Genomic DNA, 52,425 nt, shown 5'->3' on the forward strand with positions numbered 1-52,425 from the left:
AACCTGCTGGTAATCTGGGACGGGGCGGCCATCCACCGCTCTCAGATCGTTAAAGAGTGGCTTCATAAAAAGCCGGGCCGGGTTCACTTGGAGCGTCTACCAGCCTACAGTCCCATGCTTAATCCGGTGGAGTTAGTATGGAGCCAGCTTAAACGAGCCTTGAAAAACCGAGTTTTTGCCGATCTAGAATCGTTACAAGGGGCTGTTCTCGAAGAAGTGAATTACTTACAGGCTGATCGAGAGCGCATAAGCTGTTTCTTTCGTAAGAAGGAGGTAGCATTCTTTACGGACTAACTCACAAATCTATAATACTCTTTATTGAATTTATTGTCTTTGTAATTCCTAAACTGTCCTCTTCATTTGAATTCGTGTTATATACAGTTTTACTTTTCTCAATGTGATTTACCGTTCTCAATAAAAAATAGATGATTGCAATAGGTAATAATCCTTGAAATAGATAATTAAAAAGTGCTGGTACAAATAATGTTATTAACTCACCTACCTGTATATAGTTATAAATTGGTATACTGAAAAAAGAATAGTAGATAAGCTGATTAAGATATGCTATCGATAGCACGCCAACAGTAATAAGTGTGATATTATTGCTAAACTCTGTAAATATGGATTTTGGCTGCTGTTGCGTATTTTCTGTCTCGCTCATTAAATTACTTAGAGTTGATGTGCTGATAAATTCGTCCTTGACTTCCAAAATACGCGCACATTAGTAGTGTCAACATTACGCCTAGCCTGTGTAAGGTCATAATTTTCCTGTACCGTCAGCCAAAATTCGACCGTAGTGTTGTCAAAGGCAGTGCCTAAGCCTGTGGCCACTTCTTAAACAGACAGTTTTTGCCTGTTTCCTCGAAAATTCCTTCCAAGGTTTCGCGAATCAGCGCGCCAGGTTGGGCGGGGTCAAATAAAGCCATGACTTATTTGTCCTGTTCTAATGATAGTTTATACGGTTATACTTACTTCATTTTCAATAGCTACACTTGCTTGATTTTCAGTTCTAATTTCTTCGTAAATTGGTATCTCTGATCCCAACACTTCAATAGACACAATAAATGCGTAAGGCACACTCTCAAAATCTTTGTCCCAGCCCTTATGTCCTCTTACGGCAAACGAAAGTTCTTCGGGTAACTGATGCGATTTCAATATAACCCAATCCTTCTGAAGGCTGCTTTGATTTCTGTTAACACCACTAATATTTCCCCAATCACTACGTTCTCTAATCTTCCATTGGATCGTTTGTGCTGAATCTTTATTTTCATTCTCCCTATTCATCCCCTCTTCTGATTTGACCGCACGCTCAGAAAAAGCATCAAAACTATCGTTCAGTCTGGATGATGTCCAGTCTAACCAAGTCCCTAAATATGACTTTAGTCGTTGCCTAGTCCTTCTAACATTTGCTGTATAAGACAAAGTCACTTCGATTAGAACATCAAATTCGTTTCCTGGATTTCTCAAAGACTCAGGGATGCGCAATGAATAAAGGTGAGCTGAGGTAGCTACAATAGAATTGGTATCATAAAGTGTCACCCGATGATCGGAATTCCGAACTACCCTCTCCAAAGAAGGTAATCCATAACCCAATTGTCTGATTCCATCTGTAGTAGGGTGATAAAATAAAACGCCAGGAAGACGCGCTCCCTGAACCAGTAGGGCTCGAATCAAATTAACCCCTTCATCCGGGTAAAGACGTTTTAAAATGGAAGCAATGTGCGTAACCTTCGGAGTACTAAAAGAAGTGCCTACACTTGATTTGCCGACAGCAGAACCACCGTGAAGGGTCGATTGAATCAATTCTACAGAAGTATCGAAATTTGATGCAATACTGGACAACCCGTTTTTTGAAACTACTATTCCACCACCATATTCCACAAGGTCAGGTTTTATATGTCCCCAAATTCCATAACCAACTCTGGAATATGCTGAAACACTATTTTTCGCTGCAACTGATTTCCAATCGGTATTCTCAAAATCAATATGATCGACTGATCCTACCGAAATAGCAAAACTGCTTTGAGCAGGGTTAGCTATGCGACAGAATGGGCTGTCTAAATAAAGCGGATAATTTGTACCCTTCTCTAAATATACTTTTACAGAGGGAAACGGAATATTTCCAACTGATAAAATGAATAATATATCTTTGTGTAAGCTTATCTATTACCGCTGCCCAAGAAGACATATGCTTTAGTCTAAAAGGCGTTTTTGAGGCAACGGAAAGGTTATAGAGTTTGCAGTCTTCGTTACCGTCAACAATACGCTGCATCAGATAAGCAGGATATCGATCCTGCAAGCTGTTATTTTCATCTAAAACCCTCAAATTTCGGATGTAACAAGGTAAAGCATATTGTCCTCTCACAGAAGAAACTCCACTTGGAAAAATTATGGCTCCGGCAACCTTGGTACCATGCCCACCACCTCGAACATGATCAGCCGTTGATGTGTCATGATCTAAATAGGAAACAGATCGCCCATGATCTATTGCAGCATTTAAATACTTATGCCCTTCCATAATCCCGCTATCAATGACTCCTACGATTGGAGCACCTTCGGTGGGCGGCAAAATTTCAAGTTCATCTCCTTCCGTTTCTTGTCCATCTGTTTCCTCCACCGAGGCTTCATCTATTTCAACGACTTCGAAAACGAAAGGATAGTTTTCAACTAAGTCTTTCAAGCCTTTACCTGATATCTCGACTTGAGTACCAAAGCTGTCTCCCAGTTCAACGAGACTGCTTAGAAAAGTGCCGTAAAAAGAAATAAAATTTTCGAAGTGATTTTGCCTATCCATCAAGGCATCGTCTCTTTGCTCCTGATGCTTCAGGTACTTCTGCAGTCTTTGCTCTCCACCCCTTTTAGTAGGATCAGGTCTCGTACCTAATGGTTTTGCGAAGGCAATAGAAACCTCTAGTTTGAAACGATCATCGTCTCTTATTTTAACCCATTTCGCAAATAATTCTTCTGACAGAATATGCTTGGCACGCCATTCTTTTCTGTTTCCATCAATAATTTGCCAAAGGTCAGCTATTTTGGCCGTTGCGTGATCCTTTTGGATAAAACCGGCTATTTTTTCTTCAAGGGTCCTGAAGTTATCAGCTGATGCCCCAATTATATAACCATCTTCTTCTTCAGAAATAATCTCAATTCCAAAGGCTTCAAGATCAAATGTAGGAAGGAGTAAGCTCGGATTTATTTGAAAAAAAACTGTGACTATATCTTTGTCTAATGGAGCTAATTCATTTTCTTCCCGTTCCGAAAAATCCCTTTCCCAATTAGATTTTATGTCAGCAACCCATTGCTGCAATTTTCCTGAATGCCCTTGTCTGTCGGCCTTGTTTTTTTTGGTTTCAGGCGGTTCTTTACCACCTCCTAGTAATGCTGCTAAGCCCGTTTTTCTAATAACAAGTTTTAAGTGAGCAAATTTTTCCATTCTTATTTAGTATGATCCACATTTTCAAGGAACGCAGAATCTATATCATCTTTCGATATCTCTGACCTGAGGTTAATGATGGACTTTTTTGCTGCGTCATTAGCTATCTTCACTATGATTGCGTAAGAAAGTCCTACCATTTTCTCAGAATATTCTTTTAAGTTTATTTGCTTATTTATCTTTAAAGCAGAAAATGATATTTTCAGTAGATTTTCAATGTCAAGTTCCTTCGGCTTTTGAAATTCAACGATGTCATCAAATCGTCTGAAAAGCGCCTTGTCTAAGCTGCTTTCCAGATTTGTTGTAGCGACCAATATCCTTTCCCCATCGTATTCTTCCAAAAGTCCTAATAATACGTTTACTATCCGATGAATTTCACCCACCTCATTCGATGATACATTTCGCTGCTTTCCAATAATGTCAAACTCATCAAGCAGCACCACGCATGGGTAGTCTACTATACTTTCGAATAGGCTTTTTAGGTTGGAGGCAGACTCCCCCAAATAGGACGAGATGATTGAGTCAAAACGTACCTTGTAAAATGGCAGTCCTAAGTCCCATGCAATTCGTTCTGCAGCCATTGTTTTGCCACAGCCCGAAGAGCCATAAAACAATATTTTTCTTCTCGGCTTTAAGCCATGATGTGCTAATCGTTCTCGGCCTAAATGTTCTTTCTCAATACGAATGATTTTTTTTTCGACATCCTCAGAAAGTACCATCTCATGGCGTAGATAGTCATGCTCTATGTGTCGAGCAAGAGGAAGCTTATATCTTCTATCAACAGGTACTTTATATTCGCCATCTTTGATCAACTTGAGGGCTGGGCCATTTTGCGCAACTTTCTTCTCCTTGTTGACTAAAATAGAATTCAACCTTTCAGCTAATTTTCCATGTCCTTTTTGCTTTTCTTCCTCAATTATACTATATGCAACCTTAAATAGAGGAGAATTATGATCCCCCTCCATAGATTTAAATAAGCGCGTTAACAGTTCCTGATTCATAACTTCACAAATTATACCAAACTATATTGAAAAAAAGCTAACATTATTTTCTCTTATACTGCTTACATTTTTAACAATTTATTTAGGCAAATCATCCAATTTTAAACTATTTATTGTCAAAATTTATTAAGTCAAATACCTGAAAATTAAACACTTATTCTCATTCAATATCATTTATGTCTTTCCTAGTTTACAATATCAAACCAGTTTATTGTATAAGATCAATACACTAATTTTGAAGGTAAATACAAATAGATCATATTACAGATAGTCTTTAAATACAAGTTAGGCTTCAGTTTCCTAAGCCGTACTTAAACTCTATATCGTCGAGAAATTTGGATTTAGGCCCAACACTGGTTATCATGATTCAATCTCTTACCCGAGTACAGGTAAAACAGAGATGATCTTGCCTAGTTTATAATCATTTTCTAGATCGGCGTAATCATGATCGCATCAATGCAATTGCGACAGAGTAGGGTCAGTTAACCTTTAGCCATTAAAATAACTATTGGCTCCAAAGTGATCCTGAATGTATAAGTACAGTTAGTGCGAAAGATACTACAATAATTCCCTGACCCCACTCATACGTATTCAAGTTATATTTTCGGTAACTCTCGCCGATCAGTCGTATAACATGGAATTCTACTTTCGTGCTTCGTCTACTATTTGTGATGTGTCCTTTGAGCGACAAGCATATGTCTGCCCGTTAGTTTTAAATTCTTTCAGATTGGAACCAAACGTATATGGATGTCCGTTAGAGCAATAGTATCTAACTATCTATCCGCTATGGGAATGGCCAATCAGGCACCGGGAGCCGAAGTCGAAAAATGTCAAGTAACTGGACTAAAGGCCAGTTACGATTTTGATAGCAAATCCACTCGTTACGATGGGCTTGAATATCAGATAAAGGAGTTGAACCCTCATGTTATCATCAGAATACCTTACACCTATGTAGGTGACGATAGATTGAAAAATGGAGTTGATATCGAAGTAACAAAACAGCGCATACATGATTGTAAAGAACCTTATTACAATATTGATTTCAACGATATTCTCTTTCACGGTGGAAAACCGAAAGGCTGGGACACAATATCAATTTAATCAAGCTGAATTTTGGGCATGTCACGCCAGTCCGTTGTAAAATTCGGGCTGCGCCGCTCAAATTTTGGTTGCCAGTCATGGCTTGTTTTCTGCGCGGCAAAGACAACCGTATCACGGCCAAACTTACCGTTTAGACAGTCCATCACTTCTGACAGGTCTTTCAACTTTGCGCGGTCGGTCGTGTCGAATATACTACTAAGCTTTACGGTAGCAATCAACCAAGCTAAATTTTCTATGACTAATATCAATTAATGGTTACGCTTGATTTATCTTATAGGGAAAAGAGGTGATAAATCAGCAACCTCCTTGCCATCCTGTAACAGGATTTCCCGATACTTCACCAATGTCATCGCCCGAATGTCATCTGGCGTTATCTCATCAGGAAAGCGGTACGTATCATCGGCCATAATGTCTCTCAGCCACATTTCGGCGATGAGCGAATGTTCAAGTTGCGGTTCGTAACCCAAGAATCGTATCAGCCTTTCTCTGACAGCACACCCATAAGGCGCATAGGTCTTATGAAAGTTCTGGTATATTTCCTCATCGTAGGTCAGGCAGGTGTTATGCTTCATGTCAGCGTTACGAATCAATTTAATATGCTCTTCCAATTGATCCAGGAACTCATCCCCAGCAATAGCACTCTGCCAGTAGGCTTGAATCAGCGCACGCAAATAGGGCTCATAAGGCAGCATCACATTGTCGGGTGGAAGGTAGCCCAGATTAATTTCGATCAGTTCACGCCCGGCCTCTTTCAATTCAGGCAATGTTGTCGCATCAACGATCAGATCGTCCCAATGAACGGCATGTAAATTGCCTTCGGTCACAGCCTCGGCGAAATCGGCCTCGAACCGTTTGGCATCACCGCTGTAGCGTTCACTAATGATTTTCTGTTGCCAGGTCATTTTTATTTCCAAGCCAATAAAGCACCACTCGATTTTCTTATATTAGCATAAGTATTCTGATTTTCAACGAAAAAATGACAATGAGATGGGTCAGATAGGGGATAATGAAGGGACATTTCCTGATGGATACGAACACGTCCAGGAACGCCTGAACGAGACAACCGAACGTCTGCAACAGATAGACGACCAGATTAAAAACATCCCAAAGGAACAGGGGCACACCTTACGATACAATCCACCGCATTTCATTGGACGGGTCGTACCGGGGAGCCGTGCCCGAACTATAGCCGCTTTAAAAGAAAGACAGGATCAGATCAAAGAAGACACATTGGCTAAAACGGAAGCCGATACGCGACAGGGAGACAATAAGGCGGGCAGGGTCGTTCGGGACAATGTGCGCGAAGCCCTTTTTCCTAACCCCTACCGGACGTTGATGAAAGAAGAGCGTCTGGACGAAAAAGGCGTCCGTAAAGAGATTGAACAATCTCAGGACTTTATGGATGCTGAATTGGTGGCAAAAGCAGCTGAACGCAAGGAAGCCTTAAAACAGACAATACAACCTGAAAAGCAGGATAAGCAAGCCCTCAAACAACAGGATAAGACAGCAATGTCCATGTCGGCGCGTTTTTCGCTGTCGCTAGGTTATACTAAAGCCACTGAAAAAACAGATCGCTCACCTGCACCGTCCCATGATCGGCAGCCAGAGAAAGACCGTGATTAACAACTCCTATTTTTCAGGTTCAATGTCACGGCCTCTGGTTTTGGTCGGTGGGTTTTGTTCTCGTGCCGGACGCTCACTTTTTAACCAGGAGGGCAAACGTTCCTTGAGTTGCTCCGTCTGGTACTGTTTGCGTCCGTCTTTGAATCCAACCAGACGGATGAAATCACTATCAATATTGGCTAATTTCTCGGCCAGTTCCGGTTGATGCTGAGAGATTGTATATCCCTCATTAAATCCTTTCAGATAGTCCAGTTCAACTTTCTCCTCGTCTTCCATAGCTAGAATGTATTTCGGGCGTTTTGTTCAAGATAAGCTTCGATTGAATCTCGGTCGTAAAGGATAATCTTCTTTTGTGGCTGTGAGAACCTGATTTTCCCCTCGTCTCGCAACTTCTGTAAAGTCGTCTTTGATTTGACGTTCAGGAACTGCATTGCCTGATCGTCAGAAATCCACTTGTCTTGTTTAGAAGCATTTTTCTCTTTGAGCCTGAAAACAACTTGTTCTATCAGGGCATAAAAAGCTTCGTCTTGAAGACATATAACTTGCATCTGAACAGAATTTAATATTGGTAAAATCAGGATAACTATTTTCCTAGCACTAATTTAGCATTTTGTTTTAAATTTAGTTTACCGTTTTGTCTCAAAGTTTGGGCATAAGCTGTATAGTTATCAGGAACTACAACTTTGTGATTTTTATTGATTTGTACTTTATTATTTATTGTAGGAATTTGTTGACATGTCCAAAGAGTTGGATCGTTCCAATCACCTGATCTCAAACTTTCATATACCGCACATGGATCATACAAAACATATTTGTCTTGAGCAATTAAAAATTCTTCTTCATTAGTATAAGGTGATTTATAAGTTTGTTTTACTTGAAGAATTAACTCCCTATCTGTTAATTTTACGACCTCTGCTGGTCGACGATCGCCTTCAGCCCACAAACCGTTATTACCTTCGAATTTCCATGTACGAGAAAACGCGTTTCCTTCAACATCTGAACCACTGCCTGTACCATCTTCATTAAAATACATTTGTCTGTTGTCTAAATTCATTCGGGAAAAATTTCCCCGAGAATATAAAACCAAAGTCCCCTTATCCGGATTATTTGGCCTAAGGACACTGGATTCATCCAACCTCCAACGCTTAGAGTACAATTTATCCCAAACAATCGGCTCCTGTGCAAATGCACTTAAGGCAAATAAAATAGAAACAACAAAAAGTAAAATTATATTTCTCATCTTTGAAACTTCTCGCCATACTTGGATTTTAATCGATCATCTACACTTCTAAATATATTATCACCAAAATTTGCATTAATCCATGCAACATCTGCGCCTATATCACTTAATCCCTCACCGATAGTTATAACATAAATTTTATCACACATTTGAATAACTTTCCTGACAACTCTACCTGGTGAAAATATATGGTCAGATAATGTATAATTCATGGCAATATAATTCGACCTATCAATATAAGTCATAACTGGATTTGATAATGTAAATACTCCTTCATTTGCTTTAATTAAACTTTCGATAAGCAAAGCAGGTAAGTTAACAACACCACACGATACGACGCTTTTATTTTTAGGCGAATAGTTTTTATCAACATCGAAAAAGTCTATTCCAGGTAGATCTGATGGGATTGGTGTAATAAATTGATTCTCACTTATCATTGTGTTGAAAACATTCTCTACAGTGCAGTTTGGGTCGACAGATTTATCACAAATTTGTGTCTCTACGGGGAAATTATGATAGAGAGATATTGGGCCTGGATCAGAAGGTCTTTTTATATCTTCGATCCTCGCAATTTGATTTGCAAACTCATCAGGTATACAATCATCAGATGGAGGAGTGTATGAAATGCCTCTTTCAAAATCACTGGGATCGCTAATACAGGCTCCATTAAGGGCACTGCATAAGACACGATAATTGGCCCCTCCTGCTCCTATACGTTTTCCATCCTTGCTACCAAAATAAAAATTTTCGTTAGGGTTGTCCCGACAAATGACTTCATTCCATCGATAATCATAGCCTTCTTTGTTTGTTGGGCATCCAGTGGCAATAAAGTTTACTGAACCTGGGCTAATATATCTTTCTACTGATAAAGATGGGGTAGGCGGCTTGGGAACAACCTCAAATTGATATATGTAAGTCCTTTGTTGTATATAACTTTTTTCTGTTGTTGTGCATCCTTCTGGAATGTCAACGTCAACTGGACTATTACAAGTAATTGTAATCTCTGCGCTCTTTTCGGCTTTAAAAGTATACAACCAAACTTTAATGTAATTTATGCCATCATTTGTATAGGTTCGCCAAACTCTACGGCTTATAGGATTACCGCCAGCTACCTGGATATTTTCTGACCTGTCTTCTGCCCGGTAGGGTACCGGACTAGCGCAATATCGTGAACCGAATGTTATATGAAAACATGAAAATTCATCCAACATGCCTATCTCAAAAATCTTCCCTTCACAAAACGGCCCTAATTGGTGAATTACTGGGTCAAACTTACCTTGTGCTAAAATAGCATATGAACAATGCAAACATATTATAACGGAAGCAGCAAATTTCCCCCAAGTCATCTTGATTCGAGATTAAGATGTATAATTAAATATCGTCAAAACATTTAAAATTACTTATATTTCTCAGGAAAGATAATATCAGTTCCATAGAGAAATTCCCGGAAGTGCTTGATATAGTTTTCGCCCGCTTGTATCTGCTTTCTTTCTGAATATTGTTGATAAACAGTGTGTCTTATGCAAATCTTGTGCAAACAAAAAAGCACTTACAAGATAAAACTTGTAAGTGCTTGATAATCAAGTGGGAGTTGACGGGTTCGAACCGCCGACCCTCTGCTTGTAAGGCAGATGCTCTGAACCAGCTGAGCTAAACTCCCTTTCTTTGTGTTTGGGAGTGCAAATATAGGCAGTTAAACCGTCTTTATGCAAGTCCAAGCCAGAAAAAAATTAAAGTTTTTTGTAATTATCTGATAGCCAATAGTGAATCAGCTACTCGAAATTCAAATATAAAGTGAATGAATGCGTTGTGAGTCGGTTGATACCAATACCCGCCGAATTAGTAGTGGGTTGATAAAGGTTAATGAGACCATGAGAGAAACGAAGTTCGGGAGCAAACTTGAAAAATTCGAAGAACTGATCAAACCCGATACCATATTCTATCGCAAAATCCATGGTGCCCATGCTGAGCCGACTGGCGCCTATGGCTTCTTTTTTACGTACGTTACTTTCAATACTGAATGTACCCCCCGCCAATAAATACATACGAGAGTTGTTACGTCGTTCGGATTTGTATTTCAGTAGCACTGGAAGATCAATCCAGGTAGATTCTCGAAGTTCGGTTTTTGACGCGCTGTTGGGATAATCATACGTTATTTCGCGACTGAGGAGCGAAACCGAAGGTGTCACCCGTAAATCGAAGCGATCATCCAGATAAGCATTGATGAGCAAACCCACCCGAAAGGCTGGCCTGTTGGGCGAATAGATCCGGTAAGCCGAATCAGCATTCAAAAACGATGGGCTATGACCAACACTGAAACGAGTGACAGGAGCTGCGAAGAAAAAACCATAATGAATGGTTTTGTCATCGTAGCGTTCAAGGTGCTTACGGACGTATTTGTACGATGTCTGAGCCTGACTTTCAAGTGCAACCAGACTGAGTATGATGGCTATGCCGACATGCGCCGAATACTTAAAAACGGAACGTATCAGGACTTGGCCAGCTTGTGACCTATGTAAATTGATGCAACGCCGAAGGTGAGCGGTATCCATTTGGTGTTGGTAAATCCTGATGCTTCATAGATACGTAGAAAGTTGGAGCCGTCGGGGAATGCCTGCACAGATTCAGGCAGATATGTATATGCCGACGCGTCTTTGCTTACTACACGCCCAATGAGCGGCAGGATGGTACGGGAGTAAAAACTGTATAGTTGTTTAAACGGAAATTGGCGCGGGTTCGAGAATTCCAGCACTACGCACACCCCCCCAGGACGTGTTACGCGGTGCATATCAGTCAAGCCTTTAAGCAAATTCTCGAAGTTGCGCACACCAAACGAAACGATGACAGCGTCGAATTCATTGTCTGCGAAGGGCAAACCTTCTGAATCACCCGCCCGCATTTCAATTATATGGTCGAGGCCACGCTTTTTCATTTTCTCTCTGCCAATGGCCAGCATGCCCTCTGAGATGTCGACACCAATAATTTTTTTAGGCTTTAGGGTCAATGCTTCGATAGCGAAGTCTCCCGTTCCACTAGCCACATCCAAAATAGTCTGGGGAGCAAAAGACGGTGTCTTTGATGTTCGGAGTTCACGAATCGCCCGTTTGCGCCATAGAATGTCAATCCCACCACTCAATACGTGATTCAGTAGATCATATTTTGGCGAAATAGTATCAAACATCTCCGCGACTTGGTCGCGCTTGGAGGTGTCTTTGTCTTTATAAGGGACGACGGCCATGTTGAAAGAGCAAAAGAATGAAAGAGCGAAACCGGATTGTCGGTGTAGAGCGAGTAAAAGGCGCTTATAAACCGCTCTTTCATTCGCTCTTTCGCTCTTTTACAAAGGTAGTGCGATAACAGTGTGTTCTCGGCGAAAGTTTGGCATTTCGTTGGGCAATGCGTAGTTTCGACTTAGTGTCATTCTCTTCATACAACCTGATTCACTATGTCTCCCTTCATTCTTGCTGCTGTGCTGGCCTTTGCTTCTTTTACGACTCATTTACCCGCTGATGATGACCCAATTGTAAAAAAAGCCCGTAAAATTCATAAACAGGTGCTGACGCTCGATACACACGCCGATGCACCGATTATGATGCAACAACCCGGTTTTGATGTTGGTGTAGCGCATGATACCAAACGGGACCAATCGCAGATTGACTTTCCACGCATGAAGCAGGGCGGTATGGATGCTATGTTTTTTGCTGTCTATACATCGCAGGGACCACGTACTGATTCAGGTCATGCCGAAGCCAAACGGAATGCATTGAACCAGTTTGACTTGATTCATAAAGCTCTGAAAAAATACCCCAATCTAGCCGAACTTGCTACGTCGCCTGCCGATGCCTACCGGATTAAAAAAGCAGGCAAACGGGCAGTTTTTATTGGTATGGAAAACGGGTATCCGATTGGAAATGATTTGGCTATGCTCAAAACGTATTACGATCTTGGTTGCCGGTATATCACGCTCACCCACTTTGCTAATAACCTCATTGGCGACTCCTCTACTGATCCTGATGGGCCGATATACGGCGGTTTGAGCGACTTCGGTAAGAAAGTTGTGCCTGAGATGAACCGACTGGGTATTCTGATCGACGTATCGCACGTGGCCGATAGTACGTTCTATGATGCCTTAGCCCTGTCAAAAGCGCCCGTTATTGCCTCTCACTCCAACTGCCGGGCCTTGTGCGATTTCCCCCGTAACATGACCGACGACATGATCAGGGCTATTGCCGCAAAAGGGGGGGTAGTCCAGGTGAATTTTGTGAGTGATTACCTCAAAAAGCCATCCGATGCCCACCGGGCCGCTAAAACTAAAATTCGCATGTCGCGGGTAGGCAAGGTAGCCACACCCGATATGGAAACTCGCATAGCTGCACAAAGCGATTCAGTATCGAAACTCTATGCCTCGGAACGGGCCAGTTTGTCGGATATTGCAGACCATATTGACCACATTGTTAAACTGGTTGGCATCGACCATGCAGGCATCGGCAGCGATTTCGACGGGGGCGGTGGTGTTAATGGGCTCGAAGATGTAAGTCAGATTGAGAATCTAACGGCTGAACTCGTTCGTCGAAAGTATTCCGAAGCGGATATTGCCAAAATCTGGGGGGGCAATCTGCTACGTGTGCTGGGACAGGCAAAGGTGGCGCAGTAACTATCATGACAAAACTTTAATTTCGCTTTCGTTGTGCGTCTGCTCATCGGAGATTTACGTAGAAAATCTCTTCCAGGTGGTTTGGGAAAGTGACGGTAAAAATGCAGCGGGTTCAGCTTTAACGTAGCAAAGGCCAATCTATGGGTCTGTTAACGTCATAAACGCTAATCTTGCTTTTGCCAATGAATCGCTCTGACTTTCTGAAAACGTCTGCTCTTGCTGGTGCTTCGCTTATTACCGATCCCGTCCAGGTTCGGGCCTTTATTACCCGTCAACCGGCTCAGAAATACCGTACGGCGGTGATTGGGACGGGCTGGTGGGGTGGTAATATTCTGCGTTGTGCTGTGCAGGCGGGCCAGTCGAAAATCGTTGCGCTCTGCGACGTAGACACGCGCCAGCTTCAAAAGACCAGCGATGAACTCAGCAAACTAACCTCTGATAAGCCTAAGCTTTACCGGGATTATCGGGAAATGCTGGCGACCGAAAAGCCCGAGATTGTTATTGTTGCCACGCCCGATCACTGGCATCCGCTTGCCGCTATCGCAGCCATGAAAGTGGGAGCACACGTTTATGTTGAAAAGCCAATTTCGCATACCATTAATGAAGGCAAGGCAATGGTAAAAACGGCTCGCCAAACGGGACGCATTTGCCAGGTTGGCATGCACCGGCGTGTATCGCCCCACAACGTTTCAGGCATGGAATTTCTGAAATCAGGCAAAGCGGGTCAAATTGGGATGGCACGGGCCTTTGTCTACTATGGGGGTGGAGCCGGTCAGCCCACGCCCGATGGTGACGCTCCCAAAGAAATGGACTGGAACATGTGGTGCGGACCGGCCCCGTTACGAGCCTATAATCCGGCGATGCACCCCAGAGGCTGGCGTAATTTTCTAGATTACGCCAATGGTACACTTGGCGATTGGGGTATTCACTGGCTGGATCAGATTCTGTGGTGGACAGATGAAAAGCATCCACGCAAAGTTTACTCCACCGGAGGTCGGCCTATTAGAAAAGACAGTACCGATGCGCCTGATCACCAGGTTGCTACGTACGAATTCGAAAACTTTACGGCTATTTGGGAGCAACGGGCTTTTGCGGGCAATACCGCCGAGAAGACGCATCCACAACAAGCTGTAGGCGTATATTTTTACGGGACTGAAGGTACGTTTCACATGGGCTGGCTGGATGGCTGGACTTTCTACCCATCAGACCCGAAAAAGCCAGTTATTCACCAGGAACCCCAGCTCAATAAACCCGACGATCAGAACATCGCACAACTTTGGGATAACTTTCTCGATAGCATTAAAACCAATAAACTGCCCATCTGCGACATCGAAATTGGTCATCGCTCTACCAATATGGCCCTTCTGGGTATGTTATCCATGAAACTCGGACGTAGCGTTGAGTGGGATGGGAGTCAGATCCCCAACGATCCTGAAGCGAATAAACTGCTTAGCAGAGCCTACCGGGGCGAGTGGCAGTATCCGACTTAAAACCTAAAAGCTCCGCGTCATTTTGACGCGGAGCTTTTAGGTCAGTTGCCAATACCTCATGCTTATTCTAAACTATCTTATCCAAGAAAATAGGTGCAAATTTAATGTTAAATATACCATTCGCTACGTTTAATAAATAACAACGGAATTTTACTAAATTTTAACAAATAAATAATTTACATATTAGTAAGTTTAGGAATTATTTTAACTCTAAACTTATTTATTTCCGTGAAACTGATACTAACTGACGAAGAAATGATTCGTCACTACCTGCCAAGTCAACCTGACCAATGTTTTGAAGCTCTTTACGAACGCTATGTTGGTAAGGTTTACCGACGATGTCTACACATGACTAAGGACACCGAAAAAGCGCAGGATTTCACCCATGACATATTTATTAAAGCATTTGACAAACTGAATGCTTTTCAGGAACGCTCCAGTTTTTCTACCTGGCTTCATTCGATCGCCTACAACTATTGCTCAGATCAGCTACGCCTGGCGAAACGGTTTACTACGATGAGCCTCAACGAAAACTTCGAGCAGAATTTACCTGACTTCAGGGAAGACGCCAGGCAGGAAGAAACGCTTCAGTTGTTCCAGCGGGCATTTGCCAGTCTTTCTCTTCAGGAGCAGACCTTACTTAGGTTGAAGTATGAAGAAGGAATCAGCGCTGAAAAAATTGCTCAGATCTACAGCCTGAAACTCAGTACGGTAAAGATGCGAATCAAACGGAGCCGGGAGAAATTACAACGACTGTGTTTGATTGAACAAGTAAACTAATTGCTGAACATTAATCAACGTAGCAGTTAGAGAACAATCGAAAAGCTATCTCAGCGAAGCGTATCAAATCCGCTGAATTAGCTCCGCTACCTTGTGAACTTCCCGACCCATAATGTGGTCAATAATGGCTTGTGCATGTTCACGACCATTTTCAATAAAAACCTTCTCCGTATAGATTCCGGCCATTACGGTACCACAAACATACAAGCCTGGCACGGTGGTCTCAAAACTCTCCTTGTTGTAGACGGGAACCTGCGTAACCGGGTCAAGCTCGATCCCACAACGACGCAGTAACTCAGCGTCAGGAATATAACCCGTCAGTACGAACACAAAATCGGCTGGCAATTGGCTTTCTTCGCCCGTCTTCAGGTTATTGATCGTTACTGTTTTTTCGTCGATGTGTGTCACACACGAATCAAACACCGTTTTTATCCGACCTTCCTTCACCCGGTTTTTGACATCCGGCACAAGCCAGTATTTCACCGTGTTGCGGAAATCTTCACCCCGATGCACAATCGTTACGTTTACATCGTGCCGGTACAGTTCTAACGCTGCTTCGACTGCCGAATTCGACGCACCAATGATTACTACGTTCGTAAACGAGTATTTAAACGGTTCGTCGTAATAATGCGAGACGTGCGGCAGATTTTCGCCCGGAATATTGAGCCAGCGCGGCCGGGTGAAATAGCCTGTGGCCATAATTACCTTGTGAGCGTAGTATTGGTCACCAGCTTTGGTGTTAATAACAAACACGTCCCCCTCTTTCTGAACATCCCAAACTTCCTGAAATAACTTGAAATTCAGGTGATAGTAGGCGGCTGTTTTTCGGTAATATTGAAGAGCCTCGTTACGACCCGCTTTTACATCCGAAATGGCAAATGGCAACCCGCCGATTTCAATATTTTCGGCCGTTGAGAAAAAGCGCATTCGGCGAGGGTATTGCCGAATAGATTCGGTCAAACTCCCCATTTCCAGAATCAGATGACTCAGCCCTGCTTTAGTGGCTTCGATACCAGCAGCCAGTCCACAGGGGCCACCACCAACAATAATAACGTCGTAAACTTGCATGATTGTAACGCGGACGGTCCCACGACGGCTGGTGCGCCGATGCGATACCGTGCCGCTGCCGTGAAAACCCGTGCTTTATAAATACAACTGGCGGGTTTCCACCCGCGCTACGTTTCTAACAGTTATAAAGGGCTCAAAGGTTTAATTGAATCTGCCTTTTTTACCAGATGAGGAATTCGCCGGGACAACGAGGGGTTTTCCGTATATTTACCTGACGTACCGCCCGTCTTCAGTCCGTGGAAAACCAGACCTATTCACTCTTTTCGTCAACAGATGTCGAGGAAGTAACCTTCTTCGCCGATTTAATTTTACCAATTCCCGTACCGAGACTGTTCACCTATAGGGTGCCCCGTGGAATGGCGGAGGTGCTCAAAATTGGCGCCAGAGTTATTGTACCTTTTGGCAAAAACAACGGTCGCGTGCTCACGGCGGTAGTAGCAAGGCTCCATAATTCACCACCAACAGCCTATCAGGCGCGGTATATCAGCGAAGTTTTAGATGAATACCCATTTGTAACGGGTTATCAATTAGAGCTTTTCAGGTGGATGGCCGAGTACTACATGTGCTGCATTGGTGACGTCATGAACGTAGCGCTGCCATCAGGTCTGAAAATTTCGAGTCAGTCAAAGGTGCAGTTTAACCCTGACTTCGATTATCCTGAACTGCTCACCGAATTTGAAGCAACCCTGTTAACCGAACTCAAAAAACAGTCAGCGCTATCCTACGAAGAGTTGGGTCGCTTGGCAGGAGCAGGCAGTAACGTACCGGCGCTCATTAAATCGCTGGTGGGCAAAAAGGCCGTTATTGTCTTTGAGGAAGTCAAGGAAAAATACATTCCAAAAATGGTGCGGAAGGTACGTCTGCACCGCAATTATGAGGAACGAGAGCAACTATTAGTCCTGCTGAATCGGCTGGAAAAACTGCCTAAACAGCAGGAAGTCGTGATGAGGTATCTGAGTCACGTTCCCATGCAGCGGAACCCGGAACTGAACCAGAAAGGACTGGATAAAACTATTCTGAATCAGGATGATGAGCTTTCACAATCATCGCTAACAACACTCATCAAAAATCAGGTTTTTGAAGCCTTTGAGATTATTCAGCCCCGTTTCTCGGACAACCTCGCCCCACAGGCCGAAATTCGACTGACCGACAGCCAACGTTCAGCCTCACAGCAGATTATGGCACAGTTCGAGAGTCAGAACATTGTGCTGCTACACGGCATTACGGGCAGTGGTAAAACCGAAGTGTATATCGACCTGATTCAGCAAGCCTTGTCCGGCGGTTCACAAGTGCTTTACCTGCTGCCCGAAATTGCGCTGACCACTCAGATTGTGGTCCGTTTACAGCGCGTTTTTGGTGATAAAATGGGGATTTATCACTCCAAATTCTCAGATAATGAGCGCGTTGAAGTCTGGAAAGGTGTCGTGTCCGGGCAATATCAGTTTGTGGTTGGTGTACGGTCGGCGGTATTTTTACCATTCGACAATCTCGGCTTGATTATCGTAGACGAAGAACACGAAACCAGTTATAAACAACACGATCCGGCACCACGCTACCATGCCCGCGACGTAGCAATTATGCTGGCACACTGGCAGCAGGCGAAAGTTTTGCTAGGATCAGCCACGCCCTCACTAGAAACCTATTACCAGGCCAAACACGGGCGCTACGGCCTGGTGGAATTATTTCAGCGTTTCGGCGACGCTACGTTGCCAACCATTACGTTGGTGAATACCCAGCAGGAGAAAAAGCAGAAATCGATGAAAAGTGAGTTTTCGTCCGCTTTGCTCAACGCGCTGGAGATGAACATGGCGCGCAAAGAGCAAAGTATCCTGTTCCAGAACCGACGCGGTTACTCGCCCTACATGCAGTGTGAAGACTGCGACTGGACCGCCGAATGTCCCAACTGCGCCGTTAGCCTGACGTATCACCAGCGTGATGCCGAATTGCGCTGCCATTATTGCGGTCATAAAGACGCGGTTCCCCGCATCTGTCCAACCTGTGGCTCCACCAAAGTCAAAACGATTGGCTTCGGCACCGAAAAGCTGGAGGATCAGTTGCAGATTTTCTTTCCGCAATCGCGGGTGCTACGTATGGATTTAGATACCACGCGCGCCAAAAATGCCTATCAACAAATTATTCAGGAGTTTGAAGGCGGGCAGGTCGATATTCTTGTTGGCACTCAGATGATTACCAAAGGATTAGACTTCGACAATGTCAGTTTAGTGGGCATTTTCGATGCTGACCGCCTTATTCATTTCCCTGATTTTCGAGCTACTGAGCGGGCATTTCAAATGATTACGCAGGTGAGCGGCCGAGCCGGACGACGGGCGGGGCGACACGGCACCGTGCTTATCCAAACCAGTAATCCACAGCAACCGATTCTGCAAAAAGTGATCGAAAACGATTACAAAGGCTTGTATGAAGAGGAAATTCAGGAGCGTCAGAATTTTAGCTATCCGCCCTTTGTACGACTAATCAAACTGACGGTTCGGCACGCGGATAAAGCCATCAGCCATCGGGCCGCCGAACGCCTGGCCGCTGAATTGACCGACGCGCTGGGCAGCAGTCGCGTATTGGGACCCGAAGAACCCCTGGTCGAACGTATCAGAAACCAGTTTCTGTTTGATATCCTGGTTAAAATTGAACGCGACAAAGTGAACGTAAAAGCGGTAAAAACGTACATCCAGGATCGTATCAACGACATTCTGACTGACAAAGGACTTCGGCAAGTGAGCATCGTAGCCGATGTGGATTGTTTATGAGTGCAGATTTACGGATTGTCTATTACCTGCTCAGCAAACCACGCCCGACATTCATCTAAATTCGACTGGCCGGAGGCTACTTTCAGGATAAAGTGATATAAGTCATCCGGAGGCAGGCTGTAGTTCAAACGCTTACCATTAAGTTTCAAAAACGCAAGGGCGGCTTCAAGGCCCGTGCGTTTATTGCCGTCCGAAAAAATATGATTGCCAATAATGTTGTAGCAGTAGACCGCAGCTTTATCTGTCAAAGTCGGGTACATCGGTTCTCCAAACAACTCAGTCTGGACAGCTTCAACTAAATAATCGAGGTTTTCCTCATGCAGAAAGTTATGCGGAGGCATAAAATTGCCCCCGTGTTCAACTACAGTACGTCGGTTAATAAAGACAATATCTTCTTTGTCTAGATAAATCATGCCAATGCCCTGAAGACAGCTTCGTATTCGGCAAAGTCCTCATTTACAATCTGCTCCAAACGTTGACGCTTTATTCGTTTCAAATCATTGGCAATGTCGAGCAAAAGCGCTTTTACAAAATCTGGTTCTGTAATAACAAGCTCTTTTAGCGATTTGCTCAGTTGCTCTTTATCAATATTCTTGTCCATAATCTTGTCCGATTAATAGATGTAAAGGTAGTCAGTTTGTTTGTACGTTTCTGTAGGAACGCTAGCCAGCTTGGTGGATATGATTCATTTAGGAATGCCTAAAAAGTACTGACTTATTTATAGAAGGATTCAACCTATTATGGCCTCGGCATTACTCTTCCGTAAAATTTCCATTAATTCCACCGTTTATCCTGCCATCCGGTTATTTTTGCACCGGCTTCCGGCCGATTTTGCCCAATTTTCCCCGTCCTATGTCAAAGAAAACCAAGATTGTGGCCACTGTCGGCCCAGCTTCCGATACGAAAGAACAATTGCTGGCATTAGCCAAAGCAGGAGTAAATGTTTTCCGGCTTAATTTCTCTCACGGTACGCACGAAGACCACCTCATGCGGCTCACCCGCATCCGCGAAATCAATGAAGAGTTTAACCTGAACCTCTGCGTATTACAGGATTTACAAGGTCCGAAAATTCGCATTGGTAACGTCGAAAATAAAGATGGGGTAACGATTGTACCCGGCCAGGAACTTGTCTTCACCAACGACGACATTATTGGCACTTCCGAGCGCGTCAGTACGCCCTACAAAAACATGTACCGGGATGTCCATCCGGGCGAGCGTATCCTGATGGACGATGGAAAGTTAGAAGTAAAGGTTCTGCGGACAGAAGGTACCGACGTAGTGACAGAAGTCGTTTACGGTGGCTCCATGAAGTCGAAGAAAGGCGTGAACCTGCCCAACACGAAGGTGTCGATGCCAGCCGTAACCGAAAAAGACTGGACTGATCTTGAGTTTGGTCTTGAACACGATGCCGAATGGATTGCCCTATCGTTTGTGCGGGAAGCCTCTGAAATTCTTGAGATTAAAGAATATATAAAGTCGAAAGGCAAAAAAAGTCGCGTAATTGCCAAGATTGAAAAGCCCGAAGCCATCCAGAATATCGACGAGATCATTGCCGCTACCGATGGCCTGATGGTCGCTCGTGGCGACCTTGGCGTTGAACTGCCCGCCGAAGAGGTGCCAATGATTCAGAAGATGCTGGTGGAGAAATGTAACAAGGCTGCCAAGCCGGTTATTGTCGCTACGCAAATGCTGGAGAGCATGATCGACGCGCCCCGCCCAACCCGTGCCGAAATTAACGACATTGCCAACTCGGTGATGGATGGAGCCGATGCGGTTATGCTTAGCGCCGAAACGGCCTCGGGTAAATACCCAATTCTGGCCGTTGAAGCAATGTCAAACACGATATTGCAGGTGGAAACAACAACCGACAAGATTTATTATCGCTATCACGCGCATGTTAATGAGCAACCAAGCGAGAACGTCATCAATGATAACGTAGTGATGAGTGCCTGCCGACTGGCCCGCGATACCCACGCCAAAGCGGTTATTGGTATCACGAATTCAGGTTACACCGCCGTTCGGCTGTCGCACCACCGCCCCAAAGCTGATCTGCTGGTTTTCTCCAATGATTCGCAACTGCGGAACACGCTCGGTCTATATTGGGGCGTTCAGGTGATGCCATATGAGCCTGATATTACGCTGACAGTTGATCAGACGGTGGAAGGGATCAAACAAATACTTATTGGGCAGGGCAAGCTGGTGTCTGGTGATATTTTCATCAATACACTCAGCATGCCTCTGACACAGTCTCGCCGGACGAACACGGTGAAACTAAGTACAGTCGATTAAAAAAAAGTCGCTGGTCGGTAGTCAAGAGTCATTAATACGTAGCGTTTTGTACTAATGACTCTTGACTACCGACCAGCGACTTTGTTGAACATCTAAAAAGCCGCGAAACCAAGGGTCATCGCGGCTTTTCCGTTCTCACTGAAAATGAAGAACTTTAGCTGTCTGTGTGAATTTGATAACTCACACAGACAAATATTTATGCTTTTCCCGTTTTCGGCTCTTCGGCAACCGGTACTTCAGTAGCGGCTACATTTTCTGCCTTTTCTTCTATAGTCTCCTCAGCCGACACCTCAAAAATTTCGGGTGCGTACTGACTTAGGATACCGTACCAGGTAATGAGTTTTTTGATATCAGTGGTACGAACACGTTCACGATCATAGTTCGGAACGACCGACGCCATGAAATCAGCTAGTTGGTCATTCGTCCCTTTGGAATCGATTGGCAACGAATTGCTGTATTTGTCGCTAATTACTTTTAGTACGTCTCCAAGTGATATAGATTGCTCCTCGCTATCGTCATCAACGTAAATTGAAATATCATTCAGAACCGATACACGAGCCGTTGGGCCCATCATCGTTTTGGCTTTTTTTTCGTCTAACGACTCGACAATAACGCCAGCGCGGCCAGGTTTAAGAATTCGGTAAAGGCCGCTGTAACCGGCAACGTTGGCAATCTGTTTTAATGCTTCCATAGAGGTACTGTGTAAATTGGTAACGCCCGTTTTGGCCGACGTATTGCCTTTTTAATGGTGAAAGAGCGAAAGAATGAATGGAATCACCAAACTGAAAGGTGATATGACACTTTCAGCTTTTCGTGATATTCCAGCGATCTGGCTTCACCTTGTTGTTGTTTTTGTATTCCTCATTTAACGGCCGGATGAATGCCAGAATATCTTCACGGCCAGCGGCTGTGATAGCCGATGTTATGAAAAACGGTGGCATTTCTTCCCACGTTTCGAGCAATTTAGCGCGATACGTATCAATAATGGCCTGAAGTTTTACTGGGCCAAGTTTTTCAGTTTTAGTGAACGCAATGACAAATGGCAAGCCTCGCTCTCCTAAATTAGCCATGAAGTCAAGGTCTAGTTTCTGAGGTGCAATTCGGGCATCAACCAGTACGAAAATACACAACAGGTTCGGGCGGCTTGTCAGGTATCCGTCGATCAAAGCCGCAAATTTTTCTCGATCGGTCTTGCTTACCTGAGCATATCCATAACCCGGTAAATCCACTAAATACCATTCATTATCAATAATAAAATGGTTGATTAGCTGTGTTTTACCCGGTTTGCCCGAAATTTTGGCTAACGACGAGCGTCCCGTTAGCATGTTGATCAGCGACGATTTACCAACGTTAGAGCGCCCAATGAATGCATATTCCGGTCGGTCAGGTTTGGGGCATAGTGCCGGATCAGAATTACTAACAAAAAATTCAGCTTGTTTAACAGGCATGGCAGTATTAACTAAAACGACCTCAAAGTTCGGAAAGATTATGCAGAATGGCACACTGTTTGTACCTTGCCATTTTGAATCTGTCCGTTAATTATGTTTGGCAAACAGGCCTCTGACGGAAACGAAAATTGCCTTCTGGTACGTTATACACACGAAAAACCACTAAAAAGACCACCGGTACGCCGGTTTGACTATGAAAAAAGTATTTTTTCTATTGACTACCCTACTTGTGGGATTTGGTTTCGTCCCGACTAATGCCGCGTATCCGTCAACAACATTGAATCACATTGGCGATGATAAGCGTTCTCCCAAAGAAGATGCCGAGGGCATTCAATTTACCGAGACATCCTGGAAGGAGATTTTGAAGAAGGCAAAAGCCGAGAAAAAGGTGATCTTTTTAGATGCCTATGCGAGCTGGTGCGGCCCCTGTAAAATGCTTCAGAAAAATGTATTCACGAAAAAAGCTGTTGGTGAATTCTACAACGGTAAATTCATAAACGTGAAAATGGATATGGAGAAAGGCGAAGGCCCGGCTCTATCGCAGGTATATCCGCTTGAAGCCTACCCAACGCTGTTGTTCATTGATGCCAATGGCCGCTTGTTGAAAAAGGTTTTAGGCTATCAATCGCCGGAGTCGCTGATTGCCATTGGTAAGAGTGTTAAAGGAGCAGCCATGTAATACGTTGCATGGCTACACAGAAAAGGGTCGGTTTAGCTAAACCGACCCTTTTCTGTGTAGCACTCATTCATCAGCCACTTTTTCAGACTACCATACAGGCCAATCAATACGCCTAAAATCAATCCTGTCAGCATTAGTTGAGCTGTTATCGACCAATCGAGTGCGCTTAAGACAAGGACGTTGATGCCGGCCTGCACCAGCGCATACAAGCCAGATACGCGTAAATGAGACCAACCGTATTGATGAACGAGCAATTGAAACAAATGCAATCGATGTGCCTGAAAAATAGATTGCCCGAGATAAAGCCGGTGCATAATTGTCAGGACACTATCTATGCCGTAGACCGCTAAAAAAAGCACCAGTAGATACGTATGGCTTTGGTTGATCGCAGCCAGTAAGGCATACAGACAGATGAATCCCATAGAAATACTACCGACATCACCGGCAAAGCAGATAGCCTGTCGGCGCGCGTTAAAATAGCTGAAAATAAGCAAAGCAATAAATACACATGGAAGCAACGAATCAAACACGTTACCCGGCCTTGTCTGGCTCTGCTGGTACCAAAGCGTGCCAATTGTAACAAGGCTGTAAAAGGCAGTCATTCCATTAACGCCATCCATGAAATTGTAGGCATTCAGGCTACCAACGCCAATGATTAGCAGACCAAAAAATACCCACTTCTGATCAGGGAATACGCCCGTTTGAATCAGCAATAGCCCCATTGCACTAAACTGAGTGATGATTCGGGAATGAATGGACAGGGAGTTAACGTCATCCCAAAAGCTAATCAGCGCAACCACCGTCAGGCCAGCAAAGAAGTAAGGCTGGTTGAGTTTATTGACTGAAACAGCTACCAGTGCCGCCAGATAGAAGATAATCCCTCCCGATTGAATCGTAACTGAATCGGTATGAGAACTGCGTTCGTTGGGTGTATCAAAAAGATTGAAATGCCGGGCTATTCGGAGATACACTAACTTTATGCCAACTAACAGGGCTGCCAGCAGTACGTAGCGGATTAAGCTCATCTAAATACGTCGAGCACAGGACGTGAATTCCACTCCAGTTGTTTGCGGGCCAGTTCATCGGAAAAAGTGAGCGAGTGAGTCAGCTTTTGCAACGCAATTGAGTCGAGCGGAAAGCGACGGCCTACGAGCGCATTGATTCCATCGCCAGCATACGCCAGGGCCTTGGCCAGGTCGAGCGGAATAATCAACCGGGTTTTCGTACCAGCCTGCCGGGCTATAGACTCCTCTACTTCACGAACACTGGGATGATAGCCGTCCGTAAGGTTGAATATCCCACCAACCTCGGCCGCGCGGATAATTACGGCCGCTACGTCGTCGGCCCGCACCATGCTTCGTCGGGCCGAACCAGTGCCCATATGAACGTAGTAACCGCGTCTGATAGCCTTTATCATGGCGGCCAGATTGCCTTTGGGATTTTCGGCAACTACCAACGGTAAACGTAGTATAGCTAAACGGACACCGTTACGTTTGGCCCAGGAGCGCACGACATCTTCTGCCATGACCTTACTTAAACCATAGGCATCATCGGCGTCAAGTGGCGTCAGTTCGGTGAGTGATTGCCCTTCTGACCGGCCATAAACGAGTACTGTACTGATATGCACGAAGGATTTGGGCAGGATCGGCAATCGCTCCAGCATATTCAGAAGCCGAATAATTCCGTACACATTTACCCGCTCATAATCAGAGTGTTCTATTGCATTACGGGGAACCGAGTGAGCTTTCCCGGCGGAATGAATAATAATATCGTACGACTCTGGAAGAAGCACGGGCATGGCTTGGGTTAAGTCACAGTGAATATGCCGATTACTGACTGATGTTCGACCCAGCGTCGTAACGGTATGTTGCTGGATAAGCTCTCGGTAAATTCGACTGCCTAAAAAACCCGATGCACCCGTTAATAAAGCGTTCATAGCGTTTTGACGAGTTGTTTATGGCTTGATTTATTCAGCGTTTTGAGCATTTGCCGGGCGAGTTGCTGACTTATTGTCTTCCGCTGAAAACGCGCTCTAAAACCCGCTCTGAGATGCGTTCGGTAAGGCGTTTCGCGCAGTTGCCTAACTAAATCCACTACGTCGCCGGGGCTGAACAGAATGCTGTTTTCGAGCTGCTCCTGAACAAACGAGGCTGCATAACCCGCTACACCAGCGACGATTGGCTTATCCGTCGCGCCTAATTCAAAAAATTTCGACGGCAACACCCGTTTGAAAGCGTCCAGATCATCAAGGTGGACAAAAAGGTAATCGGCCTTTTGGTATTCAACCAGTAATTCTGACTGGGTGACAGGATTATATAGGTCAACATTTGCGATCTTCTCCAACTGAATGGCTTTCTCTAGTTTTCGCCTGGCTGCGCCCCCACTTCCAAAGACGACAAACCGATAGTTAGCGCCCAGCAAGCGAGCCGCTTGTGGAATAATCTTATGCAGGGCTTGCCCTTCCCCGATATTCCCTGCGTAGAGCAAGGTTCGAATAGATGGAATAGGGGAGGGTTGGCTAGGAAGGAGGCTCAAAAACACATCGTCAATGCCATTCGTGAGATAGCTAAACGTAGCTAGTGGATAAGATTTGAAATAAGACCGGAATGCTTCGGATACTAAATTTATATGACTGGCATAACCGAATGTATAACGTTCAACAATACGCAAACCCGGATCTAGTAGCGCCCGAACGACAGGACGATTGAGCTTTTCCAGCATGACTTCGCGGAATAGATCGCGGATGTCTAAAAACAAAGGGGTGTTGAATTTTCTGGCTATGATTGCACCCAAAAAGGCGGTGGCCAACCGAGATGACGAAGCCACAACCAGTTCATATTTGTGATTTTTTGTAAGCCGATAAGCAGCCCATCCGTACACGATAAAAGCCCATATTTGGTTTAACTGGCCACCTCCATGCCTGGGAATCTTAATGCGTTCAATTGTAACCTGGCAACCACCGTTGCTACGTCTTTCGTAGTCGGAGGTAGCTGGCTTGAACGATTCATAACGGTTGGGCCTGGTTGTAACCACCTGAATGTGGCTGTTCTGGGGAAGTTGGCGAGCCAGTTCGTCCACTGTAGCTGTGTTCCGAAAGGCGCCGGGGCCAATATCAGGCGCGAAATAAAACGTTAGGTAGAGGATTTTCATCCAGTAGATATATCGTGGTTTCTAATTGATTGTCAAACACGACTTCTACGCATTGTCCCGTCTGTAGACGATTAAAGCCATCAGCCATATCGTACCTTGTGACGTGAAAGTTAAAATTGGTTACTGATGAGAAAGTTATTTTTATTGGTCCAGCCATAACTACGTTATCCACATCAGCTACCTGAATAGCTGGATGGAAGTATAAGCGGGCAATACCCACCCGATTTGCCTTAGAATCAGTATGTTCCAGCAAGCGATCCGTTATACAAATCTTCGTTTCTTCGACAGACCACGTCCGCTCATGAATGACATTATCGCATTGATAACCATCATGGGAGGCCATCAACCTACTTTCTGTGTCTTGTTGCACTTTTACCCTTGCCCGACGACCAACGCGAAAACCGGCCCATACCTCAGATGAGTTACTACTGTTCACCTCAACGGTATTGTGGGCAGCTGTGCTCCGCTCCCACGCCCGACGTTGGCTCATCTGGTAGGTAGACGCAGAGTTATCCACAATTACCGGCAAGTTATCCACATTCAATAAAAATGAGAACGTGTCCGCGTGTGCATGTCCAGGCTGGTGATCAGGGCCAATCGAACCAATATTTATCATTAGTTCGTATCGTTCCTGCCGAAAAAATCGGTAGCCACTCTCCGCTCTCCGAGTAGATTTGGTTTCGGGTCGGATGTCTACAAATCCCGTCGACGGTTGCAACATACGTTCTGCCTTCTCACGCAGTTGCCTGGTTGTGGGTGCAACACCTGCTACCGAATCGTTGACCATTGGTACGTCGCCATTTCGAAACGTAATGGCGTTAAGCCAGTGCAACATATGACTCGCCTTTTGATCCAGAAAAGCAGCAAGTGTATTCTCTTTATGCCAGGTATCACGTTGTAAAGCTAACAGAACCGTCAGCAGCCTGTCCAGAAGTAGCTGGTGGTACATCGGGCTACGTTCATAATGGGCACCATCGGCTAGAACTTGTGCGGTTAGTTCAGTACAAACAAGACTAGCCGCCAAGCGAAACCACCGCTCGTGCCGGAAATATAAAGCGCCAATAAGCAACGATAAACCGTTCTCTAGCAGATGATTTCCCGACAGGTGATATTCTAATCGACGACTAAGCAAATGAACCTGAGCAAACAAATGACGATTAATGGTAGCGGCATTAATCTGATTCCGGCTCAGGAACTGCACCCAATTAATAATCCGTAGGGAAGTTGGATAGGATTCCAGACCATCCCGTAACGTATCGGTCTGGTTCATGAAATCCTGAACTAACGCCAGTCCGGCTTCGGCCGTCATGCCTGGTTGATTCAGGAAATCGAAGTAATTGAGATGATATGTCCAGAGTTTGCCATTACCCGAAAAATTCCAGTCAATTTGCTCAGGAAAAAGTTGGCTTTGATTTAAAAACGTAAATGTCCCATTCTGCCATGACACTGGTTTATCAGCATTTGGCATAGTCAGGAAATAGCTCTCAGGTTCGACTTCAGGAAATAGTAAACGAGCGCGTCTCCTCAGGCGATTGAGTACTTGATAGACCATCTGCCGAAGGGTCAGATGCCGCACAGTTCGCCAAAGTAAACCTGGGTTAGTCATGTTGCTAGGTTGCTTTGCGGCCTCCCGATACCTGCTACGTCAACCCAGCGATTTTCCCGCAGACTGTGTAAAGCGGCCAGTGTCGTTTGAGTCGTGTTAAGGCTATCAGCAAAAGGAATTAGTGATGGCTCCTTGCCGTCGCTACGAATCTGGTTAATCAATCGCTTTATCTGTTCGTTGTGGCCCTTATCCTGCTGACCAGATTGGCTAGAGAACCCCCTGAACCCGTAGCCAGTTAGCTGGCGAAAGTTGTCCAGAATCAGCGTTCGTTCCTGCGAATAAACCTCCACACGCTCTTTGGCATAGGCTTTATTGCCATTGCTGAAGTAATTGACGACACCCGTTGACCCATTTTCGTAGCGCAGAAGCAGTGATGCCGAATCGCTCGTTTCGGACGGTTGATGCCCCATTGCGTTCATACATACACTCGCTACGTAGCTGCCCGTTAAAAACGAAATCAGGTCTACGAAATGACAAGCCTCGCCCAGCAAACGTCCGCCCCCAATGGCCCGGTCATGTACCCATGAGCTGGCCTCCATAAAACCCGCATTGACAGTCACCACTACGTTCATCAGTTGTTCGTCTGACCGGATTCCACCCAGGAGCGACTTCATTTTTTGAGCGTAGGGGGAGAATCTCCGATTGAAGCCAACCATCACCATTCGGCCCGACACCTGTTGTGCGTCAATGATTGGGACAATCTCGTGGTCATAAATAGCCAGCGGTTTTTCCACAAAAACGTGCTTTCCCACTTGCAGGGCTTCGATCACCAATTGGGCGTGGCTGTTATGCCGCGTCGTGATGATGCACACATCAATGGCGGAGTCTTCGAGTATCTGCCGGTAGTCTGATGTGCTTTGGCTCACACCGTATTTTTTAGCCAGCAACGTAGCCTGTAGCCCGCTAGCACTGGCGATGATTTTCAGGTTTGCCCCCGATGCTTTCAGTGCTGGCAGCAACGTAGCATCCGTAAAATTTCCCGCGCCAATAATACCTACCGTTCCTGAACTTCGAGTATAAACGTGATCGCGCAGGCGAATTGTTGGACTCAAATCAACTCGATCCGGGTAGCTGAGTAGCGAGGCAATTCGATGCGACGCTCCCAGAGATCCATAAATTGTGTTGTACTCCGCAAACGGGACCTTATCACTAATCAATGATTTTACGTCCAGTTGACCGTTTGCCATGAACTGTAGAATTGCGTCAAAATTGCGATTTTCGGTCCAGCGTACATGGGCTACCGGATAGTCGAGACCCTGTTGTTCGTAAGCATTGTCATACCGGCCGGGTCCATACGAGCACGACACCTGAAACGTCAGTTCTTTCTTGTAAAACTCCGCCCGATTCAGCGTCAACCCGATAACACCAATCAGTACAATCCGGCCTCTTTTGCGACTCATTTGAGCCGCCTGGGCTATAATCTCATCGGTGGACGACGAAGCCGTAATAACCACGCCATCAGCGCCAATACCGTTGGTACTGGAAAGGACGGCTTTTACTGGATCAGTGCCAGCGGTAGGATTAATGGTTAAGATACCCTTTTGCTCCGCTAATTGACATTTAGCCTCATCTATATCGACACCAATCACCCGGCACCCATTGATACGTAACAGATCTGCCGTTAACAAGCCAATTAAGCCAAGCCCAACGACTACGACGGTTTCGCCCAGCGTAGGATTCAACAACCGAATTCCCTGCAAGCCAATAGCGCCAACAATGGTAAAAACCGCGGCTTCGTCGGGCACATTGCCGGGTACAGGGGAGACTAGATTTCGGGCTACACAAACTACTTCGGCATGCGGACCGTTGGACGCCACCCGATCGCCGATACGCAAATCGGTAACGCCATCGCCCACGGCCAGCACCGTACCGACGTTGCAGTAACCAAGCGGTATCGGCTGATTGAGTTTCCGGCATACGGCTTTCAGCGTGGGTATTGCCCCATCTGATTTCACTTTCTCAAGCACCTGCTTCATCTTCTCGGGTTGCTGCCGGGCTTTGGTAATAAGACTAGCCCGTCCAAATTCAACCAGCATTCGCTCCGTCCCCGAAGAAACCAGCGATAGCCGGGTCTGAATCAGCACCTGGCCTCGCTGTACCTGGGGCGCCGGTACGTCTTCGAGAAGGGTTTCGCCCGTTTTAAGATTCTGTATAAGTTGCTTCATGGTTTGGGAACTCACAGCGTAAAGCCGCGGTACATCTGTGTGGTACACAATATTCTCACAATACGCTCAGCGGCCTTTCCGTCCCACAAAGGTGGTATTACACCCGGTTTAGTCCGGCCGTCCAGAATCTCAGCCACTTTCCGACGTACCGTTTCAGGATTCAAATCGGCTAGTAATTGATTCGTGCCAAGTTCGATCGTCACCGGCCGCTCGGTCGAGTCACGAAAGGTTAAACAAGGGACCTGTAAATAGGTCGTTTCTTCTTGAATACCACCCGAATCGGTAATGACGAGCGAGGCATATTCCATCAGATTCAGGAACTCCAGATAACCCTGTGGTTCCAGCAAACGAACATTCGGCGTTGCCTCCAATTGCCTCATCAAACCAAAATTCATCAGGCTCGCGCGGGTTCGCGGATGAAGCGGGAAGACTACGGTTTGGCACAATGCCGTCTCGCACAAAATTTGCAAAATGTTACGTAGCCCGGCTTCATTATCAACATTGGCCGGGCGATGCATGGTCAGCAGAACATAATTTCTGGAACGAACGCCAAGGTCACCAATAGCATTCAACGCATTGGCTTTCTGGCGATAGCGCACTAGTGAGTCAATCATGACGTTGCCAACAAAATGGATTTTTTCATCGACAAGGCCTTCACGCCGGAGGTTGTCTACCCCCGATTGCTCCGTCACAAAAAGCAAGTCTGACAGCTTATCCGTCTCGATTCGATTATACTCTTCGGGCATTCGCAAGTCCCCCGAACGAAGCCCGGCTTCAACGTGCGCAACGTGTACACCCATCCGGGAGGCCACCGATGCGCAGGCGAGTGTACTCGTTACGTCGCCCACGACCAGGACCCAGTCTGGCTGTTCGAGTGTCAGTACCTTCTCGAATGTAAGCTCAATTTCGGCCGACTGTTCAGTGGGCGTTCCGGGGCCAACACCGAGATGATAGTCAGGTTTGGGTAGATCGAGTTGCTCGAAAAATACATCACTTAGTCGAGCGTCGTAATGCTGGCCTGTATGAACAAGTATGGGCTCAATTCCTGGATGAGCTAAAAACGCCCGATGCAAAGGAGCCACCTTTACAAAGTTCGGACGCGCCCCGACAATGCTTATGATTTTCATGGGTGGGTAGGCAACATATTTTTCAAAGTCTCTTTTCGGTAGACACCGACGAACAGGTTATTGACGTATTGCCGGGCTAAAAACGGTTTCAACAGTCTTGAAATAGGGTCATGACTTGAAAAAAAAGTCGTTTCGATCCTGTAAAATCCTAGCTCGGACAGATGACGGGAGAAGGTTGCCGCAGTTGATCTATGGCGAATATGAGCGAAATAGGCTGGCCAGCCGGTTAGTCGAAATAGCCTGCGTTCCACCCGCCGATACAGGCTTAACTGGTTGGGAATAGAGACGATGAGAAGGCCATTTGGTTTCAGTAAATCCCTGACCTGTTGAAGCATCTGATCCATATTGTCCATGTATTCCAGCAGACTCGACATCATGACGACGTCCTGCGGGGCATATTTCGCGGGATCGGGAAGTGGCAGCGACTGCACTACGTAGCGTACATTGACGACCTTTTTTTTCTGATTACATAAAGCAATCATCGCTTCCGAGCCGTCAATACCCGTGACGATGCAGCCTTTTTCGGCGAGGTAATTGCTGAAAATGCCCGATCCGCAGCCTAGATCCAGGACGCGGTCGATGGGCTTTACGTACTGATCAAGCAGGTCCGTCCAGACACGGAATCGTTCCAAAAAGGCTACTGAGGATTCGTACCGTCGATCAAATTGCGCAGCGATTTCTCCATGATAATCAATAGCCGATGTTGAACTCATTTTCAATAGGTTATATCCCTGGTTTTTTTTCGCACTGTCTCATAAAACTGTTCCCACTGCATCACATTCGATCGATTGTCGAACCGTTGTCGGGCCAGTTTTAAAGCGCGGGTACGGAAAAGTGTGTATCCTTCAGACGGCATTGCTATGAATTGGTCAACGGCCTGCCGAAGCGGGTCTGTATCATTCGACACCCAACGACCGGCGCGTTCCGTTTCCAGGATCTGCCAGGGTGTGTTGGTTGACGCAACAACGGGTGTTCCCTGCGCCAGCGACTCGATGACAACGTTGCCAAAATTCTCAGAATGAGACGGGAGAATCAGCAGTCGGGCATCGGCATACAACTGCTCCTTTTGCTCACCGTAGACTGGTCCCGGAAACGTAACCTTCGCGGAAAGTTTCAGCGTATCGACACGTTCATGTAGAAAGCTGGAATAGGCTTTATCCGCAACCGGGCCAGCAATAATCAGGGAATACTCACTGTTTAGAAACAGCGGTGACGTACTCAGTGCGTCCAGCAGCCGGTCAATGGCTTTGATTGGATGCAATCGCCCCATAAACAGCAGATACGGTCGGGCGACCCGGGCGACTGGCGACGACAATTCCATTGTATTAGGAATTTCGCCCACTTGTGCATCAACCCCAAAATGCTGCCGGATATAAGCGGTTTCGGCTTCGGACGTTGCGTGAAAATATAGGAACGACCGAAATAGCCGAAATGCATTTAGCAACAGTCGTTTCAAGCGGGGACGAAAGCGTAGGGCAACGGGACTGAGTTCGCCGTGGGGCGACCAGACAATCGGCTTACGAAGCAACAGACCCATGAACACCCAGGCCAGCGACGCTGGATAAAACAAACTATTTACATGGACGACCTCGGCGGTACGCATGGCTTGCCAACCGTACCGGATGTGTTTTATGGGCAGATAGAAATGCGGATTTTTCGTATAGATCACCCGTCCGCAATCCAGCGTCAGCCAGCGATCAAGCTGTATTGACGACGGCAAACTCTGCGACGTAGCTACCACCGTCACATCGTGCCCGGCCATCGTCAGCGCCTTCGCCTGCCAGTAGATGGCATTGCTGGGACCACCCATCTGCGCCGGATAAAAGCAATCGGCCGACATAACGATGTTCATCTAAAAAAGAGCGAAAGAATGAATGCGTGAAAGAGCACACCTGTAGCTTGACGATACAGCGTTTCATAGCGGGCCACGGCTGTCTTGACCGTATAGTTTCGGGCGTTCTGAAGACCTCTTTGAATTAATGTTTCCCGATACGTAGCATCCTGAATCAATGTCAAAATTCCCTGCCGGATAGCTGCGATGTCGGTTGGATCGACTACATGTGCGGCTCCGTTGGCCACTTCGCTCATCGGCGAGTTATTGGATGTAATGACTGCCCGCCCGACGGCATTGGCCTCAACAATAGGCATCCCGAATCCTTCATAGGTCGAAACGAACGTAACAATGTCGCAATTGACGTAGCATTGAACGACGTCTGATCGGCTGACATTGACGTAGTTTCGATAATTGATTCGCTTTTTTTGAAGATCAGCAAGGGTACTTTTTGCCAACGGACCAATAATGACGAGTGTACACCTGATTCCTTCGATGGCCGCCAGCAGCCGCGACAGATTCTTATTCGGCGCCGTACCAACCTGAAGAAGCACGGGTTGCTCGTGGTAAAATGGCCTGGGTTGATACGTAAAAAGAGGATCATAGCTATTCGGAATAACCTGAACATTCCGGGCCGCCCGACCAACGTAGCGCACTAAATCATAACGGGTTTTCTCGGAAACGACCGTCACGATGGCCGCTCGCTTTATAGGCAGGTAGTACCAGAAAAGCCAGAAAAACGCGTACCGAAACGGGCGGTTTCGATTAGTTTCCAGTAAACTGCAATCATGAATGGTCAGTATCGTACGCGACGCAGGCAAGGCCAGCGTAACGTAGTGGACATCGCCCGTGATATGAAAAATGTCGGCAGATAGTCTCTTCACAAACCGTAGATTTTGCCAAATGCTACGTAGCCCCTGACTAATTCGAGGCAATTGAATCCTGTTTGTCGGTATGCCCTGTTGCTCAACTTCGTGCTGAATACTATCAAACAATGCCTCAATACTGTGCCCGGTACCGGGGCTGCGAACTATGTAGGTAACGGTCATGAATTGGTTATAGATGAATACCGATGCGTTTCATGAACCAGAATAGCAGCGCGATAAAAATGGCGTTATTCACTAAGCTACCCCAGGTTGAGAGGAGATCGGTTTCCATGGTTAGACAGCCGATATAGAGCATTGGTAACCAAAGAATAAGCGAAGGAACGTGGGCTGCCAACTGAAGGACGTATCGAAAAACGCCACTTAGCAACAGGCCATATAGTAAGGAGAACAAAATGCCACCATAGCCAAAATTCACATATCCTTCTCCCAGGGGCGACAGATTAATGCTGGTATTTTCGGACTGCGGCAACGTAGTGAATCGCCTGATATTTTCGTATCCACCCGTTTGGGGTTTGTTGGGCCACATCAGTCGGGGCACGAAGGGATAAATGAACGACAGTAATACGTCCCCATTAGCATAGGATTCGTGCATAGGCACCTTCGTCATGGCACTCCCGATCATGATGCCCTGATTAAATCGAACGAATGACAAAAATAAATGATCGACGTTCAGGAGTTTTTCAGGATGGGTGAGTCGGTCAGTCAGTAGGTCGCTCATAAGTCCCGCATTGCCCGTACGTTCGCCCCGCTGATGGCCCCAGGTATTGTACCGGTATTCTCCTTTAATGGATTGAATCAGGAGCAAAAACACGAAAGCCAAACTCACAAAAATGGTTTTTGTGCGAATTGTAAGTGGATTAAGTCGGCCAGCCGCACTGAAAATTACCAGTAACATTATCCAGAAGAATAGCTCGCCAAACATCCCCGCCTGAATCGTATACGTTACCAATACGGCGAATACCGTAGTAAGAATCAACACTCGATACAGGCTTCCGGAATAGTAAGCATAAAAGGCACTTATGAACAGGCAGTAAGCTGGTAACGTACCTAAAATAGTGGGTGCCGTCGGTACGAAGGTTTTTACCGAAAAGCCAAGTAAACCAATGATTAACAAGACAAAACTGGCTGCCTTTTTGTCTTGCAGATAGGCCGTTGCGTCTTGAATATAAAGTAAATGAGGTCGTTTCGAATCGTTTTTCCGGAGCCAGAATAATCCGATATGAAATGTGCTGTAGGCGGGTAACGTATAGCTGAAATAGGTAGCTGACTCTACTGGCATGGAGGCCGGAAAGACCCAGTACGTAATGGCGGGCACCAGCAAAATTTCGAGTGCCGCAATGAAACTAATGCACTCCAGCAAGGCAATCCGCTCACCCACACGGTGGACAAAGGTCTGGAAAGTATACAGCGACAAAGCGACGGCTAACGCTTCTGTACCTGTGCAGTAATCTACGCATTGAATAGCCAGTAGAAAGGCCAGTGCACACACGAGAAGGCGTTTCATCAGCGATTGAATTTTTCGGATAGAAATAACCAGATCACCAACAGAAACTGCCCGGCGAAACCGAATAAAGTAGCCAGTGCAGCACCCAAAATACCAAAGAGAGGAATCAGTATTACAGCTAACGCCATAGTCCATATGGCTCCTGCTACGTTGTGAAACAGCACTAACCGGGTTTGCCCGAAGGCATACCATTTCACTTCCAGCAGGTGAATGCTCGTCAGGAATAAGTAGCCGACCGCCACAATCGGGCCAACAAGAAACGCGGGTTTGTAGCGATCCGACAAAAGCAAATTTCCAACCCAGTCACGATTCAGATAGAAGATAAAACAACCCGCCCCGGCCAATACTACGTAGCGCCCCAGGTAACGGAGCAACAACGGATTCGCGATTATGGAAGGCTGTTGAGTGGTTCTTAAATTCAGGATTTGGGGCGATAGAAAAGTTAGCATTGGAGCCACCAGGATTAACAGCTTCGATCCCAGGCTATACCCCATAACATACTGACCAACATCGGCATCGGTCAGGTAAAGTCGAAGGAGATAGCGGTCAGCATAGTTACTAATCCACCCCCAGAAAGCCAGACTGAACAGTGGACCCCCGTATTGCTTGAATGACTTGGTTAGTTCGGGCCAATCGATGGCTGTTTCCGACAGCGATTCATACCCATGAATCGCCCGAACTAGCTGCCAGTAGGCCAGTACTGCAAACAAACTGTTCAGCAAGGTTAACGACTGCCAAAGCCCAACGGACGTTTGCTGCTTAAGCAAGACAACTAATACAAACAAAATCAATACGTTGCTGGCGGCATACCCAATTTGAATCAACACGTATCGTCGATACTGGCCCGATACGTTCAGGTAATCGTTGCCGAACTGGTACATTCCCTGCCCAAAAGCCGCCAGCCAAATCAATCCAAAAATTGGGTTATGGTAGTACAAACCAGCTAGCAAAGCCACCGTTGGCAGGACTGTCAAAAAAATCAGCAGAAGGATTCGACGATAGAAGCGAATGGTTTGTCGGTGCGAAAACCGAGCGAATGCGACCTTGAATGACTGAATGGTAGGCGTCACCAAAAAGCCGTGCAACAATGTCATGGTTGTAAATAGCAAACTGTAATCACCCAATTCAGCGGGTGGAATATATACGGCCGTGAGCTTCCCGTAAATAAACGCCATCAGCGCCGATACCATTTGTCCGATAACCAAAACCGTCAATGGTTTTGACATGGGGATTACTGGCTGAATAGCGCGGTTCGTCACACTATTCATAAAACCGGTACGTATAAACTAACCGTACGCAGTAGTTGCTCAACTCGCCGATCGAATGTATGATGCGCCTGAAAATGATCATACTGTTGTGCTGCGAGTTCGTGCCGTTCGTCGGGGCGGGCCAGGTAATACCGGATTTTATCAATGGCCTCATCCATCGTATGATACGTTACCCGGTCGACCGCTACGCCCGTGTATTCCTCTATGGTTGGTTTGTAATCGCAAAGCTGAAAGGCACCGATGCCATTGATTTCGAAGTATTTCTGATTGACCGACGTGATTTCCGCGTAATGAAAATTATTGAAAACAATTTTGGCCCCATAGAGCAACCTGTTTTTCTCGGGGCCAATAAGGTATTGCTGCCGAAATCCTGACCGCACAGCTGCCCGCAGATACGGGCCTTCCGTCCCATACACCGCTACATTCACACCCGCCCGCATCAGTAGCTCAATCATGCGGGCTCGGTACGGATAGAGATTGCCGAACACCAGCACATCGATGGTTGTCATCCATTCGGCAAACGCTTTTTCAACGGGTGGCTTTTGATGAACGCGCGGGTTGAAACCTTCCGGCAAATAATGGGCATTCAGGCCCGCCCGGTCACGTAGTGCACGGACAAGGTAGGGTTCTTTGGAAAAGTAGTAGTCGAAGTCGGCGGCAATGATCTGCTGTTTCTCCAGGTTCGAGAGCGCATCCGGATTTACCTGGACAACGGGCACGTCAGGGCGTTGACGTTTGATATGCTCCACCAGTATTGGATGTACGTTCCGGTAGACAACCAGCACTAAATCAGGCTGTAAGCGCACGATTCTGTCCGCCATTCGCTGTCCTATGGCCCGATCGTAGGATTCAAAAAAACGCGACGCCCAGTAATTGATCTTAGCCGAAACGGGCAATCCATCCGTAACATCCAGCAAAGAAACGCGATGCCCCAATGCCCGAAATGAAGCGCTCAGGTGATACTCCAATGAATCGAATGCCGGGCTACCTACAATGACTACGTTCATTAATTTGTCGAAACTCAAAGCCGCCAGTATTGAATTTCATCGTCTTTTTGTACACTGTACAATCCCTTCAGATCCAGCAAAATCGGTGCGCCGTTCATCAATGATTTAAAATAGGGAACGTCCAGCACTTTATATTCATCGTGTCCAACGGCCACGATAATGGCGTCGTATTGACTCGACGGTCTGTCCATCAGCGTCAGGCGGTATTCATGAGCCACTTCATTCGGCGACGCGTGCGGATCCACTACGTGTACATTGATCGCATATTTCATCAGTTCACGAACCAGATCCGCCACTTTCGAATTACGGATGTCGGCAATGTTTTCCTTGAATGTCAATCCCATGACCAGCACCTTCGTCTGGCGTGGACTCTTGTCACGTTGCAGGAGCATCTGAACCAGTTTCGTCGCGATGTACGCTGGCATCCCATCATTAATTCGCCGACCCGAATTAATGACTTGTGGATCATAACCTAATTGTCGGGCTTTGTAAAGCAGGTAATAGGGATCAATGCCGATGCAATGGCCGCCGACCAATCCGGGCGTAAACGGCATAAAATTCCACTTTGTGGCGGCTGCTTTCAACACTTCCTGGGTGTCGATCCCCATCTTATCGAAGATGATTGCCAGTTCGTTCATGAGGGAAATATTCAAATCCCGCTGAACATTTTCAATGACTTTAGCGGCTTCGGCTACCTTGATACTCGGTGCTACGTAGATACCGGCGCGGATAATGCAGCCGTATATATCGGCAATGGTTTGGGCAGCCTCGGCATCATTACCCGACACAACTTTGAGAATGTCGGCCAAGGTTCTGACTTTATCACCGGGATTGATACGTTCGGGCGAATAGCCTAGTTTGAAGTCACTGCCCAGTGTCAAACCGGAATATTTTTCCAGCAGTGGCAGGCAATCATCTTCCGTACAACCCGGATATACAGTGGATTCATATACCACGTAATCACCTGATTTCAGCGCCAACCCGATGGCTTCCGACGCTCGTTGCAGGGGCTTTAGGTCCGGCACCTTATAATCGTCCACCGGCGTAGGAACCGCCACTACAAAAAAGTTAGCTTGCCGTAGGTGATCCGGATTATCCGTAAACGTAATGTCGGCCCCAGCAAAGGCATCAGCGGGCAACTGACGCGACGGGTCTTCACTACGTTGTAGCATCGCCACCCGGTCGGGATTACTATCGTAGCCGATCACGCGGAATTGCCGGGCAAACTCCAGCGCAATTGGCAGACCGACGTAGCCCAACCCAATAACGGCGATCTGCTTCTTTTTCTGTTTAAGGTCGTTTAACAAATTCGTGTGATTAAGTTGGTTTAGTGCGGTCAGCGACCGGCATATGACTGACGTTTACGCTTGGCCGAGCCTGGACTACTCCACGGTGGTTGACCGCACCATTATTCGTAATCTACCCACAACGTCAGCTTGCCTGGCTAATACGTACATGATTCCAGTTAGCAAGCCTATTCCAGAGAAAACCAATACAATAATGGCTCGTTTCGGTGACGTTCGTTTGAGGGGAACCTGAGCTGGTTCGAGTACTTTAAAGATCGGTGTTCGTTCCTGCAATTTCAGTTTTGCCTGCTCAAATTGGCGGGAGAGTTCCGAATAAACTGTCTGTGCAATGCTTAATTCGGCCTCCCTACGCTGTTTGTCCATAGTGGCGGCTTGCACTACGTAGTATTTGTGCTGGTCATTATACTGAAATACGTTGAACTGGGCCGTTTGGTATCGTTTCTGGGCTTCATGTAGTCGCTGGGTATAAAATTGTAAATCCTGTCGGGCTTTCTCAGTACGGTAATTTGTTACGTATTGCGTCAGATAATCCATGCTCAGTTGAGCTACGGAAGCTGCTACGTTCGCGTCGGGCATTTTGGCGGTGATAGTAATAATCCTCGAACGCGTATCGAGTTTAGCACTGATTCGCTTGCCAATGTCCTCCACTAACTCCTGTTGACGTGACGTCAAGCGTACAGGCCCGCCCGGTTTGTTCGTTGGCGAGCTTTTGAGATCATCTTTCCTGCCAAACTCAAGTAGTTTTTTCAGTGACCAACGGTCATCGTCAGGCAATAGAAACTGACCAACTGTTGCCTGTTGTCCAGTTGTTGTGATGATGGGCTTATCAATCAGTTGCAAAACAAAGGGCGTACTCTGCAATACGTTAGGATACAAATCCGGGCGAACAGCGTCTACCCCTTCAGCATCAGAGAGGTCCATGCCGGCAAAACCTGCTACCGATGCCAATCGTTTAAACATATCGCCGGAGCCGTTATTCATTTCAGGCATAATTTTAGCTTCCGAAATAAACTCTGGTTGCAGACATAGTGCCACTATTACGCCCACGCCTGCAAACAAAGCTGATATGACCAGTATTCGTAATCGTCCCCGCCAAACTGATTGTATCACTACGTCGGGCGGAAGCGTAAGCCATCGATTTGCAGGGCGATTCGTTTCTGATTCGGTCAGCGTTGCCATTATTTTCGTCTCAATACGTTAGTTCGTAATCAACCGCAAGGCTGTCAGGATCACGGCCACGCCCGACGCAATGACCGTTAGCCAAGCCGCCCGCTCGGCGGAAGAACCTTTGTCCGGTTCTTTTGATGGAACGGCGGGTACCACAATGTCGGCACCGCGCTCAATGGTTGGATACGACCGAATGCCCAGCAACGAGCGCGTTGGCTTTATTTTTCCGTTAGCTCCTATAGCATACGCTTTTCGTTTCAAGGCTTTGTTCGTGAATCCTCCCGTTTCGCCAATGTAGTCACGAAACGACTTGGCCGGATCGAATTCCACAGTGGCTGGATTCAATACTTCCCCGCGAATACGTATGATGTCGGGGCGACGCGGTAACGTCAGTACGTCGCCATCTTCCAGGAGAAGATTACCCGCTACGGCAGAATCGTCCAATATCTTTTTCAGATCGAGTGATATACTTTCTCCCCGCCGTGTGAAGCGAGCTGCCGGTAGATACGCTTCTGGTTTCAAACCACCGGCCCTACTGATCAGGTCGGTAATATGGTCGCTTTTTGTCCGGATAGCATAGCCGCCCGGATACACCACCTCACCCGCAATGCTAACGCCCTTTTGCGCTTCGTACCGGGGTGATGCCCGCACAAAAACCTGATCGAAAGGACGTAGTGTCAGTTTGGCGTCGGCCGGGTTGAGCCTCAGGTTCTGATCAATCTCAAATACAATCAAACGAACGTTCTGGTCATTGGGCAAGCCACTTGTATCTGTCTTAACGCGCCGGGCAATTTCCATCCGCGATGAGATGGCCGCGTCTGAAAATCCCTCCGCCAGAACAATCAGATTGGCCACCGTCATGCTGTCGGCAAAGTCGAACGTACCACTTTTATTAACCGCTCCCTGAACGGAAACGCTACGTTGCTGTCGCAGTTCACCCAACGTACTGATATGCAGATGATCTTCTCGATAGAGCGCTATATCGGCGATTTCACCGCGCAGGAGTTTACCCAGATCAACCGAAATAACTTCGGGGTCAAGGTTGTTACGTAGCCGGCGTATGGTGGCCCGATTCAAAAACGCATCTTCCCGCAACCCCTCAGCTCTGGTAATCAATTGCTTAAGGGTGCCCTCTTTCGACAAGGCATAATCGCCCGGCCGAAACACCGCCCCACTGACACTGACTTTGTTTTCAACTCGATCCAAAATGGTCCCAACAACGTAGTGGTCACCGCCCTGAGGCACAAATTGAGCTATATCGGTGGTGGGAATGGTTGTTAATTGCTGCTGAGTAGGCGTGTTTCGGAGCAAATTAATCGACGCCGTATAGGCACGATCAGAAAAGCCACCTGCGAAGGCAAGCGCGCTTTTAAGGGTTTCGCCCCGGCGCATTTCATACAAACCCGGTTGCTTCACTTCCCCCGCTAACTCAATATGAGTACCATAGTGGTCTACGAAAATAATATCCTGATCAAGTAGGCGAATATTATCTTTTTGATCGGCTCGAAGCAGAAAATCGTAGCAATCCAGCGTCCGCACCAGCCTGTTGCTCCGGTACACCCGAATGTCGCGGAATGAACCTCGACCGGGTGCCGGGCCACCGGCCGCATACAGGGCATTGAAAACGGTCGCTAAAGATGAAAGTGTGTACGTGCCCGGTCGAACAACCTGCCCCAGGAGCGTAACCTTAATACTCCGAACACTACCAAGCGTCACCTGCGCCTGAACCCCGCTGGCTGACGTATTGATTCCTTGATAAAGTGTTTTCAACCGACCAATAACACGCTGCTCAGCCTGCTCAATAGTCAGGCCGTTTACGTAGATCGGGCTGAGATTTTCGATACGTATGCTCCCTTCGGGACTAACTCGGGGGCGATATGTTTGCTGAGCATTTCCGTATACATCAATGATGAGTTCGTCGTCTGGTCCAATAATATAATTGCGGGGTGTTGGCATTCTCAGATTTGGCTCAAACGACAAGTTAACGCTGGTAAACAAGGACGCGCCGAAAACGGCCGGTGTAGATGCTGCGGCCGTCGTCGTTGCGGGCGGGCTTGGCGTAGCGGGTTGCTCACGGACAACATTCGTTTCAGGGGTAGTTGTTGGCCTGCCCGATGATGGTTGTAGCTGGCTGATTCGCTGACGCATCCGATTGATATCGGCCGGTGTAAACCCACGCGTTAGAGCCAGTGCTTCCATCTGCGTTTCAGTCATACCACTGATCCGGGCTTGTTGCACGAACTGAGTGACCTGCTCATCCGTCAGATTATTCACTGCTTGAGCTAATAGTAGATTGTATCCACCCCAAAGAGGATACAGCATTAACAGAATGATTATCAACGTTCGGCGAATCATTCTTTGAATCAACATCACGATTCCTTAAAACGAGTTACGGGTAAGGCGACTACGATTGAGCAGGCAACCAATAGCCAAAATTCATATATAGGAAGTTAGGACGGTAAAACGCAAAAAAGGTCTCCCAATTTATGTTTTAGGAGACCTTTTGATTAATGTACAATGCTCATTGCTTTTACAATCGCTGCATCAATTTGATAACCATTTCGTTTTTCCAGGCGATAAAATCACCTACCACAATATGTTCCCGCGCTTGTCGGACAAGCCAGAGATAAAAGGTCAGGTTATGCAAACTGGCAATTTGCCCGCCTAATAACTCCTCTGATTTAACCAGGTGACGAAGATACGCTTTGGAATAAAACGTACTGGCATAACCACCCAGGCCCGCGTCGATGGGGCTAAAGTCTTTATTCCATTTTTCGTTTTTGATATTAATAATCCCTTCCGTTGTGAACAGGAGACCGTGCCGGGCATTGCGCGTCGGCATGACGCAGTCGAACATATCTACGCCTAAAGCAATGGCTTCCAGGATATTAGCCGGTGTTCCTACCCCCATCAGATAGCGCGGCTTATCGGCAGGCAGGATTCCATTCACTAACTCAATCATAGCATACATCTCCTCGGCTGGCTCGCCAACAGCCAGACCGCCAATCGCATTTCCCTCGCGCTCTTTGCTGGCAATTACCTCCGCCGACTGACGACGGAGATCGGCATACGTACTGCCCTGCACAATGGGAAACAACGTTTGTTGATAACCGTAATGGCCTTCGGCTTGGTCGAAGCGGTCAATGCATCGACCAAGCCAGCGATGGGTCATGTCCATCGACTGACGGGCATACCCATATTCGCAGGGATAGGGCGTGCACTCATCGAACGCCATAATAATATCGGCTCCGATGATTCGCTGAATATCCATCACACCTTCGGGCGTGAACGTATGTTTTGACCCGTCGATGTGCGATTTGAACGTAACGCCTTCTTCCTTAATCTTGCGCGTGTTCGACAATGAATACACCTGGTAACCACCTGAGTCCGTCAAAATGGGACGACGCCAGCCATTAAAACCGTGCAATCCGCCCGCCTGGCTTAATACGTCAAGACCGGGCCGAAGGTAAAGATGGTACGTATTGCCCAGAATAATTTCGGCATTGATGTCGGTTTCGAGTTCGCGCTGATGAACGGCTTTTACCGTGCCCGCCGTACCGACAGGCATAAAAATAGGCGTTTGAATAGGCCCATGATCGGTCGTCAGCGTGCCCGTGCGGGCTTTCGACTGCGGATCGTGAGCAGTAATTGAAAATGTCATAGCTGCAAAGATACGTGAGCCGGGAGCAGGGGGCAAGGGACGCTTTAGCTGTAGCACCTTCTTCCATGTCCCTTGCTCCCCGCTCCCGGCTCACGTATCTTTGCTCCACATTTATCGGCCTCTCCGTGATTACTACAATACTGATAGCCTGGCTACTTATGGTCAGCATTCAGCTTATTTATATTCTCTTCGTTTATTCCCGAACGGCTTTTTATCGACAAACTGTCCTTACTAACCCCGACGAAACAAATCTAGATGCATCGACTGCACCGACGGAATGGCCAGTCGTGGATTCGCCGGGCATTACGGTTGTTGTCTGTGCCCGCAATGAACTGGATAACTTAACCGAATTATTGCCTTTACTTAATGCGCAGGTTTACCCTGATTTTGAAATTTTAGTGATGGATGATCGCTCAACCGACGGTACTACTACGTATCTGGAAAATGACATCACCGATCTCAACCGCGTTCGGTTTATTCGAATTGATAAGGAACATGAGCACGTAACCCCCAAAAAGTATGCGCTGACGATTGCACTCAAGAAGGCAACGTTCTCCACCGTACTGCTTACCGATGCCGACTGTCGTCCTGCCACGGCTAATTGGCTGGTAAACATGGTGGCGCCACTCAACAACACGAAGAAAGCTATAGTACTGGGATTTTCGCCTTATGAGAAACAGCCGGGTTGGTTGAATCTGCTCATTCAGTCTGAAACGTTATTTACGGCGGTACAGTATTTTTCGCTGGCCTTAGCGGGTCGTCCCTACATGGGCGTTGGTCGCAACCTGGCTTACCGAACCGACCTCTTTTTTGCTAACAAGGGGTTTTATACACACAAGAACGTAGTAGGTGGCGATGATGACCTGTTTCTTAATGAAGTAGCTACGGGGCGTAATACCGCCATCTGCCTTCACCCGGACGCCTTTGCGTGGTCGAAGCCCAAAGAAACCTGGTCTGACTGGCGACTTCAGAAACGACGGCACTTAAACGTCGGTAAATACTATAAACCTGGCCACAAATTTCGATTGGGTTTACTAATCGGTTCCCACGTATTGACATGGGCATTCGCGCTGATCACCATCCTGATCGTTTTACATCATGAACACTATCATGTTTTATTCACCGCACAGGAATGGCTACTTTTGCGGATCGCTACAGGCGCCTTTGCCTTTCGATTACTAACATTTTGGGGCATTGTTGGACGTATCAGTTACCGGTTAGCCCACACGGTTCACTGGGCAATTATCCCTTGTATGGATCTGACGTTGTCCGTTTATTACGGCATAGCGGGACTGAAAAACTTTTTTACTCGTCGCCGAAAGCGTATTTACTGGCGGTAATGTGGCATCGACAGGCTACTTGAACAAATGGATATTGACCTTATTTTAAAATACTTCCCTAATCTAACTGCTGAGCAAAAAGAACGCTTTGCGGCTTTGGATGGGCTATACCGCGACTGGAACGCAAAAATCAATGTTATTTCACGTCAGGACATCGACGCGCTTTATGAAAAACACATATTGCACTCGCTTAGTATCGCTAAAATCGTTCAGTTCAAGCCCGGTACCGAAATTCTGGATGTCGGAACGGGCGGGGGTTTTCCTGGCATTCCCCTGGCGATCCTGTTTCCGATGGTTGACTTCCATCTGGTAGACAGTATTGGTAAAAAAATAAAGGTCGTGCAGGAAGTATCCGATGCACTGGGCTTGACAAACGTGAAAGCTGAGCAGACCCGGGTTGAGCAGATAAATACGACCTACGATTTTATTGTAAGCCGGGCCGTTACGCGACTGAAGCCATTTTTAGGCTGGGTACGTTACAAAATCCACAAGTCGGGCAACAACGATCGGCCGAATGGTGTTTTATACCTCAAAGGTGGTGATCTTACCGAGGAGTTGGCCGAAGTTCCTGATCGTTACCGGGTTTATGATCTTTCAGACTATTTTGAAGAACCCTTTTTTGAGACGAAAAAAGTAATTTACATACCTAAAAAGTAACCGGGATTCATGTGATTTTATTGAATCTTCTGATTTTACTTTCAACGAAATCCCGTTGATAAATTCAAAGTCAGTCAATAAAATCACATGAATCCCAGTTCAAACATCATGGCAGAGAAATTTCGCAGCAGCAGCTTTAAAGACCCCCTCACTCCCGACGAGGTTGAGTTTAACGACAAGGGCGTTACATTTCGTGCTCGCAAACTGATTGGCGGTACAGATAATTTTGTTTTCTACTCCGATATCTCAGGGGTTGAGATTGATAATGGATTGTTTTTCGCCACTGTGCGGATTATTCCACGGGCCCGGCCTGAAATTGTGATTCAAAACTTCTCAAAAGGCGACGCCCGGCGCATCAAAGAGTTGATTTTACAGAACGTACCAAACCACCGCCCCGACACTCTTAGGTAAAACAGATATTGAAAACCAATTTGTTACGTATAAAGCGATATTTTTTCATCCTGATGCTTGTGTAATACGGTCGTGTGTTATACTTTTGCACCACGATTCCCGAATAGCTCAGTCGGTTAGAGCATCTGACTGTTAATCAGAGGGTCGCTGGTTCGAGCCCAGCTTCGGGAGCCCTGTAAATCAGTTAGTTAAGCCATCCTATTACTAGGGTGGCTTATTTTTTTGCACATAGTTTGCACATTTATAGAAACTTTCCGGATTAACCTTTATTAGTCAGTAATTATAAATAAGCTGCCCCGATTAGATCTATTACAATTTCTTTTTATATGATTTGACCAGTATAAGCGGCTGTACCTTCCTGATCCGGTCAATAATTTCCCCATCCGAGATGATGTCGTAACATCGGATATTCCCAACGATGCTTAATCTTCGGAGTCCAACGACTACCTATCTCCCTGACTTAATTTCAGTCTTTCCTACAATCAATCGACAAGTATTGCCAACTGGTATAACTGGCATGTAGTATCGTCTTGAAAAGTTCAGCAATATTCTACACGGGTAAATTATATTCCCGAGCTTGTTTTACCCACTGGGTGTAAATAGCATGCGGACTACACCAATACGGGCTTTGCCGGAGACCACCTACAGGGATTATATCGCTGACATTCGTATTATAATACAGTCCTAGGTGTAAATCAACCTCAAAACGCGATTGACACGACGAACCTAGTTTCTTAAACTAGTTATGCACCTGCCTTATTGGATCGTAATCTGTACGCTGCTGGTGGGCATGGTTCTCAGCGTAAAAGCGGGTAAACTCAACGTAACGGGTGCTCTGACGGGTGGCGTACTGGGCTTTGTTATCTTTCTGGGCGCTGGTTTATCGGGCCTGGTGATGCTGGGCACCTTTTTTGTTGTTGGATCACTAGCTACATCCTGGAGACTAACCGATAAAATAGCTGCTGGATTAGCGGAGTCGAACAAAGGACGACGTACCGCTTCCCAGGTCATGGCTAATGCTGGCGTAGCCGGTATAGTAAGTTTGTTGGCCTGGCTCTATCCGGCCCATGCGGATCTGTTTCAAGTTATGCTGGCTGCCAGCTTTGCATCTGCCACCGCCGACACCTGCGCTTCGGAGTTAGGCAACGTCTATGGCCGTTATTTTTACAATGTCCTCACCTGGCGTAGCGATACCAAAGGCCTGGATGGGGTAATTAGTCTGGAAGGGACAGTACTGGGATTTCTGGGGAGTTGTCTGATTGGTGGTATCTATGCCATTGGCTTTGGCTGGGGCTTACCCGTTGTATGGGTTCTGCTTGCCGGCAAAATCGGTAATCTGGTTGACTCTGTGCTGGGTGCCAGTCTGGAGCGGGGTGGTTATATGAAAAATGACGCGGTTAATTTCCTCAATACGCTGATAGCTGCGTTGGTAGCCCTACTGCTCTACCGTATTTATTACCAAGATCAGGCTGCCTTGCATTGAAGTAATTAACTTAAAAAGGAGGGTTTTCGTGACCGATTTTCTTAAGTTGTCAGATTGATGGCAAAACCATGATTTTCAAACGCTTATGCAGTTCATTAAACATAGCTGGCTAGCCTTTTATTGGACGATTTTAATTGATATATTATACAAAGTAAGATAGTACTGTAGAAGAGTAAGTCAAGGATGGTCAGTCCCGGGCTGATGCTCTGACTGCTGACTCGCACGGGCTCCCCACCCCCGACAATTTAGGGTCCCGCTCAGCTTCGGCAATCTGCCAGCGTACCGACCAGTGTGATCATTTGACACAGCTATTGAAAGTAACCATCGCATGATTGGAGCGTTTTTGTAAGACAGTTGGATAGACAACATTAGTGTACAGTATAGCCAACTGCTCAGAGACCAAAATCCATGACAGTCTGTAAAAGCAGATTTTACGTTTCATTAACCTTCTTTTACTAGTCATTAACAGACGACAGGATAGAAACTTTTAGCTTTGGTGAAATCCTTGAAAAAGAATGCCTTAAACGAATCTGATTCATCAGGAGATAGATCTATGTTATTTAAACCGACAAAAAACATGAAAAAAATCATTTATGCGCTGATCCTACCGCTGGTTGGGGTCAGCGGACTCGTATTGGCTAGTCGTGAACGTAAACATGAAGCGTCTGAAACGTCCACATCAAAGCCAATCTCTGCTGCTGACAGGAAAGCTGCCTTAAAAAAATGGGAGGCTACCCCTGATGGGATAAAGTACAAAAAATGGGAAGCGTCCCCCGAAGGTAAAAAAGTGTATGCCAGTGAAGCTAAACTAAGGAAGTATATACGTGCTTTTACCAACATGGAGGCTGTTGTAACCTCTCTTTCTCTGCCGCCAGGCTCACGAGTAGGGTTGGGCGTGATGGTCAGGATTAATGGGGAGGATTATATTCTTAGTTTCGGTCCGGAAAAGGCTGACAAGAATTTTACCAATGAATTTCAGCCATTGCTTAGTCTGAAGGTTAACGACAAACTCATTATAAGAAACCATTGGGTATCGCACGCGCCCAAGTATTCCTATCCAATCGTATCGGGCGACTATGTAGAAAGAGATAGTACACTAATGTATAAACGTGCCCCTCGCCAAGGCGGTTGCTGAGAAAAGTATGACGGAATGACCCTCACGGACTTTAAACGTAAAGAGGGTCAGCCATAAGGTGTATAGCTGATTCTTAAAACGCCCCTTCTAAGAAGCATTTACGTGAACGCTCCTTCGTCTCACATGGGAGTGTTCATGTGAGACGAAATACTTGTGGCTTCAGATCAGGGAAATCATCAACGTTCATTAACTGGCCAACTGTGATAAAAATGTACGGGAAAGAGTAGGAATGCCTATCCGAGCAAGAATGAATCTTCCAATCTCAACCATAGAGCAGGCCGCACACCGCCCCCGTCTCTAGGGCTGCCGAAGACCCCATTGCCACGCACGTAAATATGGCCCTGCTTACTGATGCTCGCACTCGTGCGCCCGTAATAGCCAGGCGCACGTAGCCGCCACCCGTGAAAATCCGTACCATAGCGGGCTTGCCGTTTACTATTGTTGGCGTCATCAATATGCCATCGTTGAGGACCTTTATATGCTAGGTTGGCCCGGCTATCGCCCAAATAGTGGCTCACCTCATCCAGGCTTAGCAAAAACAAGTGATCTATGGTGTCTTGACCGCCTGGGGTGTTAAACCAGGGGTTGTTGGCATTCTTGTTGGTTGCGGCAATGATGCATGCTTGCTGGTCTGGGCTGAATGTCGAATAAAGGGCATCGTTCAGGTAGTGTCTTAGCGTGCAATCGGCCCACGTAATAGGCTCAAATTTGTCATGGTACCAGCGCAGTTCGACTATATCCTGGGTAATAAGCAGCGCTCTTTGGCCGTCTTCAACAGCCAGCACCTGCCATGTATACGGGCCGAAGGGTATGATGTCGTTTCTAGCCATGCTTTATCGATCGGTTTACTCATCTCTGGATGTAAAGTAATCATGAAACGGTTCCGTAAATGACCGACTGGGTGGAGTGACTGACTCCGCCGAAACCTGATGGCCCTAAAGGCGTTCACCAACAGGTTGACTTCCTGGAGCGATTGCGTAGAAAAGTACAAAGTATCTTATCGGATTCTTAAAGCCTGACTAAATCTTTACCTGTATTTAAGGCAATTCGATACATTGTTCACAGTAGGGCTTTCAGTACGTCATTAAGGCTTAGTCGCTACGCATTGCTTGACCACACGTCAAGAAAACTGGTAAGCTACCGGTTTGAGTCAGGCATCGCCTAAACAAAGTGCTCGACTATTCGGTAGAGAAGGCACCAACCATGCTTGAATAAGCGGTTTATCGGCATCGGCTTGGTTTAACTCGTTTCGAACACCATGGGCAAAGGCACCAAACTTTACAGCATTTTTTTCAATAAGTGCCCCCGTTGTCAGCGGGGTAACTTTTTTGCGGTCAATAATGCCTACAATCTGAAGCGATTTGATCAAATGAATCCCCAGTGTGCCTGCTGTGGGGAGCGCTTTGAGAAAGAGCCGGGCTACTACACGGGGGCTTTGTACGTGAGCTATGCCTACTATACGGCGCTAATTGTGGGCTGTTTTCTGGTGATGGAGGTGGTACTAGAGTGGGACCTGAGTTATTTTCTAGGGGTATTGATCGGCTTAATTATCCTCTTGACGCCCCTGTTTTTCCGGCTGGCCCGGTTGACCTGGATCAATTTTTTCATTTCGTTCGATGCCCACAAGCCAACGAGTTGTCCTTGATCGGGTGTGGCCAGTTGAAAAGGAATAGAGGGTCTAAACGGGTAACAGTTTTGGGCATTAGTCGCTAGCGTTATAGGCAAGTAAATGGTACATTTCTTAGTCAAGTTGCATATGGTACGTTATGTTAAGGAACTATTCCAAGATTAACCCCTCTAAACAAGCCGGATTGTCCTTTGGAAAGGGGAGAGAAAAGCTATTATTATGTTAATGGAATATTCGTAGATTGGCTACCACTGTCAGCTTTGTATCACATTAGCCTACGATAGGATAAATGACCCAACAGGAGAAAAAACTCATTAATGACCGAAGAGATGGCAAGATCAGTGAACATGAATTCAAGGAAAGATTGCCTTTAAGAGAGTACACAGACAGGGTACAGCTTGAAGCCAAAGTAAATGCTGCGATCAGTAGAGATGACTTCCAAGAGCTTGAGTTATTAATTTATCTAGTGCTGTGGGTTCTACCTGATTCTAATCAGTATACTAGTGTGTTAAACGAACTTCTAGTAACTCCTGGCCACCGTGACCACCAAGAAATAGCTAGGAGATTGCAGAAGTTTAAAAGCCCAAGTACAATCCCCTATGTCCGAGCAGTTCTACTGTCTGACTTCGATTATCTAGCTTACACTGGCTCAGATTCTGACGCAATCGCCAAATGGTTTAGCTGGATTTTAGCTGATATTGGGACTCCTGAAGCCATTGAAGTGCTAGAAGAGTGTTCTCATTCAACTGACGAAGGAATACGGAATGAAATGCTATACAGACTTAAGAAATGTAGATGAATTAAGGCGATTGGTTAACATAAAGCAAATTATAAAACAGAAATGAGCCAGGAACTGAGAGTATATGTTGATATAGAAGACGCTATTGATACCTCAGAAAGTTTTCGTGGTTCAGCAATCATCCGGGATAACTCAATTCTTATTCCCTTGATTAGTCTTGGCATTAGCGAGCATATACTCAATCCAACCCAGCAATTAGCATTTATTGACTACTCCTATCTGTTTTTTGAAAGTTTCTCTAGAGTGCTAATCGATAACATTCCAGACTGGGAAAGCCAAGATAGTCAGAAGCGCTATTGTTATGTAGGGGGGAGTGAAGCCGGTGTTTTAGAAGTAGAATGTAAACAAGTCTGTTTACTAGTACCTACCAATAGCCGTTTGTCTCCAACGCATTGGTATCCTGATAATGTCCTGATCCCCTAAATGTGAGCCAGTGAAAAATAGAGTAAAAAACTTAAATTTCACTGGTAATTGGAAAGGGAATGAAAGCAGGACGATTTAGTGAATCGCAGATCGTGGCGATTCTTAAGCAACAGGACAGCGGCCAAACGGTCGCCCAAATCACGCGGGAACATGGCGTGAGCGAAGCTACTTTTTATAACTGGAAAGCTAAGTACGGCGGCATGCAGGTCTCGGAAGTGAAGCGGCTCAAGGATCTTGAGGAAGAAAATAGGCGCTTGAAGAAGATGTACGCTGAGTTGAGTTTGCAACACGAGATTACGAAG

53 protein-coding genes and 2 tRNA genes are annotated in these 52,425 nt (G+C 46.3%); 19 read left to right on the forward strand and 36 right to left on the reverse strand.

The genetic code is table 11. The features are described from left to right. On the forward strand, positions 1 to 294 hold a 294-nt coding region (locus tag BM202_RS32090; RefSeq protein WP_317039737.1), incomplete at its 5' end, for a transposase. Between the two features lies 1 nt (position 295). Here the strand turns inward: BM202_RS32090 and BM202_RS37610 are convergent. The 4 genes from BM202_RS37610 to BM202_RS32110 all read right to left on the reverse strand — a co-directional run bounded on the left by BM202_RS37610 (position 296) and on the right by BM202_RS32110 (position 4,434). Next, the gene (locus tag BM202_RS37610; RefSeq protein WP_093833965.1) at positions 296 to 661 is read right to left on the reverse strand and encodes a hypothetical protein; all 366 of its coding nucleotides are present in this window, start codon (positions 659 to 661) and stop codon (positions 296 to 298) included. A gap of 293 nt (positions 662 to 954) precedes the next feature. Further along, complete coding sequence (locus BM202_RS38555) at positions 955 to 2,145, reverse strand: S8 family serine peptidase (protein WP_317039738.1); 1,191 nt, start codon at positions 2,143 to 2,145, stop codon at positions 955 to 957. Then, positions 2,033 to 3,433, reverse strand: coding sequence for a S8 family serine peptidase (locus tag BM202_RS38855; protein WP_218160636.1), 1,401 nt, complete (start codon positions 3,431 to 3,433; stop codon positions 2,033 to 2,035). The genes BM202_RS38555 and BM202_RS38855 overlap by 113 nt, the downstream gene beginning before the upstream one ends. 2 nt (positions 3,434 to 3,435) lie before the next feature. Continuing rightward, a complete protein-coding gene (locus tag BM202_RS32110; RefSeq protein ID WP_093833967.1) occupies positions 3,436 to 4,434 on the reverse strand; it encodes an AAA family ATPase in 999 nt (332 codons plus the stop codon). 786 nt (positions 4,435 to 5,220) lie between these two features. On the opposite strand from BM202_RS32110, the gene BM202_RS32115 reads away from it, so the two are divergent. Then, the gene (locus BM202_RS32115) at positions 5,221 to 5,535 is read left to right on the forward strand and encodes a hypothetical protein (protein ID WP_093833969.1); all 315 of its coding nucleotides are present in this window, start codon (positions 5,221 to 5,223) and stop codon (positions 5,533 to 5,535) included. Here the strand turns inward: BM202_RS32115 and BM202_RS32120 are convergent. Both BM202_RS32120 and BM202_RS32125 read right to left on the reverse strand, forming a co-directional pair. Beyond that, the gene (locus BM202_RS32120) at positions 5,532 to 5,699 is read right to left on the reverse strand and encodes a DUF4113 domain-containing protein (protein WP_218160637.1); all 168 of its coding nucleotides are present in this window, start codon (positions 5,697 to 5,699) and stop codon (positions 5,532 to 5,534) included. The two genes, BM202_RS32115 and BM202_RS32120, sit on opposite strands and share 4 nt — an antisense overlap. Before the next feature lie 102 nt (positions 5,700 to 5,801). Then, positions 5,802 to 6,437: a hypothetical protein gene (locus BM202_RS32125; protein ID WP_093833973.1), complete on the reverse strand. Its 636-nt coding sequence runs from the start codon at positions 6,435 to 6,437 to the stop codon at positions 5,802 to 5,804. 85 nt (positions 6,438 to 6,522) lie between these two features. Between BM202_RS32125 and BM202_RS32130 the strand changes: the two genes are divergently transcribed. Then, entirely contained in the window at positions 6,523 to 7,158 is a 636-nt protein-coding gene (locus BM202_RS32130) for a hypothetical protein (protein WP_093833975.1), read from the forward strand. A gap of 6 nt (positions 7,159 to 7,164) precedes the next feature. Here the strand turns inward: BM202_RS32130 and BM202_RS32135 are convergent, their stop codons facing one another. From BM202_RS32135 to ubiE, 7 genes are all read right to left on the reverse strand, one after another. Continuing rightward, positions 7,165 to 7,434, reverse strand: a complete 270-nt coding sequence (locus BM202_RS32135; protein ID WP_093833977.1) for a hypothetical protein — start codon at positions 7,432 to 7,434, stop codon at positions 7,165 to 7,167. 2 nt (positions 7,435 to 7,436) lie between these two features. Next, a complete protein-coding gene (locus BM202_RS32140) occupies positions 7,437 to 7,706 on the reverse strand; it encodes a helix-turn-helix domain-containing protein (protein ID WP_093833979.1) in 270 nt (89 codons plus the stop codon). Positions 7,707 to 7,741: 35 nt separating this feature from the next. Beyond that, a complete protein-coding gene (locus BM202_RS32145; RefSeq protein ID WP_093833981.1) occupies positions 7,742 to 8,398 on the reverse strand; it encodes a hypothetical protein in 657 nt (218 codons plus the stop codon). Then, on the reverse strand, positions 8,395 to 9,744 hold the full coding sequence (locus BM202_RS32150; RefSeq protein ID WP_093833983.1) for a hypothetical protein: 1,350 nt from the start codon (positions 9,742 to 9,744) through the stop codon (positions 8,395 to 8,397). The genes BM202_RS32145 and BM202_RS32150 overlap by 4 nt, the downstream gene beginning before the upstream one ends. Positions 9,745 to 9,983: 239 nt before the next feature. Continuing rightward, a tRNA-Val gene (locus BM202_RS32155) sits at positions 9,984 to 10,058 on the reverse strand. A 112-nt stretch (positions 10,059 to 10,170) separates the two neighbouring features. Then, on the reverse strand, positions 10,171 to 10,950 hold the full coding sequence (gene porT / locus BM202_RS32160) for a type IX secretion/gliding motility protein PorT/SprT (RefSeq protein ID WP_093833985.1): 780 nt from the start codon (positions 10,948 to 10,950) through the stop codon (positions 10,171 to 10,173). Then, positions 10,887 to 11,636 carry a bifunctional demethylmenaquinone methyltransferase/2-methoxy-6-polyprenyl-1,4-benzoquinol methylase UbiE gene (gene ubiE, locus BM202_RS32165; protein WP_093833987.1) on the reverse strand — a complete coding sequence of 250 codons (750 nt, stop codon included), beginning with the start codon at positions 11,634 to 11,636 and terminating at the stop codon, positions 10,887 to 10,889. Before ubiE ends, porT begins: the two co-directional genes overlap by 64 nt. Positions 11,637 to 11,843: 207 nt before the next feature. Between ubiE and BM202_RS32170 the strand changes: the two genes are divergently transcribed. From BM202_RS32170 to BM202_RS32180, 3 genes are all read left to right on the forward strand, one after another. Continuing rightward, positions 11,844 to 13,052 (forward strand): dipeptidase, encoded by a 1,209-nt coding sequence (locus BM202_RS32170; RefSeq protein WP_093833989.1) that lies wholly within the window; start codon positions 11,844 to 11,846, stop codon positions 13,050 to 13,052. A 182-nt stretch (positions 13,053 to 13,234) separates the two neighbouring features. Then, positions 13,235 to 14,542 (forward strand): Gfo/Idh/MocA family protein, encoded by a 1,308-nt coding sequence (locus BM202_RS32175; protein ID WP_093833991.1) that lies wholly within the window; start codon positions 13,235 to 13,237, stop codon positions 14,540 to 14,542. A 228-nt stretch (positions 14,543 to 14,770) separates the two neighbouring features. Then, positions 14,771 to 15,322, forward strand: a complete 552-nt coding sequence (locus tag BM202_RS32180; protein ID WP_093833993.1) for an RNA polymerase sigma factor — start codon at positions 14,771 to 14,773, stop codon at positions 15,320 to 15,322. Positions 15,323 to 15,385: 63 nt separating this feature from the next. Here BM202_RS32180 and BM202_RS32185 read toward each other — a convergent pair whose 3' ends face one another. Further along, positions 15,386 to 16,390 (reverse strand): YpdA family putative bacillithiol disulfide reductase, encoded by a 1,005-nt coding sequence (locus BM202_RS32185; RefSeq protein WP_093833995.1) that lies wholly within the window; start codon positions 16,388 to 16,390, stop codon positions 15,386 to 15,388. Between the two features lie 236 nt (positions 16,391 to 16,626). Here BM202_RS32185 and priA point away from each other — a divergent pair, with 236 nt between their 5' ends. After that, complete coding sequence (gene priA / locus BM202_RS32190) at positions 16,627 to 19,152, forward strand: replication restart helicase PriA (RefSeq protein WP_093833997.1); 2,526 nt, start codon at positions 16,627 to 16,629, stop codon at positions 19,150 to 19,152. 8 nt (positions 19,153 to 19,160) lie between these two features. Here priA and BM202_RS37935 read toward each other — a convergent pair whose 3' ends face one another. Both BM202_RS37935 and BM202_RS32200 read right to left on the reverse strand, forming a co-directional pair. Beyond that, the gene (locus BM202_RS37935) at positions 19,161 to 19,565 is read right to left on the reverse strand and encodes a type II toxin-antitoxin system death-on-curing family toxin (RefSeq protein ID WP_093833999.1); all 405 of its coding nucleotides are present in this window, start codon (positions 19,563 to 19,565) and stop codon (positions 19,161 to 19,163) included. Beyond that, a complete protein-coding gene (locus tag BM202_RS32200; RefSeq protein WP_093834001.1) occupies positions 19,562 to 19,753 on the reverse strand; it encodes a hypothetical protein in 192 nt (63 codons plus the stop codon). Before BM202_RS32200 ends, BM202_RS37935 begins: the two co-directional genes overlap by 4 nt. 251 nt (positions 19,754 to 20,004) lie before the next feature. Here BM202_RS32200 and pyk point away from each other — a divergent pair, with 251 nt between their 5' ends. Then, positions 20,005 to 21,441 (forward strand): pyruvate kinase, encoded by a 1,437-nt coding sequence (gene pyk / locus BM202_RS32205; RefSeq protein ID WP_093834003.1) that lies wholly within the window; start codon positions 20,005 to 20,007, stop codon positions 21,439 to 21,441. 196 nt (positions 21,442 to 21,637) lie between these two features. Here the strand turns inward: pyk and BM202_RS32210 are convergent, their stop codons facing one another. Beyond that, complete coding sequence (locus BM202_RS32210; RefSeq protein ID WP_093834005.1) at positions 21,638 to 22,132, reverse strand: DUF5606 family protein; 495 nt, start codon at positions 22,130 to 22,132, stop codon at positions 21,638 to 21,640. Between the two features lie 112 nt (positions 22,133 to 22,244). Next, positions 22,245 to 22,889: a ribosome biogenesis GTP-binding protein YihA/YsxC gene (gene yihA / locus BM202_RS32215; RefSeq protein WP_093834007.1), complete on the reverse strand. Its 645-nt coding sequence runs from the start codon at positions 22,887 to 22,889 to the stop codon at positions 22,245 to 22,247. Positions 22,890 to 23,082: 193 nt separating this feature from the next. Between yihA and BM202_RS32220 the strand changes: the two genes are divergently transcribed. Then, on the forward strand, positions 23,083 to 23,568 hold the full coding sequence (locus BM202_RS32220; RefSeq protein ID WP_093834009.1) for a thioredoxin family protein: 486 nt from the start codon (positions 23,083 to 23,085) through the stop codon (positions 23,566 to 23,568). Between the two features lie 32 nt (positions 23,569 to 23,600). Here BM202_RS32220 and BM202_RS32225 read toward each other — a convergent pair whose 3' ends face one another. From BM202_RS32225 to tgt, 16 genes are all read right to left on the reverse strand, one after another. Beyond that, the gene (locus tag BM202_RS32225) at positions 23,601 to 24,593 is read right to left on the reverse strand and encodes an MraY family glycosyltransferase (RefSeq protein WP_093834011.1); all 993 of its coding nucleotides are present in this window, start codon (positions 24,591 to 24,593) and stop codon (positions 23,601 to 23,603) included. Beyond that, positions 24,590 to 25,504 carry an NAD-dependent epimerase/dehydratase family protein gene (locus BM202_RS32230; RefSeq protein WP_093834013.1) on the reverse strand — a complete coding sequence of 305 codons (915 nt, stop codon included), beginning with the start codon at positions 25,502 to 25,504 and terminating at the stop codon, positions 24,590 to 24,592. Before BM202_RS32230 ends, BM202_RS32225 begins: the two co-directional genes overlap by 4 nt. Further along, on the reverse strand, positions 25,501 to 26,718 hold the full coding sequence (locus tag BM202_RS32235) for a glycosyltransferase family 4 protein (protein WP_093834015.1): 1,218 nt from the start codon (positions 26,716 to 26,718) through the stop codon (positions 25,501 to 25,503). The genes BM202_RS32230 and BM202_RS32235 overlap by 4 nt, the downstream gene beginning before the upstream one ends. Further along, the gene (locus tag BM202_RS32240; protein ID WP_093834017.1) at positions 26,681 to 28,324 is read right to left on the reverse strand and encodes an alginate lyase family protein; all 1,644 of its coding nucleotides are present in this window, start codon (positions 28,322 to 28,324) and stop codon (positions 26,681 to 26,683) included. The genes BM202_RS32235 and BM202_RS32240 overlap by 38 nt, the downstream gene beginning before the upstream one ends. Next, positions 28,321 to 30,489 carry a bi-domain-containing oxidoreductase gene (locus BM202_RS32245; protein ID WP_093834019.1) on the reverse strand — a complete coding sequence of 723 codons (2,169 nt, stop codon included), beginning with the start codon at positions 30,487 to 30,489 and terminating at the stop codon, positions 28,321 to 28,323. The genes BM202_RS32240 and BM202_RS32245 overlap by 4 nt, the downstream gene beginning before the upstream one ends. 11 nt (positions 30,490 to 30,500) lie before the next feature. After that, a complete protein-coding gene (gene wecB, locus BM202_RS32250; RefSeq protein ID WP_093834021.1) occupies positions 30,501 to 31,616 on the reverse strand; it encodes a non-hydrolyzing UDP-N-acetylglucosamine 2-epimerase in 1,116 nt (371 codons plus the stop codon). Further along, complete coding sequence (locus tag BM202_RS32255) at positions 31,613 to 32,329, reverse strand: class I SAM-dependent methyltransferase (RefSeq protein ID WP_093834027.1); 717 nt, start codon at positions 32,327 to 32,329, stop codon at positions 31,613 to 31,615. The genes wecB and BM202_RS32255 overlap by 4 nt, the downstream gene beginning before the upstream one ends. Positions 32,330 to 32,331: 2 nt before the next feature. Then, positions 32,332 to 33,468: a glycosyltransferase gene (locus tag BM202_RS32260; RefSeq protein WP_093834029.1), complete on the reverse strand. Its 1,137-nt coding sequence runs from the start codon at positions 33,466 to 33,468 to the stop codon at positions 32,332 to 32,334. Next, positions 33,465 to 34,496: a glycosyltransferase family 4 protein gene (locus BM202_RS32265; protein WP_093834031.1), complete on the reverse strand. Its 1,032-nt coding sequence runs from the start codon at positions 34,494 to 34,496 to the stop codon at positions 33,465 to 33,467. The genes BM202_RS32260 and BM202_RS32265 overlap by 4 nt, the downstream gene beginning before the upstream one ends. A gap of 7 nt (positions 34,497 to 34,503) precedes the next feature. Then, the gene (locus BM202_RS32270) at positions 34,504 to 35,838 is read right to left on the reverse strand and encodes a hypothetical protein (protein WP_093834034.1); all 1,335 of its coding nucleotides are present in this window, start codon (positions 35,836 to 35,838) and stop codon (positions 34,504 to 34,506) included. After that, entirely contained in the window at positions 35,838 to 37,064 is a 1,227-nt protein-coding gene (locus BM202_RS32275) for a lipopolysaccharide biosynthesis protein (RefSeq protein WP_177236772.1), read from the reverse strand. The genes BM202_RS32270 and BM202_RS32275 overlap by 1 nt, the downstream gene beginning before the upstream one ends. 38 nt (positions 37,065 to 37,102) lie before the next feature. Continuing rightward, a complete protein-coding gene (locus BM202_RS32280) occupies positions 37,103 to 38,113 on the reverse strand; it encodes a CgeB family protein (protein WP_093834038.1) in 1,011 nt (336 codons plus the stop codon). Positions 38,114 to 38,127: 14 nt separating this feature from the next. Continuing rightward, positions 38,128 to 39,420, reverse strand: coding sequence for a nucleotide sugar dehydrogenase (locus BM202_RS32285; RefSeq protein ID WP_093834040.1), 1,293 nt, complete (start codon positions 39,418 to 39,420; stop codon positions 38,128 to 38,130). Between the two features lie 75 nt (positions 39,421 to 39,495). Further along, positions 39,496 to 40,599, reverse strand: a complete 1,104-nt coding sequence (locus BM202_RS32290) for a GNVR domain-containing protein (protein ID WP_093834042.1) — start codon at positions 40,597 to 40,599, stop codon at positions 39,496 to 39,498. Between the two features lie 18 nt (positions 40,600 to 40,617). Continuing rightward, complete coding sequence (locus BM202_RS32295) at positions 40,618 to 42,861, reverse strand: SLBB domain-containing protein (RefSeq protein ID WP_245776888.1); 2,244 nt, start codon at positions 42,859 to 42,861, stop codon at positions 40,618 to 40,620. A gap of 256 nt (positions 42,862 to 43,117) precedes the next feature. Beyond that, positions 43,118 to 44,248, reverse strand: a complete 1,131-nt coding sequence (gene tgt / locus BM202_RS32300) for a tRNA guanosine(34) transglycosylase Tgt (protein WP_093834046.1) — start codon at positions 44,246 to 44,248, stop codon at positions 43,118 to 43,120. Positions 44,249 to 44,373: 125 nt separating this feature from the next. On the opposite strand from tgt, the gene BM202_RS32305 reads away from it, so the two are divergent. The 6 genes from BM202_RS32305 (at position 44,374) to BM202_RS32330 (ending at position 49,274) form a co-directional block, all read left to right on the forward strand. After that, complete coding sequence (locus tag BM202_RS32305; RefSeq protein WP_245776889.1) at positions 44,374 to 45,588, forward strand: glycosyltransferase; 1,215 nt, start codon at positions 44,374 to 44,376, stop codon at positions 45,586 to 45,588. Positions 45,589 to 45,615: 27 nt separating this feature from the next. After that, positions 45,616 to 46,245, forward strand: a complete 630-nt coding sequence (gene rsmG, locus BM202_RS32310; RefSeq protein ID WP_093834050.1) for a 16S rRNA (guanine(527)-N(7))-methyltransferase RsmG — start codon at positions 45,616 to 45,618, stop codon at positions 46,243 to 46,245. Positions 46,246 to 46,353: 108 nt separating this feature from the next. Beyond that, positions 46,354 to 46,656 carry a PH domain-containing protein gene (locus BM202_RS32315; RefSeq protein WP_093834062.1) on the forward strand — a complete coding sequence of 101 codons (303 nt, stop codon included), beginning with the start codon at positions 46,354 to 46,356 and terminating at the stop codon, positions 46,654 to 46,656. Positions 46,657 to 46,753: 97 nt separating this feature from the next. Further along, positions 46,754 to 46,827 (forward strand) — tRNA-Asn (locus BM202_RS32320). A gap of 574 nt (positions 46,828 to 47,401) precedes the next feature. After that, positions 47,402 to 48,139, forward strand: a complete 738-nt coding sequence (locus BM202_RS32325; RefSeq protein ID WP_093834052.1) for a DUF92 domain-containing protein — start codon at positions 47,402 to 47,404, stop codon at positions 48,137 to 48,139. A gap of 577 nt (positions 48,140 to 48,716) precedes the next feature. Continuing rightward, entirely contained in the window at positions 48,717 to 49,274 is a 558-nt protein-coding gene (locus BM202_RS32330; RefSeq protein WP_093834064.1) for a hypothetical protein, read from the forward strand. 233 nt (positions 49,275 to 49,507) lie between these two features. On the opposite strand, the gene BM202_RS32335 is transcribed toward BM202_RS32330, so the two are convergent. Both BM202_RS32335 and BM202_RS38560 read right to left on the reverse strand, forming a co-directional pair. Next, complete coding sequence (locus tag BM202_RS32335; protein ID WP_093834054.1) at positions 49,508 to 50,104, reverse strand: DUF6273 domain-containing protein; 597 nt, start codon at positions 50,102 to 50,104, stop codon at positions 49,508 to 49,510. Positions 50,105 to 50,424: 320 nt separating this feature from the next. Then, positions 50,425 to 50,643, reverse strand: a complete 219-nt coding sequence (locus tag BM202_RS38560) for a hypothetical protein (RefSeq protein WP_245776890.1) — start codon at positions 50,641 to 50,643, stop codon at positions 50,425 to 50,427. On the opposite strand from BM202_RS38560, the gene BM202_RS32340 reads away from it, so the two are divergent. From BM202_RS32340 to tnpA, 4 genes are all read left to right on the forward strand, one after another. Continuing rightward, a complete protein-coding gene (locus BM202_RS32340) occupies positions 50,644 to 50,919 on the forward strand; it encodes a DUF983 domain-containing protein (RefSeq protein WP_245776891.1) in 276 nt (91 codons plus the stop codon). 271 nt (positions 50,920 to 51,190) lie between these two features. Further along, positions 51,191 to 51,700 (forward strand): hypothetical protein, encoded by a 510-nt coding sequence (locus BM202_RS32345; RefSeq protein ID WP_093834058.1) that lies wholly within the window; start codon positions 51,191 to 51,193, stop codon positions 51,698 to 51,700. Positions 51,701 to 51,742: 42 nt separating this feature from the next. After that, positions 51,743 to 52,123 (forward strand): hypothetical protein, encoded by a 381-nt coding sequence (locus BM202_RS32350; RefSeq protein WP_093834060.1) that lies wholly within the window; start codon positions 51,743 to 51,745, stop codon positions 52,121 to 52,123. A gap of 59 nt (positions 52,124 to 52,182) precedes the next feature. Continuing rightward, positions 52,183 to 52,425 (forward strand): IS66 family insertion sequence element accessory protein TnpA (gene tnpA, locus BM202_RS32355; RefSeq protein WP_143100822.1); only part of this gene is annotated, 243 nt, incomplete at its 3' end.

Source organism: Spirosoma endophyticum (assembly GCF_900112365.1).
GTDB classification, from domain to species: Bacteria; Bacteroidota; Bacteroidia; order Cytophagales; family Spirosomataceae; genus Spirosoma; species Spirosoma endophyticum.

Excerpts from the sequence above, each read along its gene's own strand:
- BM202_RS37610 (WP_093833965.1), bottom strand. The coding sequence starts at position 661 with ATGAGCGAGACAGAAAATACGCAACAGCAGCCAAAATCCATATTTACA.
- BM202_RS38855 (WP_218160636.1), bottom strand. The coding sequence starts at position 3,433 with ATGGAAAAATTTGCTCACTTAAAACTTGTTATTAGAAAAACGGGCTTA.
- BM202_RS32110 (WP_093833967.1), bottom strand. The coding sequence starts at position 4,434 with ATGAATCAGGAACTGTTAACGCGCTTATTTAAATCTATGGAGGGGGAT.
- BM202_RS32115 (WP_093833969.1), top strand. The coding sequence starts at position 5,221 with ATGGGAATGGCCAATCAGGCACCGGGAGCCGAAGTCGAAAAATGTCAA.
- BM202_RS32125 (WP_093833973.1), bottom strand. The coding sequence starts at position 6,437 with ATGACCTGGCAACAGAAAATCATTAGTGAACGCTACAGCGGTGATGCC.
- BM202_RS32130 (WP_093833975.1), top strand. The coding sequence starts at position 6,523 with ATGGGTCAGATAGGGGATAATGAAGGGACATTTCCTGATGGATACGAA.
- BM202_RS32135 (WP_093833977.1), bottom strand. The coding sequence starts at position 7,434 with ATGGAAGACGAGGAGAAAGTTGAACTGGACTATCTGAAAGGATTTAAT.
- BM202_RS32140 (WP_093833979.1), bottom strand. The coding sequence starts at position 7,706 with ATGCAAGTTATATGTCTTCAAGACGAAGCTTTTTATGCCCTGATAGAA.
- BM202_RS32145 (WP_093833981.1), bottom strand. The coding sequence starts at position 8,398 with ATGAGAAATATAATTTTACTTTTTGTTGTTTCTATTTTATTTGCCTTA.
- BM202_RS32150 (WP_093833983.1), bottom strand. The coding sequence starts at position 9,744 with ATGACTTGGGGGAAATTTGCTGCTTCCGTTATAATATGTTTGCATTGT.
- porT (WP_093833985.1), bottom strand. The coding sequence starts at position 10,950 with ATGGATACCGCTCACCTTCGGCGTTGCATCAATTTACATAGGTCACAA.
- ubiE (WP_093833987.1), bottom strand. The coding sequence starts at position 11,636 with ATGGCCGTCGTCCCTTATAAAGACAAAGACACCTCCAAGCGCGACCAA.
- BM202_RS32170 (WP_093833989.1), top strand. The coding sequence starts at position 11,844 with ATGTCTCCCTTCATTCTTGCTGCTGTGCTGGCCTTTGCTTCTTTTACG.
- BM202_RS32175 (WP_093833991.1), top strand. The coding sequence starts at position 13,235 with ATGAATCGCTCTGACTTTCTGAAAACGTCTGCTCTTGCTGGTGCTTCG.
- BM202_RS32185 (WP_093833995.1), bottom strand. The coding sequence starts at position 16,390 with ATGCAAGTTTACGACGTTATTATTGTTGGTGGTGGCCCCTGTGGACTG.
- BM202_RS37935 (WP_093833999.1), bottom strand. The coding sequence starts at position 19,565 with ATGATTTATCTAGACAAAGAAGATATTGTCTTTATTAACCGACGTACT.
- BM202_RS32200 (WP_093834001.1), bottom strand. The coding sequence starts at position 19,753 with ATGGACAAGAATATTGATAAAGAGCAACTGAGCAAATCGCTAAAAGAG.
- pyk (WP_093834003.1), top strand. The coding sequence starts at position 20,005 with ATGTCAAAGAAAACCAAGATTGTGGCCACTGTCGGCCCAGCTTCCGAT.
- BM202_RS32210 (WP_093834005.1), bottom strand. The coding sequence starts at position 22,132 with ATGGAAGCATTAAAACAGATTGCCAACGTTGCCGGTTACAGCGGCCTT.
- yihA (WP_093834007.1), bottom strand. The coding sequence starts at position 22,889 with ATGCCTGTTAAACAAGCTGAATTTTTTGTTAGTAATTCTGATCCGGCA.
- BM202_RS32220 (WP_093834009.1), top strand. The coding sequence starts at position 23,083 with ATGAAAAAAGTATTTTTTCTATTGACTACCCTACTTGTGGGATTTGGT.
- BM202_RS32225 (WP_093834011.1), bottom strand. The coding sequence starts at position 24,593 with ATGAGCTTAATCCGCTACGTACTGCTGGCAGCCCTGTTAGTTGGCATA.
- BM202_RS32230 (WP_093834013.1), bottom strand. The coding sequence starts at position 25,504 with ATGAACGCTTTATTAACGGGTGCATCGGGTTTTTTAGGCAGTCGAATT.
- BM202_RS32235 (WP_093834015.1), bottom strand. The coding sequence starts at position 26,718 with ATGAAAATCCTCTACCTAACGTTTTATTTCGCGCCTGATATTGGCCCC.
- BM202_RS32240 (WP_093834017.1), bottom strand. The coding sequence starts at position 28,324 with ATGACTAACCCAGGTTTACTTTGGCGAACTGTGCGGCATCTGACCCTT.
- BM202_RS32245 (WP_093834019.1), bottom strand. The coding sequence starts at position 30,489 with ATGAAGCAACTTATACAGAATCTTAAAACGGGCGAAACCCTTCTCGAA.
- wecB (WP_093834021.1), bottom strand. The coding sequence starts at position 31,616 with ATGAAAATCATAAGCATTGTCGGGGCGCGTCCGAACTTTGTAAAGGTG.
- BM202_RS32255 (WP_093834027.1), bottom strand. The coding sequence starts at position 32,329 with ATGAGTTCAACATCGGCTATTGATTATCATGGAGAAATCGCTGCGCAA.
- BM202_RS32260 (WP_093834029.1), bottom strand. The coding sequence starts at position 33,468 with ATGAACATCGTTATGTCGGCCGATTGCTTTTATCCGGCGCAGATGGGT.
- BM202_RS32265 (WP_093834031.1), bottom strand. The coding sequence starts at position 34,496 with ATGACCGTTACCTACATAGTTCGCAGCCCCGGTACCGGGCACAGTATT.
- BM202_RS32270 (WP_093834034.1), bottom strand. The coding sequence starts at position 35,838 with ATGAAACGCCTTCTCGTGTGTGCACTGGCCTTTCTACTGGCTATTCAA.
- BM202_RS32275 (WP_177236772.1), bottom strand. The coding sequence starts at position 37,064 with ATGTCAAAACCATTGACGGTTTTGGTTATCGGACAAATGGTATCGGCG.
- BM202_RS32280 (WP_093834038.1), bottom strand. The coding sequence starts at position 38,113 with ATGAACGTAGTCATTGTAGGTAGCCCGGCATTCGATTCATTGGAGTAT.
- BM202_RS32290 (WP_093834042.1), bottom strand. The coding sequence starts at position 40,599 with ATGGCAACGCTGACCGAATCAGAAACGAATCGCCCTGCAAATCGATGG.
- tgt (WP_093834046.1), bottom strand. The coding sequence starts at position 44,248 with ATGACATTTTCAATTACTGCTCACGATCCGCAGTCGAAAGCCCGCACG.
- rsmG (WP_093834050.1), top strand. The coding sequence starts at position 45,616 with ATGGATATTGACCTTATTTTAAAATACTTCCCTAATCTAACTGCTGAG.
- BM202_RS32315 (WP_093834062.1), top strand. The coding sequence starts at position 46,354 with ATGGCAGAGAAATTTCGCAGCAGCAGCTTTAAAGACCCCCTCACTCCC.
- BM202_RS32325 (WP_093834052.1), top strand. The coding sequence starts at position 47,402 with ATGCACCTGCCTTATTGGATCGTAATCTGTACGCTGCTGGTGGGCATG.
- BM202_RS32330 (WP_093834064.1), top strand. The coding sequence starts at position 48,717 with ATGAAAAAAATCATTTATGCGCTGATCCTACCGCTGGTTGGGGTCAGC.
- BM202_RS32335 (WP_093834054.1), bottom strand. The coding sequence starts at position 50,104 with ATGGCTAGAAACGACATCATACCCTTCGGCCCGTATACATGGCAGGTG.
- BM202_RS32340 (WP_245776891.1), top strand. The coding sequence starts at position 50,644 with ATGAATCCCCAGTGTGCCTGCTGTGGGGAGCGCTTTGAGAAAGAGCCG.
- BM202_RS32345 (WP_093834058.1), top strand. The coding sequence starts at position 51,191 with ATGACCCAACAGGAGAAAAAACTCATTAATGACCGAAGAGATGGCAAG.
- BM202_RS32350 (WP_093834060.1), top strand. The coding sequence starts at position 51,743 with ATGAGCCAGGAACTGAGAGTATATGTTGATATAGAAGACGCTATTGAT.